Genomic DNA, 45,972 nt, shown 5'->3' with positions numbered 1-45,972 from the left:
CCTGAACGCCTTCCAGATCGCCTTCGAGGGCCGGCTCACCCCGGCCAACAACTGAACCCCAACAATCAAGATCAGCCGTTAACTGGACACACCCCGTGAGTACGACGCGAGCGAGGCAGAGCCCCGCGGTCCCGTGCTGGGGTTCTCGGCCGAGGCGTGGGGGGTGTTCGTCGATGAGGTGCGGGCGGGGCGGATTGGGGTGGGGGGAGGTGGGTTGTGAGCCGCCGGAGGGCGGGCTGATGATGGCCGCGTGAGTGAGTGGATGCGTGGGCGGAGTGGGTGGGCGGTCTTCCTGGTGATCTGGGGGGCTTCGCTGACGGGTGGGCTGCTCGGGGCGGCCGCGTCGTGGGCGTTCTTCACGCCCCACGCCGCGCCCAGTGCGTCGAATCTGCGCTGGCTGTTGGGGGGCACGCTGTTCATGGGGCTCAGCGGCACCGTGGGGGCGCTGCGGCGTCGGCGGCGGAAAGCCTGACCGCCGGGCGCCTCGGTGACTCAGGGGGTGTGCATCCAGGTGCGGGTGCCGAAGGAGGCGCAGGAGGTGGTGGCGATCGCGGAGGCGCGGGTGAGGGGGGCGAGGAGGTCGGCGGGGGTTGTGAGGCGGGGTGGGAGGTAGTGGGCGAGGGCGCCGTGGAGGATGTCGCCGGCGCCCAGGGTGTCGGCGATGTCGGCGGTGGGGGGTACGGGGAGTTCGCCGTGGGCGTCGGGGCCCGACCAGAGGATGGGGCCGGGGCCCTGGGTGACGGCGGCCCAGGGGACGCCGTGGGCGGCGAGGAAGGCCAGCGTCTCGCGCGGGGTGGCGGTGCCCGGCGGGTGGAAGTCGGCGGAGCAGACGGCGACGTCGATCCAGGGCAGCAGCTCGGCCGTGCGCGGCTTCCAGCTTCCGCCGTCGAGGAGGGTGAGGCGGCCGGCGGCGCGGGCGGTACGGGCCACGGCGGTGGCCAACTCCATGTGGTGGCCGTCGAGTTCGACGACGGACGCCGCGGCGACCAGGTCGGCGAGGTCGCGTACGGCGGTCGGCTCGGTGGGGGCGGGGAGCGGGCGGCCCGCCGTGTTGAGGGAGGCGACGGCGCGCTGGCCCGTACCGGCGGTGACCAGGATGGACGAGACGGCGGGCGGTTCTGCGCGGTCCGGGTCGAGGTCGACGACGCGGACGCCCAGCGCGGCCAGGTCGGCGGTGACCCCGGTGGCCAGCGGGTGGCGGCCGATGCCGGTGAGCAGGGTGGCCGCGCCGCCGAGATGGGCGTACGCGGCCGCCGCGTTGGCCGCGGGACCGCCCGCCGCGACGGTCTGGGCCAGCGCCGTCAACTTCTCGTCGGGGGCGGGCACATGGTCCACGAGCTGGATGACGTCGAGGGTGCAGAGCCCCACGAACAGCCCCCCGAGCTCGCCGAGCTCCCCGAGCCCCCCGCGCGAATCGCGGTCCACGCCCACCCACCCCACCTCGTACGGTCGCGCCGTACGCACCCCCTCACGGCGCGCGCGTCAGCAACTCCATGTTGTGCCCGTCGGGGTCCTCGAAGTAGACGCCGCGCCCGCCCCACCGCCGGTTGATCTCGTGCGGCACCTGGTGGCCGGGGTCGGCGTAGAACTCGATACCGGCCTCCCTTATGCGGCCGAACGCCGCGTCGAACTCCGCCTCGTCGACGAGGAACGCGTAGTGCTGCGGCCGGAAGTCGGCCGGGTCGCGGTACTCCAGGTAATCGAGGCTGACGCCGTTGCCGAGCGTGAGCGGGACGAAGGGGCCGAACTCCGCGCCCGTTCGCAGGCCCAGGATGCCCGCCAGGAAGGCGGCGCCCGCGTGCTTGTCCCGGACCCGGACGATGGTGTGGTTCAGCTCCACGCTCATCGCGCGCCTCCTTCGGCGGCGGGCCGCCCCGGATCCGCGATCGGGCTGAGGTGCAGCCCCGCCAGCCGCCACGGCTCGGTGCCGGAACCCCGCGCCAGCACCTGCGTGACGCGGAACCGCCCGTCCGCGGGATTGCCCCGGTACGCGGCCCGCTGCTCCATGACGCCGATGACGATCGCGGTCCCGCCGCCCCCGTACGACCTGATGTCGGCCGCCTCCCAGCTCAGTTGGTGGGTGACGAGGTCCCCGCCGCGGTAGCGGTCGAGCCACTGCTCACGGGTGAGGACGAAGCCGAGCGGGCCGACGAGGGTGAAGTCGTCGACCGCGAGCGACGCCAACGTCTCGGTGTCGCCGCCGAGTTCGGCGGCGGCCCAGCGGGCGCCGAAGTCCCGCACCTGCTCGACGATGGTGGCGGTGGTGGTGGTGTTCATCGTTCCTCCTGCACAGGTCGTGAGCGAGTGGATGTCAGGTCGACGCGGGACGCTCCATCGGCCGCCCCTGCCGGTACATCTGCGGCGGCTTGACGCCCGCGAACTGGCCGCCGTCGATGGGCAGTACGGTCCCGGTCACGTACGACGACCGCTCGGAGCAGAGCCACAGCACGGCCGCGGCGACCTCCTCGGAGCGTCCGACCCGCCGCATGGGCGTGGACTCGGCCGCCATCGACCGCGCGACCTCGCCGGCCGCCTCCAGGTGGTGGGTGAGGATCGGGCCGGGGGCGACCACGTTGACCCGGACGCCCTGGTCGGCGTAGTCGAGGGCCGCGACCTGGGTCAGCGCGATGATTCCGGCCTTGCCCGCGGTGTACGCGGCGAGGTTGGCGACACCCCGCAGACCCGCGACGGACGCCATGTTCACGACCGCGCCCCCCGATCCGCCGGAGGCTTCGAGCATCGCCGGGATCTGGTACTTCATCCCGAGAAAGGTCCCGCGGATGTTCGTACGAATGCCCCGGTCGAAGTCGTCGGGGTCGATGTCGGCGAGCGGGGCGGGCCGCGGTCCGTCGGTGGCGTTGTTGAAGGCGGCGTCGAGCCTGCCGTACGTGTCCAGCGCCGTACGCACCAGCCGCTCGGCCGAATCGGCGTCCCCCACATCGGTGGCGACGGCGACGGCCCGGCCGCCCTCCGCGCGGATCGCGTCGACGACGGACGCCAGCGCCGCCGTGTCCCGTGCGCCGAGCACCACCGCGGCCCCGGCGCGGGCGAAGGCTCTGGCCGTCACCGCCCCGATACCGCGGCTGGCCCCGGCCACCAGGGCGACCTTCCCCTCGAACTCCGAACCGAAATCCCGTGCGGCGACGCCGTCCATGGCGAGCTCCTTCCCTAGCTTCCGACGTTAGATCTCTAATCATTTGATGTCAAACGCTTCGAGATCTATCGTTGGTGCTACGATGCGAGGTATGCCGCCACCAGTCCGTGCCCCGATCGGCCTGCACCTCGCCCGTATCACCCGGGGTGTGAGCAGGGCCTTCGACGAGGCGATGGTCGCCGCGGGCGGCTCGACACCGGCGTGGCTGATCCTGATCTCGCTCAAGACGCGGCAGCTCGGCAACCAGCGCCAGCTCGCCGAGGCGGTCGGTATCCGCGGCGCCACGCTCACCCACCACCTCAACGCGATGGAGGACAGCGGCCTCGTCGCCCGCCGCCGGGACCCGGCCAACCGCCGTATCCAGCAGGTGGAACTCACCGAAGCGGGCGAGGCCGCCTTCCACGCGATGCGCAGGGCCGCGACCGCCTTCGACGAACGACTCCGGCGCGGCGTCTCCGAGGAGGAGCTGACCGTACTGACCCGGGTCCTCGACAAGCTGCACGCGAACGTGGCGGAGGATGCCGACGAAGCCGACGAGGCAGGCGCCACGAGCGGGTGACCGGGAGGACGTGGCCGACGTCACCGCCCCGCCTGACGGACCGGGCCCCCAACCGCCGCGCGGCCGATTAGCCTCGGAGACGCCAGGAACAGCCAGGAACTTCCAGGAACAGCTACAGCCAAGAACAGTGCCCGGGGGACGGGTCCGACGAGGAGGATCAGATGGCGCGGATGTCGGCGGGTGTCGTGGCGGCCGGTGGGCTGGTCGCGGGGTACGGGGTCGCCCGGTGGACGAAGAAGCGGGCGCTCGGCGGCGTCACGCTCGCGGCGGCGGGAGCCGTCGCGGCCAGGGAGTGGAACGAGCGCGCGGGCGCCGCCGCCGCCGTGGGCCTGACCAGTGCCTGCGTGGCCGCCTTCGCCGGTTCGCACCCCCTGGCGAAGAAGCTCGGCGCGTGGCCCGCGGTGTTCACCGTCGCCGGCGGCGTGGCGGCGGCGTCCTGGGCGATCTCCGGACGGCGCTCGATCTAAGGCGCGGCGAGACCCCATATACGGTCGGAAGGCGTCGGATTCGCCTTCCGATCGTTCTTTTTCCGCCAGTACGGCGCAAAGTACATCCTTCGCTGACCGTTATCGGTCAAATAGGCATCACGGTGCCTGCTCTCATCGGCACCGCCGCCGTATCGAAGGGGAGGCGTCGGCATGCCGGGCACCATACGTACAGAACAGCGGGCACACAGAGGTCGGAGAACCGGGGGGCGGATCGGGGGGCGGACCACCGGGCGGACATCCGCGATACGGGCGGCGGCCGTCGCCGCCTGCGCGGCGGTCGCGATCGCCGTACTGGCCACGGGCTGCAGCAGCTCCGGATCGTCAGAGGCCAAGGACTCGCCGAGCGCGTCCGCCACCACGGCGCCCCCCACGACCACGCCTGCGACCACCGCGCCGCCCACGACCACACCCAGCACCACCGCACCCACCCACACCACCGCCGCGCCCGCCACACCGCGGCCCACCCCCAAGCGGACGTCGCCCCGGCCCACCGCCCAGGAGCCCGCGCCGCCCTCACCCACCAGCGACCGCAGCGGCGAAGACATCGTCTCCCCGAGCGGACGCCGCTACTCCGCCGGGCAGTTCTGCCCCACCCGCGACCTCGGACGGTCCACCCTCGACGCCCACGGCGTCCTGATCAAGTGCGTGATGGAGAGCGGCCGTCCGCACTGGCACCGCGTCTGACACGTAAGAGTGGCCGCGGACAGGCCGGCGGCCCTGGCGTCGGGGGGGAGTGCGCCAGGGCCGCCGTGTTCGGAAGGCCGGACCACGGGGGTACGAGCCGGGCTGAGGGGGAGGCGCCCGGCTCGGTCCGTGGCACAGACCGTGGTGCGAGGACCGTCACGAGGACGGTGCCGGTTCAGACGGTGATGTCGTGGGCGTGCAGCCACGCCAGGGGGTCGACGGGGGCCGCGCCGCCGGGGCGGACCTCCAGGTGGAGGTGGGGGGCGGTGACGCTGCCCGTGGCACCGACGCGGCCGATCGTGTCGCCGGTGGTGACCTGGCCGGAGGTGACGACCATCGTGGACAGGTGGCAGTACCAGAGCTCGGTGCCGTCGGCGAGAGTGAGGACGACGCGGTAGCCGTACGAACCCGCCCATCCCGCCGAGGTGATCGTGCCGGTGTGGATGGCGTGCACCGGGGTGCCCGTGGGGGCCGCGAAGTCCTGGCCGGTGTGGGTGTTGGCCCACAGCGAGCTGACCTCGCCGAAGCCCGCGGTGAGCGTGTACGAGGCGACGGGCTTGAGGTACGAGGCGGCGAGCCGGGCCAGCCGGTCGGCCTCCTCCTGGGCGGCGGCGGCCGCGTCGGCCTTCGCCTTCTCCTCGGCGGCGGCCTTGGCAGCCGCGGCCTGTTCGCGCACCTTCTGGGCGGCGGCCTCACGGGCGGCCTGTGCGGCGGCGGCCTGCTCGGCCGCGGCGCGTTCGGCCTGTGCGGCGGCGTCACGCTGTTGGTTGGCCTGGCCCAGGATGCGGGCACGCAAGGCTTCACCGGGGTCGGCGGACCGTGCGTCGCCAGCCTCGGGGGCCGGGTTCGTGGGGGTGGTGTCGGACGCCGCCGAGGACGTGGCGTCCGTGGAGGCGGCCTGTTCGCCGACGCTCAGCAGGTCACGCGGCAGATCGGTGGCCTGGAGCGCTGACGGGGCGTCGGGGAGGCCGGGAGCGGCCGGCGCGTCCGAAATCAGCGGCAGGGAAGGGAGTTCGGGCACCTCGGGCGCGTCCGGGAGCGAGATCGGCGCGGGCGCCGCATCGGCCGCCATGGCGACCCCGCCCACCCCACCCGCTCCGACGGCGGCCATCGCGGCCACCCCGATCACGGTGGTGCCGCGGGCCACTGCCCGCTGCCGGGGGAGACGGTGCTTGCCGCGGAGCGCCTCGGCCAAAGCCTCGGCCCGCTCCGCCTCGGTCATGTCGCGCTCGGTCAGGTCGCGATCGTCCCGGTCCCCTGGGGTGCCGAGTTGCGGGGCCGGTGCGTAGGCAGGCTGGTTGGACGCCACGCGGGCGCGCTCCTTTCCTTCCTTGTCGCCTACCGGGTTAGCTGACGGGTTCGGAGCAGGAAGGTCTCCTACGGGCCTGGGAGCTGCCCGATTCACCCCATGTGGTGGGTCCCCGGTTCCCGCGGACGGGATTCGGCAAGCGCACGGTGCCGCCTCTGTGGCGGTGGTGACGACCGCGCTGCGTTATCGAACGTTAATAGAGCCGGGGGCGTTTTCCAAGTCGAATCCAAGAGTTGAACGTCAGAACCAATCGGGCATCGAGCATCTAGTCGGGTTAAAGCAGGCGCGCTACGTGGCCGAGTAGTGATGTGAGTGTGTGTCAGTTGTTATCGGAGGGGGGTGACATGGTTACGGTCGGTCAGCGGGCAGTGGCAGCCGGAATCCCCGGGTGCGCCCGCGCACATGAGGGCGCACGAGGGGGCGCACGCGACCATCGACCGCACCCGGCGCCGCACCCGCACCGGACCCCGTACGACCGCGCCGCCACCGGTGTGGACCTCTGCCAGTTAGCGAAACGCTTGGCAGGCCGCCGACCTGGGTCCCACCATGGGCACGCCTCGCGAATTTGTCATGCACTCGTCCGCATTTACCGGCCCGTACCCACCGGCACCGCCGCGCCATGACACCCCCAGGGAGCCCCACCATGGAACGCCCCGTTCGCGCCCAACACCCCGACGCCGAAAGCCGGTTCGCCCCACCCGGCCGGTCGGGACCGCAGTCCCCGTCCGCCCGATCCGGCCACCCCGACGGAATCAGCCTCAGCCGCCGCTCACTGCTGCACGGCGGACTCGCCCTCGGCGCCGCGGCCGCCGTCGGCATCGCGGGCGGCCTCACCGGCGGCGGGGGCCGGGCGTCGGCCGCGACCGTCGACTACCCGGGGGCCACCTGGGCACCCGCGAGCACCGGCAACTACACGGCGTCCAACCGCACTTCGACCTACCCGATCAACCTGGTCGTCATCCACGTGACCCAGGAGACCTTCGCCGACACCATCAAGCTCTTCCAGGACCCGGCGCACGCCGCCGCCGCGCACTACGTCGTCCGGTCGGCCGACGGCGCGATCGACCAGTGCGTACGCGAGCACGACGTCGCCTGGCACGCGGGCAACTGGGACTACAACACCCGCAGTATCGGCATCGAGCACGAGGGCTGGGTCGACCAGCCCGCGTACTTCACCACCGCGATGTACCACGCGTCGGCCGCGCTGACCGCCGAGATCTGCGACAAGTACGGCATCCCCAAGGACCGCAACCACATCATCGGCCACTACCAGGTCCCGGGCACCGACCACACCGACCCCGGCCCCAACTGGGACTGGGTGCGCTACATGCGGCTGGTCAACGGCACCTGAGCCAGGGCTCGGCGGCCCGACGGAGCAGCGCGGAAACTCCGCACCCACATCCCCATTGACACAATGGTCAAGAGTCGTTGACCATTACGTCGTGCCGCCACCCACTCCCCCGCAGCCCGAAGATCCCACCCCCGAGACCGCCGAGGTCGTCGACCTGACCACCGACGAGCAACTGCGCGCGGTCAACAACCTCGTACGGCACCGGATCATCCGGTTGCTCCGCGACGGCCCGGCCACCATCACCCAGATCGCGCAGAAGCTCGACCTGCTCAAGGGCAGTTCGAGCTACCACGTACGGCTGCTGGAACGGGCCGGGATCGTCCATGTGGTCAGCACCCGCAAGGTGCGCGGCGTGACCGAGCGGTACTACGCACCGGCCAGCCGCGCCATCCGCCTGCCGGACCCCGCCCCGGGCACACCGGACGTGCTGATGCGGCACGTCCTGGCCGACCTGGAGGCGGCACCCGCCGACCCGCACCGGCTCGTACGGCTGCAGCACTCCCGCATCGGGGCGGCGCGGTTCGCCGAGTTCACCGAGCGGCTGGAAGCGCTGATGGACGAACTGGGCGAGGCGGCGACGCCGGAGGAGGGCGAAGTCGCCCTGGCGGTCGCCTTCTTCCGCCCGAAGGACCCAGGACCAGTGAACGACACGGACAACACGGACGAGGACACCCAACTTTGAGAATCTCCAGCATCACCGGCGGACTGCCGCCCGCCTTCAGCAGGTTGTGGGCCGCCGCGGGCGTCTCGGGACTCGGCGACGGTGTCTACATGGCCGCCCTGCCCCTGCTCGCCGCCAGCCTCACCCACGACCCCTTCACGCTCAGCCTCGTCGCGGCCACCGCGGTGCTGCCGTGGCTGATGTTCGGGCTGCTGGGCGGCGCGCTCGTGGACCGGCTGGAGCGGCGTCGCACCATGTGGACGGTGGACGCCCTACGGGCCCTGCTGCTCGCGGTGCCGGTGGCCGCCGCCGCACTCGGCATGCTCAGCGTGCCGCTGCTCATCGGCGTCGCCTTCCTCCTCGGCACCGGCCAACTCCTCTTCGACACCGCCGCGCAGGCGTACATCCCGCAGCTCCTCGACCGCGATCCCGCCGGCCTCCGAGCGGCCAACTCCCGCCTCCAGGGCACCACTTCCGCCGCCGAGGGATTCGTCGGCCCGCCGGCCGGCAGCCTGCTCTTCGCTCTCGGGCGCTCGGTGCCGTTCCTCGCCGACGCGCTGTCCTTCGCGGTGAGCGCTGCGCTGATACGGACGCTGCCCGCCGCGCCCCCGGCGCCGCGGGTCGCCGGGGCCAGCCTGTGGTCGGAGGCCCGGGCCGGAGCCACCTACGTCTTCCGGCACCGGCTGCTGCTCGGCATGGCGCTGCGGCCTGCCGTCGGGAACATCGCCTTCATGGCCGGCGAGGGCGTCATGGTCCTCTTCGCCCACGAGCGCCTGCACATCTCGTCCTCCGGCTTCGGTCTGCTGCTCGCCTCCCAGGCCGTCGGCGGCCTCCTCGGCTCCGGGCTCACCGGCCGCGTCACCGCCCTCATGGGCACCGGCACCGCGCTCACCTGCACCGCGGTCATCGAGGCCATCGCCCTCCTGGGCTTCGCCCTCAGCCCCGACGCCGTCCTCGCGGGCCTCTGCCTCGCCGTCCTCGGCGCCGCGATGTCCGTCACCATGGTCCTCGGCGCCACCTTGCGCCAGTCCATCGTCCCGCCGGAACTCATCGGCCGCGTCACCGCCGTCACCCGCCTCCTCGCGGTCTCCGCCGCACCCCTCGGCGCCCTCCTCGGTGGCTGGCTCGCCACCGCCGCGGGGCTGCGCGCGCCCTTCCTCGCCGGGGCCGGGCTCCTCCTCGCCATGACGCTCGTCACTGCGACCCTCACCAACAACCGCCGCGTCGAGGCCGCGCTCGCCGCTGCGCGCCCGGCTTCCCCGGCCCCCGACGCCCCCGCCCCGGCCCCGGCGGCCCACTAGCGGCACTACCCGCGCCTACGGCGCGGTGTTTCCCACCCGCACCACCCGTGCGGCATTGACTTCGTCTGACGGTCCCCCAGTGGGGCACACCCGCCGCCGGCGACCGCCCGCCCGCGGCGCCACCCGTGCAGATTCGACGGCGAGTGCACGTCACCAACCGGAGGGGGGCGGGGGCGCAGGGGGAGGGGTGGGGAATGCTGCCGGATATTTGTGGCGCGGAAGAGGGCACCGCCAAAGAAGCACCAGAAGCGCCGTAATTATCCGATTCCCCACCCCTCCCCCGGAGCCCCCGCCCCCCGACCCACGACCCCCGGCTCAGGGCCACACCTCCGCCCCGCCCCCGACCCATTCGATGAGATCCGTCTGCTCGACCTCGATGTCGTCCAGCCCCGCCCGGCGGAGGAACTCGACCAGGTCGGCAATCGAGTGAGCGCGGCCCACGTCCTCGCCTCGGATGGTGACGCGACGGCCTGCGGCAGTGAGCGGGTGCACCGTGATCGGGGGGTCGTCCATGGGTCAAGGGTGCGCCGCCGCCGCGGACCGCGCACGTCAAACAAGCGTTACGGCCGCAGCCCGTACTCCGCGAGCCACCCGAGCAGGTCCTCCCGCGAGGCCACGACAAGACGTCCGCCGGTGAAGCGGACATCATCCGTCACCTCGGCCACGCACCCACCCGGCGCCACAAACCCCCGCGCCTCCTCGTCGTCCGCGAACTCCACCTCCCCCACCACCAACCCCCGCAGCACCCCGCCAAAGACGTCCACCCCCAACGGCGGCACGCTGAAGCGCGTCTTCACCAGCACCTCACCCGGAAGCGTCGAGAGCAGCTCGTACTCCGCCCACGACAGATAGGTGTTGGTGATCAACCCCTGCACACCACTCACCCGGGCGTACGGCACCGCTGCCGGCACCTTCTGCGTGAGCTTGAGCTGACTGCCGCCGCCGTCCGGAAAGTCGACCCGCCGCAGCCGCAGCCGCGTCCCCACCAGGTACCGATCGGTGATCACCCGGGTGGCCGTGACCTCCTCCGGCGCCGGCGGCCCGGCCATCAGGAACCGCCGCTCGCGCTCCACCCGCGCGTACTTCCCCGGGGCAAGAGATCCGCCGCTCACCGTACGAGCACCGCCCCGTCCTCCACCGGCAAAGGCACCGGCAGCCGGGCGGCGACGCGGAAGCCGCCCTCGGGGCGCGGGCCCGCGCTGAAGTCGCCGTGCAGCATGGTGACCCGCTCGCGCATGCCGACGATGCCGTAGCCGGGGGTGGTGTCGGTGATGCCGCACCCCAGGTCGATCACCTCGATCGACACGTCCTCGTCGCGGTAGTCGACGGTCACGCTGCAGTCGCGGGTGCCGGAGTGCCGGACGACGTTGGTGACCGCCTCCTGGATGATGCGGAAGGCGGACAGGTCGATGTCGGCGGGCAGCGGCCGCCGCGCGCCCCGCCAGCGGACGTCGACCCGTACGCCCGCGTCGCCCGTCGTGGCGACCAGCCGCTCCACGTCGGCGAGGCCCGGCGCCGGGTCCAGCGGCGCACCGTCCCCGTCCGACTGCCGCATCGCGCCGAGCAGCCGCCGCAGCCCGGCCAGGGTCTCGCGGCTGGTGGCCTCGATGGCGTCGAGGGATTTACGGGTCTCGGCGGGCTGGGTGTCCATCACGCGGCTGCCGACACCGGCCTGGATGGCGATGATGCCGATGCTGTGGGCGACGCTGTCGTGCAGTTCGCGGGCGATCCGCAACCGCTCGGCGGTGACCGCCTGTTCGGTGGCGCGGGACTGCAACGCCTCGGCGTGCGCGCGGCTCTGCCGGAGGGTGTTGCCGATCAGCCAGGCGATGACGGTCGTCGACGCCATCGCGCCCTGCACCGCGAGACCGGTCCGGTACGACTGCGCCATCCGCCAGACCACCTCGGCCGCGAGCACGGCGAACGGCATCAGCAGGGCGGGCACCGACCAGCGGCGCGAGCGGGTCGCGGTGGTGTACCCCACCACCACGTCCGCCAGCAGGAACTGCACGACGGGTGCCTCGATGACCCACAGGGGCAGAGCGGCGAGATAGCCGGCGAGCGCCACCGCCAGGGCCACCAGCGGCAGCCGGAACATCAGCAGGGTGACGGCGGTGCTCACCACGGCCGTCACGAGAAGCGCGCCGTCCTCCATGTTGCCGTCGAAGTTGACGAGTTGGCTGGGCTCGTCGGGCCGCTGGAGCCAGCGCACGAGGATGATCGTCAGCCAGATGGTGCCCACCCACACACCGGGCGGCAGCCGCTTGAGCACCGGGGTGCGGGGAGTGACGGTCTCGGCCATCCCCTGATCGTAAGTGCAGCTCCCGCGCCCGCACATTGGCCCGCGGTCGTAGTCCCGTGGGCTAGGTCCTCGCCCGCCGAATGTCGCCGACGGCCTGATGTGGCACGGGGCACGGGACCGGCACCGTGGACCCCATGATCGAAGCCACCCAGCTGACCAAGCGCTACGGCGACACCGTGGCCGTCAACGACCTGTCCTTCACGGTGCGCCCCGGCACCGTCACGGGGTTCCTCGGGCCGAACGGCGCGGGCAAGTCGACCACTCTCCGCCTGATCCTCGGCCTCAACGAGCCCACCAGCGGGGCGGTGACGGTCGACGGGGTGCCGTTCGGGACGCGACCGCGCGGGCTGCGGCACGTGGGCGCGCTGCTGGACGCGCAGGACGTGCACGGCGGGCGCAGCCCGGTGGCGCATCTGTCGGCCCTGGCCCGCGGCAACCGCATCCCGCTGCGGCGGGTGGACGAGGTGCTGCAGGAGGTGGGGCTCGCCGGTGCGGCGCGGCGGCGGATCGGCGGGTTCTCGCTGGGGATGAAGCAGCGGCTCGGCATCGCGGCCGCCCTGCTCGGCGACCCGCCGGTCCTCCTCTTCGACGAGCCGCTCAACGGCCTCGACCCGGAGGGTGTGTTGTGGGTGCGGGGCCTGTTCCGGCGGCTGGCGGCGGAGGGCCGTACGGTCTTCGTCTCCAGCCACATGATGGGCGAGATGGAGCACACCGCGGAGCGGCTCATCGTGGTTGGCCGCGGCAAGTTGATCGCGGACGAGCGGCTGGACGAGTTCGCCGCCCGCAGCGCCCGGCCGAGCGTCCGGGTGGAGTCGCCGGAGCTGGCGGTGTTCGTCCCCGTGCTGCTGGCCGAGGGGGACGCGGTGGCCGTGCGGCGCGAGACCGACACGACGGTCTACGTCAGCGGTCTGCCCGCCGCGAGGATCGGCGAACTCGCCCACGAGCACCGGATCCTGCTGCACGAAATGGCCACCCAGACCTCCTCGTTGGAGACGGCCTTCATGGAACTGACCGCCGACAGCGTCGAATACACCGCAGGAGAGGCGGCCACCCGATGAGCACGACGAGCGCAACCGGCGCAACCACCCCGGCCCGTGACACCGCCCGCACCGCCCCCATCGCACCCACCCCCGAACCCCCCGCACGCTTCACGGACCTGCTGGCCTCGGAGTGGATCAAACTGCGGTCGCTGCGCTCGACCTACTGGGTGCTGCTGCTGAGCGCCCTGGTCGGTATCGGGATCAATGTGAACGCCGTGCGCGCCGACCTCCCGTACATCGACCAGCCGCACCCCCGGCAGGGGCCGCACCCCGAAGTCTGGGTCTACGACCCGCTCTACCACGGCCTGAGCAGCATCTCCGGCTATCTGATGCTGCTCGCGGCGGCCAGCATCGGCGCGATCACGGTCTTCGGCGAGTACGCGACGGGCATGATCCGTACGACGCTGTCGGCCGTGCCCGACAGGAACGCGGTGATGGCGGCCAAGGTCGTCCTCATCACGGTGATCACCACGGTGCTGGGGACGGTCGTGTCGACGTGCTCCTTCTTCGTCACCAACGCGATGCTGGCCTCCCGCCATGTCGGCCTGTCCATCCATGACGCGGGCTGTCTGCGGGCCGTCGCCGCGTACGCGCTGATCGTCCCGGTCTGCGCGCTCATCGGGATGGCGTTCGGCGCGGTGACCCGGCACGCCACCGCATCGATCGTGGGTGTGGTGGCGCTGCTCTTCATCGTCCCGCTGCTCTTCGGCGGCGACCGCTACAAGCTGCTCAGCGAGATGGGCCACTGCCTGCCGGTGAGCGCGATGGAACGGCTGATCGTGAACCCGCACTCGCACACGACCTTCGGCAAGTACCCGCCGTCGGTCACGGAGTCGTGGATCGTGCTGGGCGCGTGGGCGCTCGTCTCGGTCGTCGTCACGCTCGTGGTCGTGCGCCGCCGGGACGTCTGAGCGGTGAGCCGCCCCAAGCCCGCCTCAGTGGCTGTAGGCGAAGGCGGGCAGGGCCGCGACCGCGCTCAACTGCCGCATCAGGGACTCCGGGGTGAGCCGGGTGTGGGGGGTGGCGGTGCCGGGACCGATCTCCTCGGCGGCGAAGACCTCGACCGTGGTGGGCTGGTGCGGCCCTTCCAGCACCAGGCTCACCGCGGGCTGGGTCACATCGGGCACCACCTTGTGCAGGACGACGCTCGACAGGGTGTAGCGGGAGCCCTGCGAGAGATAGGCGTCGAAGACCCGGGTGAGCCGCTGCCGGCCGAAGGGCGAAAGGGTGTACGCGGTACGGTCCTTGGCGGATTCATAGCGGTATCCGTAGAAGCCGTCACCGCCGTCACCGCCGTCACCCCCGCCACCGCCCCCCTCGCCCGGGATTCCGTAGGCGTGGAACTCCTGGTGCCGGTAGCCGCCCGCGAGGATGGCGGTGGCGAAGTCCCAGCGGTGATTGTGCACGTTCTCCTGGACGACGACGGGAATCGCCGCCGTCCTGCGCCAGACGTGGAGTCTGAGCCGGTATTCGGGGGCGTCGAGCAGCACGATCTTGGCGAATCCGTTGGGATGCCAGACCGACCGCTCGAGCACGTCCCCGAACCGCCGCTGGTCGCCGACGATTTCCCCCACGAGCCCCTGGAACGCGCGCGCCCCGGCCACCACGGCCAGCGCGTCCGCCAGAGCCTCGCTCCTGCCGCCGACGTATTCCCCGACGCATACGCCGATGTCCCGTTCGAGATCCGCGATCACGATGGTCCCCCCTCCATGGATCTCCCTTTCTTCTCTGTCCGCCGTATCCGCTAGGTCCGTCCCGCGGTTCCGGCGGCCGTCCGCCGGGCGACGGGCACCATTGCCGCCAATTCCGCGACCATTTCCGCCGAACCGGCCAACAGACTCTGCTCGTCGGGCGGTTCGAGGCCGCTGCCCGTTCCCGGCCCCAGCCCCAGGCCGTGCAGCCGCGCGTCGTAGGGGCCGCCAGAGAAGTCGCGGACGTGCAGGCCCGTTTCGATGGCGATGAGAGCGCCCGCGTGCAGGTCGATCTCGCCGATCCGGTAGCCGACGATGCCGTCGATGTCGCCTCTGGCCAGCATCGTCCAGCAGGTCAGCGGCGCCCACAGGTCGAGCACCCGGTGCGCGCGGTCGGCGACCAGCGCCCTCATGGCCCGCGCGGTGGCGTCGTCGCGGCCGACCGCGTACCCCTGGATCCAGGCCAGCAGCGGTCGGCGCCGCCCGTGCCCTTCGACCTTCGGGGTGTGCAGCGGGTGGCACGCGGCGTCGCCGGTGGCGATCCAGGCGCCCCTGCCGCGGGCGGCCGACCAGGTCCTGCGGGAGACCGGGTCGTGGACGGCACTGACGACGGGGACGCCGTCGCGGCACAGCGCGATGCCGACGGCCAGCACGGGCAGCCCGATGACCACGTTGTTGGTGCCGTCGACCGGGTCGATCAGCCAGGTCCAGCGCGCCCCGCCGCCGTCCGGCGCGTCGGCGGTCCCGTCCACGCCGCCCATCTCCTCGGAGATGACGCGATGGCCGGGGAAGGCGGCCTGGATCCGGGACACGACCACCTTCTCGGCGGCGTAGTCGAGTTCGGTCACGACATCGCCCGCGTCGCCTTTCTCGTGCACCTCGAAATGGCGGAAGAGTCGCGCCCGTACGACATCACCGGCGGCCTCGGCGGCCTCCACGGCGACAGCGCGCGCGTGGGAGAGATCGCAGTCCATGTCACCGCCGTCATTCCGGGTCGCCATAAGGATTTCGGGCCTGAACGGCCTTCTGGATGATCTGGTCGAGGTCATCGTCGTCGTAGTCCTCCGGTAGCGAAACACGGATCTGGGCGAAGAGCTGACGCAACTCCGTACGGGTCGGTCTCTCGCTGAGCTGGATCTGGACCGCGGTGTCCAGCGCGAGGCGGCGGATCTGGCCGAAGCTCGTGCGCAACTCCGTGGCATAGCCGTCGTAGAGAGGGCTCTCGCTCGATATCATCATCGCCGGGAATTCGTTGTCGTCCTGGGTGATGATGATCTGGCTCGCGGACTGGTCGAACCGGAAGGTCGACATGGTCGGCGCCAATCCGACGCCTATGTCGAGCAGTTGGTAGTTCTGCTGGTACCAGCAGGCCGCGAGCACCGTGGCGTACGACTCCTTGCGTGTCCTGTCGGTGGTCCAGGTCTCGCCCGTCCCGTCGGGTCCTGCCGACAGCGAGGAGCGGTAGCGCGCGTAGCTCTCGCACAGCGGCCGGTTGGTCGGGTCCAGGATCTCCAGCCGCACCCGCAGCGCCCGCCGTTCCCTGCGCGCGGCGTCCACGCAGAGCGGCAGGGTGACCGCCCGGGTGTACGTGCCCGTACCGCCCTTGAACGTCCAGCGGTCGGTGTGCAGCCGCGCCTGGGAGAAGGCGCGGTCGATGTCGCCGCCCTTGAGGGTCTTGATGGTGGTGAGCCCCTGCACCGAGGTGTGCATGCTGGCCGTCGCCCGGTCGAGGTTCCCGACCACCGCCAACTGCCCCCGTACGTCGTCGATGAGCGCGAGGGTCTGCGCGGAGGCGGTGCGTGCGGCGTCGTCGCCCGACGACTCGTGCCACCGGTCGCGCAGCAGCGCGAAGGACAGCACCGCCAGGGTGATGAGGATCGCGTTCTCCACGAGGTGCGCGGAGGCCAGGTCGAGCGCGCTGAGCACGCTGACCACGATGCCGAGGACCAGGGGCACGAGCGCGTCGATGTTCTCCGCGAATCTGACCAGCCACCGTTTCATCGCTCCCCCTCGGTCGTCTGCCGCTGAGCGTCCGCGCGCACCTCGAACCGCGCCTGGCAGTAGTGGTGGTCCGCCTCGGTCGGTACGACGGAGGACTCGACGAGCGCCAGGTCCGCGGTGGTGTGGACGATGTGGTCCTGCTGGAGCCCTTGGGGGGTCGTCGGGGTGTCGCTGAACGCGGCGGCGTAGACCCCGCCGTCGAAGAGGGCGCCCAGGACGTCGCCGACGGGTTCGTGGTTGAGGTCGACGCACACGACGGTCGGGCCCGAGCGGGCCAGGGTCAGCAGGTCGTCGGCGAAGCCGGCCCACAGGCCGGTGAAGCGCGGGTCGGTGGCCGTCGTGCCGAAGTAGTGGAAGGGGAAGCAGTGCGCGTCGACCACGGTCACGGAGGTCGGGCCGGACGTGCCGGTCGTAGCGGCCGTACCGGTCGTGCCCCCGTCGTGGGGTAACGCGATCTCGGTGACCAGATACCCCTTGTCGAACATGTCCCAGTGCTCGCCGCGCGGACCCGTCGCGCTCAGCCCCGGGTTGGGGAACGTCACCGTCCTCGTCCGCGTGATGGGGTACCGGGAGAGCACCGCCAGACTCAGATCGGCGTCCGGGTCCAGATGCGAGCCGCTGACCGCCCAGGTCCGCTGCCACCTGACCCCGGTGCCCGCGGCGATCCGCGCCGCCTGGCCCCGCTGCCCGCTGTGGAACTCGTGCGCTTCCTGCAGGCACAGCACATCGGGCCGCGCCTGCGCCAGCCGTGCGATGTGGTGGCCCAACTCCGGTGTGGCACCCCGCTGATGGGACTCCCCCAGAATCCCGCCCCCGATGTTCCACGACCCCACGGACAAGGTCACGGACAATTTTGCCCCTTCCGCCCCACCTGACCGGTACGTCCCTTCATGGTAGGGAACCACGTCCTTGATCGGGCCTCCTTGGACAACGTCGTCCACCGCCGCGGTGACGTGCCGTGCAACCCTGCCGGACGCGAAGGCGTCATGTGTTCGAGGGAGTTGGGACGACGAGGGGGAAATCCGCGATGTTTTCACGCCTGACGACCGGCGGCGCCCGCCGGGCACTGCCGCTGGCGATAGCCGTCGGCTCGCTCGCCCCGGTCCTCGCGGTGGCGGGCACGGCGGCCGCGGCGACACCGCCGCGGGTGAGCTGCACCTCCGCGACCGGCGGGCTCGCGGCCACGCTGACCAGGGACATCACGGCCGCCCTGAGCTCCCGGGCGAGCACCGCGGCGGTGGCCCTCTACGACCGGGTGACCGGCACGCGCTGCACGGTGAACGCGAGCGCGCACTTCGACTCCGCGAGCGTCGTCAAGGTGACCGTCCTCGGCTCGCTGCTGCGGCAGGCCCAGGAGTCGCACCGCCAGCTGACCTCGCGCGAGGTGAGTCTGACCACCGCGATGATCACCAGGTCGGACAACGCCGCCACGACCGCCCTGTGGTCGCAGCTCGGCGTCACCAGGATCAAGCACTTCCTCAGCCTGGCGGGCATGACGCAGACCACGCCGGGCGCGGACGGCTACTGGGGCCTCACCCAGATCACCGCGGGCGACCAGCTCAAGCTGATGGCGCTGCTCACCTCGGACAACACCGTCCTCACCCCGGCTTCCCGCGGCTACGCGCTCGGCCTGATGAACAGGGTGATCTCAGGCCAGCGTTGGGGTGTCCCGACCGGCGCCCCCGTCGGCGTCACCGTCCACGTCAAGAACGGCTGGCTGTCCCGCGCCACCCACGGCTGGCGGATCAACAGCGTCGGCGCCTTCACCGGCGGCGGCCACGACTACGCCCTGGTCGTCCTGTCCCAGGACAACAGCTCGATGGACTACGGCATCGGCACCGTCGAGGCCGTCGCCCGCAAGGTCCACCACGACCTGGCGCCCACCGCCCGCGCCAGCGCCGTCTACGCGGTCCGCCCGCCGGTGATCTCCCACGTGCCCGACGCGATCGTCCCGCCGCTCCCGGACGTGCCGTAGCTCCCGGACGTGCCGTAGAAGGCCGAGGTCGAGGTCAGAGCAGGAACGGCAGGTTCACGATCAGGGCGATGTACGCGATCGCGCCGAGCACGATCAGCAGCGTGAAGATCACGTAGTGGACCTGCCGCCACGGCACCCGGACGCCGGGGAAGCGCATCCGCAGCACCGGCCAGGCCAGGAAGCCGTGGTCCCTGACCGGCAGCCCCAACGCCTGCCACAGCTGGTTGAGTTCGGCCGCCTTCCACAACCGCGGGTTGATCACCACGGGCCGCTGGTTCGCCGCGGTGACGATGACCCGGGTCGTGTGCTCGCCGTCGACCGGTATCCGCATCGTGTGCACTCCGGTGATCGCGGCGATCGGGGCGCTCAGGCGCCGCCGGTGCCAGATGTCCCGTACGGTCAGGACGCCGTCCTCCAGGCGGATCTCGGCGTTCATCAGCCGCAGTCCGCTCAGCCCCGCGACCCACAGCAGCGGCAGCGCGACGGCCAGCAACCCGACCACCAGCCCCAGCGGGCCCGACCCGGACGAGGTGCCCTTCCCCCTGGCCATCATCACGCCCATGCGGATCGCCCCGATGAGGATGAGGGGGGCGCCCTTGATCAGCGGGCCGGTGATCGCCGAGTTGTCGGGACTGACCACCACCCAGGGCAGCAGGTCCGTGCCGTCGTCGCCCTCGTGGTCGTCATGGTCCTCGTGGTCGTCGTCCGGCACATCGGTAAGTGCGGCGTCATCCGGTGGCCGAGTCGTCATGCGGTTGTCCTCCTCGTACGGATCGTGCGTGTCGACGCTGCCACAGGCGCCGGGACCCCGATATCCGTAGAACTACGCGTTCCCGTCACCCGGCTACGCGGGGCGCGGCCCCCGGGGAACCGTCGGCGCGGCTGTCGTAGTCCCTGGCTAGGGTGAGAGCGACAAAGACCGACAGACGGGGCGCACAGGATGCCGGTACGGGACGCGAGCGGGGAGCAGGGCCGGGGCCGCGGCGCACTCTTCGGGGTGGGCGAACTGGTCGGCAGGGCGGCGGAGTTGGCCCGGCTGGACGCGGTGCTCGCCGGTCTCGACCGGCCGGACGCCCCGACCGCCGTCGACATCGCGGGCGAACCCGGCATCGGGAAGAGCCGGTTGCTGGGCGAGGTGTGCGCGCGGGCGCGGAAGGCCGGGTTCACGGTGCTGCGGGGCCGGGCCACGGAGTACGAACAGCACATCCCTTTCCAGGCGTTCGCCGACGCCCTTGCCGATGTCGCACCCGGCACGCTGGACGCGGATCCGCTGCTGGCGGAGGCGGACGCGGTGCTGCACGGACTGCGTACGGCGCAGGGCGCGTCCGGCGGCGACGGGGCCGAGTTCGCCGACCGCCACGGCGCCGACCACGACGGTGCCACCCGCTTCGGCCTGCACCGCGCGATGGCCGCGCTGCTCTCCCGCCTCGGTGAGGGCGGCGGTCTGGTGCTCGCCGTCGACGACCTGCACTGGGCCGATCCGGCCTCCCGGGAGCTGGTCGACCATCTGATCCGCCACCCCGCGCACAGCCGGGTGCTGCTGGTCGTGGCCCGCAGGGGACGGCAGACACCCACCTCCCTGACCGCCACGCTCGCCCGGGGCGCCGACAGCGGCGCCGTACTCCATGTCGCGCTGGAGCCGCTGCCCGAGCAGGAGTCCGTCCTGGCGCTCGCCGCCGACCTTCCCCCGGACCAGGCCAAGCGGCTGTACGCCGCCAGCGAGGGCAACCCGCTGTATCTGCTGTCGCTGCTGCATGCGTACCGCGGCGAATCGCCGCCGCACCCCCTCACCGCACACGCGGGCGGCGGCCCTCGTATGAGCGCCGACGCCGCCGCCGCGCTGGGCGTCCCGAGCGGCCTCGCGTCGCTGCTGCTGGACGAGTTGACCACGCTGACCGACCCGCAGCGCCGTGTCGTGGAGGCGGTCGCGGCGCTCGGCGACCACGCCACCCCGGCGATGCTGGCGGTGGCGACCGACACCGCGGCCCCCGAGGTCGAGGAGCACACCGCCGCCCTCGCCCGGCGGGACCTGCTGCGGCTCGGCCCCGGCGGCCGCTGGGCGCTGCGCCACCCCCTGATGCGGGCACTGGTGTACGAGAACGCCCCGGCCGGGCAGCGCGCCGAGGTGCACCGCAGGGCCGCCCGCGAGCTGGCCCGCGGCGGCGCCTCCGCCGCCGAGCGCGCCCATCACGTGGAGCACGCGTTCACCGGATGGGACCCGGAGGCGGCGGACGTACTGACCGAGGCCGCCGCCCAGTTGGCGTCCACCGCGCCCGCCACCGCCGCCCATCTGCTCGATGTCGTCCTGACCCGTATGCCGGACACCGCGGAGCACGCGCGGCGGCGCGGCGAACTGGTCCTGGCCCGTGCCCGCGCGCTCGGGGTCAGCGGGAGCCCGCGGGAGAGCCGGGAGTTGCTGCACACCCTGATCGGCACCCTGGAGGCGGGCGGTCACCCCGAGCTGCGGGCCGAGGCCATCGCCCAGTGCGCCGTCATGGAACGCCACCTCGGGCACTCCCCGGAAGCCACCGCGCTGCTGCGCCGGGAGCTGTCCCGCACCCCGGGCCCGCCGCCCGGCCAGGCGGTCCCCCTCGGGCTCGCCCTGGGCATGTCGGCGCTGCTGACCGCGTCCTACCCCGAGGTGCGGGCGGATGTGGCGCGGGCGCTCGACGCGGCCCGCGCGCACAGCGAGTCCACCGGTGACGCCACGGGCGAGGCCGCGGCGCTGGCGCTGGCGGCGCTGGGTGAGGCGTACGAGGGCAGGACCGAGGACGCGGCGCGGTACGCCGACGCGGCCCGCGACCTGGCGGACGCGCTGATCGACCCGAGCCTGACCGACCTGTGCGAGTCGCTGGTCTGGCTGGCCTGGGCGGAGGCCCTGCTGGAGCGGTACGCCGACGCGGAGCGGCACCTCACCCGCGGTCTGGACATCGCCCGCCGCAGCGGTCAACTCCTGGTGCTGCCGCATCTGTTGACCAGCCGGGCGTTGGTCCATCTCAACACCTGCCGGCTGCCGTCCGCGCTGGAGTCGGCCGAGGAGGCGGAGTCCATCGCCCGCGCGGTCGGCAGCGGCGACCTGCTGGCGTTCACGCTCGCCATCAAGACGCTGATCCTGATCCTGGCCCGCCCGCTGGGCGACGGGAGCGCGCTGGCGACCGGCGAGGAGGCCGTCGCGGCGGCCGGTGGCAGCAAGGGCTGGTGGGCGGCCCTGGCCTGGTGCATGCTCGGCCACGCCGCCTTCCTGAGCGGCGATCCGCACCGCGCCCGCGAGGCCATCGTCAGCGCGGGCGGCGGCCCCGAACTGCCGCTGCTGCAGCCGTCGATCCGCCCCGCCCAGCTCGACACCCTCGTCAACGCGGCCCTGTCCACGGGCGATCTCCCCCAGGCCGAGCGCTGGGCCGCCCAAGCCGCCCGCGAGGCGGACCTGCTGGGCCTCAGCGGCCAGCGCGCCGCCGCTCTGCGTGCCGCCGCGACACTGGCCGAGCACCGCGGCGACACCGACGAGGCCGTCCGCCTCCTGGACGCCGTCATCGACGAGCACGCCCGCCACGGCCTGCCCCTGTGGGAGGCGTACGCCCTGCTGCGCGCGGTCCCCCTGGTCCAGCGCGCCGGGCAGGGGCCGCGCGCCGCCGTGATGTGGCAGCGCGCCCACCGCCTCGCCACCGACGGCGGCGCCCGCCTCCTCGTCGACCTCGCCGAGCTGGTCCGGCCCCAACTCGTCGCCGAAGCCCCCGTCGTACCACCGGAGTTGGCCGACCTGACGGCCCGCGAGCTGGAGGTGGCCACCCTCATCGCCGAGGGCCTGAGCAACCAGGCCATCGCCGCCCGCCTCTGGCTCAGCCGCCGTACCGTCGAGACCCACCTGTCCGCCATCTACCGCAAGTGCGGCATCCCCTCCCGCTCGGCCCTGGCCAGCCTGATGACGCGCACCGCGCTGGGCAAGGCGGGCTGAGCGGGCGGGGCCGCGGGTCAGCGGGTGCGGCGGCGCGGGGCCAGCTTGTAGAGGGCCAGGCCGGCGGCGACCAGGGTGGTCGCGGCGACGAACATGGCCATGCTGTTCAGCCACACGCCGGTGGCGGCCAGGGTGGCCCCCGCGGTGCCGGTGGTGCCGGCGCCTATGACTCTTCCGTACATGCGCGTTGTCTCCTCAGAGGTGGTGGTGGATCGGGTGGTACGAGGCGTGGGGGGAAGTGCGGGTGCCGGTCCGGGCGGCGAACGGCGTTACGTGGCCACCCACTTCTCCTCGCTGCGGCGGAACAGCCCCCACAGCGAGACGAAGTACACGGCGTGCTGGAACAGGTCGTAGAGCATCTCCGGCACCATGAGGACGGCCACGACGACCGCACGCGGCCCGGCCCGGCGCACCGAGACGACCTTCTCGGCCAGGAAGATGAGGCCGATCGCGGTCCAGAACGGCGACAGGCCCGGCCAGCCGTAGGTGGTCAGGGTGAGCGCCATGAAGGCGAGGTAGACGGCGAAGCTGAGCGCGCCGAAGCCCATCATGAACTGCTGGAGGAAGTAGCGCGCCGTCACCCGCGTCCACCCGTAGTCCCGCAGGTTCTCCAGGGCGCCGCGCTGCCACCGCATCCGCTGGTGCCACAGCTTGGGCAGCGTCGTCATGACCTCGGTCGTCACGGCGCACTCGGCGGGCGACATCGTGCGGTAGCCGAGCGTCTTGACGGCCTTGGTGATCTCGTCGTCCTCGGTGAGCGAGGCCAGGCTGTAGTAGCTGTCGCCGCCGCCGATCCGGCCCGCGCGGCGCGCCGCCCGTATCTCCCGCAGCACCCGCGCCCGGAACATGGTCCCGGTGCCGGTGAGGACCGACGCCTTCCCGCCGTTGCGCTCGATCTCCCACGCGTAGCGGTGGAACTCCATCCGCTGCAGCAACCCGAGCAGCCCGCCGCCCTGTTCGCCGTAGAACACCCCGCCGACCGCGCCGACCTTGCGGTTGAAGGTCCCGGTCGCCGTCTCCACGAAGTCCGGTTCCAGTACGGTGTCGGCGTCCTGCACCAGCACCAGGTCGTGGTCGGCCAGATGCGGCAGCACCCACGCGATGGCCTGGTTCAGCGCCCCCGCTTTCTTGTGCGTGTTCCCCGCGGTACGGAAGACCTCCGCGCCCCGCCCACGGGCCGTCTCCTCCGTGGCGTCCGTGCAGTTGTCGGCGACCACGACGACCAGGTCGGGGCGCCATGTCTGCGCGTACAGCCCCTCGATGGCCGCCCCGATGCGGTCTTCCTCGTTGTGCGCGGGTATCAGCACGACCAGCCGCGGCCGCCCGCCGGTGAAGTCGCTTGCCGCGTGCGCCCGCCGGGGCGCGTGCCGGGCCCCGCGGTGGCCTCTGCCGTACGCCGCGGAGCGCGGTTCCACGAGGTCGTGCACGTCACGCTCCGGGTGTGAAGGAACGCCGTCTCCCCAGCCGGCGCTCACGAATTGTGCACGAGACCTCCACATTCACACAAGATGGGTCCGAGTGACGGACTGGTTACGGGATGGGGCGTGTGTACCGAACGCCCGCTTCGCTACTTGAGCACCGTGTACACCAGGACACTCAGCAGCACGACGACGCCGACCAGCAGCATGCTCACCAGCAGCGAGGTGACGCAGCAGGCGGAGAGCTCGGCGGCCCGCACGGCGACCGCCCGCACACCGCCCTCGTCGGCGGGGGGCCGGGCCCGGCCCCGGGGCCCCTCGTCGGCGGGCGGGCGGGCACGGCCCCGGGGCGAAAGCTGATTGGCGGACATCACGCCCACCCGAGGCGTGTATCGACGCTCATCGCAGGTGCTCCTTTGGGCAGGGGATCCACCCTGAGCAACGTACTACAGGACGTAGAAACCGATACGGCACCCCGTCGGACTCCGGCAGCACCCCCCGGAGGTCGTCTCCTACAACATGTAGTAGATTTCAGGGTCAGCCACCTTCACGTCACCGCGATGCCACCGGCACGCCATGTGGTGCCGTGCTCGTACGGAAGGACGTCACCATGACCGCGGCCGCCACCGCGCATCTGGCCTTCGACGGATCGGGGATCGACGGTTCGCTGTTCAGCGCCGTCACCGGATTCGCCCGCGACACCAAGTGGCTGAACACGCCGATGGAGTTGTGGACCAACCTCGGCCTGGGCGTCTTCGCGGTGCTCATGGTCATGGGGTGGTGGAGCGCCCGTCGGCGCGGCACGGAGGCGATGACCGTCGCGCTCGCCGCGCCGGTCGCCGTCCTGACCGCGTTCGCCGTCGCGGAGGTGGTGAAGAAGATCGTGGGCGAGGTACGGCCCTGCCGCTCGATGCCGCACGCCTACCTGGTCGACGCGTGCCCCGCGCCCTCGGACTACGCCTTCCCCAGCGGGCACAGCACGGTGGCCGCGGCGGCGGTGGCCGCACTGTTCCTGCTGGACCGGCGGCTGAGCGCGATCGCCGCGGTCTTCGCGCTGATCGAGGGCTTCAGCCGGGTCTACGTCGGCGCCCACTACCCACACGACGTCCTGGGCTCCGTCCTCCTCGCCCTCCCCGTCGCCTACCTCACCAGCCTCGCCCTGCGCCGCTGGGCCACCCCCGTGGTCGCCACCCTCAGCCGCGGCGCGCTGCGGCCGGTCCTGGCCGCCGAACCGGGCGCCTAGGGCACGCCCTACCCCTGACGGGGGTGCCGGTCGGGCAGCTCGCCGTGCAGCAACTGCTCCAGCAACCTTTCGTCCTCCGCCGACAGGTCCGACACGAAGCGCGCCAGCACCGCCGCGCGGTCGCCGCCGTCGGCCAGCAGCGAGTGCATCCCCGCGGCGACGACCCCGGCGCGGTCGTCGACGGGCGCGTACACATGGGCGCGGCCCTCCCGCTGCCGGGTCACCAGGCCCTTCTCGCACAGCCGGGTCAGGATCGTCAGCACGGTCGTGTACGCCGCGCCGGGCACGCTCTCCTGGACGACGGCCGCCGCCACGGGGCCGTCGGCCGCCCACAGCGCGGCCAGCACCTCGCCCTCGAGCTCCCCCCGGGCCCGCCGCCGGGTCTCCCCCCGGCCGCTCTCCTCGGTCACCCGGCACCTCGTCCGTCTCGCACCAGCAGGTCATTCCACGACCCGGCCCAAGCTACTACGAGTCGTAGAAAAGCGACCATTCCGCGGTTCTGCCGGGGTCACCCGGTTCACGGGTCGGTACGGGCCGCCCGGCGGCGACGGCGGATCACCGCGCGGCCGACGAGGCCGACGACGAGCAGGCCGAGGGCCACCAGCACCAGCAGCGAGTAGCGGTTGACGTCCTTGTAGATGGTGGCGATGTGGTCACCCGCCGCGTAACCGAGACCGGCCCACAGCCCCACCCACAGGGCGGCGCCGAGGGCGTTGAAGACCAGGAAGCGGCGCCAGGGCATCGCGGTGGCGCCGGCGATGATGCCGTTCACCTGGCGCAGTCCCTCCACGAAGCGGGCGATCGTGACGACCTTGCCGCCGTGGCGGGTGAAGAACGCCTCGGCCTTCTCGAACCGCTCCGGGGTGAGCAGGACGTACTTGCCGTAGCGGAGCACCAGGGAGCGGCCTCCGGTGCGGCCGATGACGTAGCCGATGTTGTCCCCGGCTATCGCGGCCAGGAAGGCGATCGTGATCACGGCGACGATGTTGAGCCGGCCCGCCCCCGCGTAGAGGGCGGCGGCGATCAGGACCGTCTCACCGGGGGCGGGTACGCCGAAGTCCTCGACCAGGATCAGGCCGCCCACGGCCCAGTACCCCCAGTGGTCGAGCACCGGCGCGAGGTCGCCCAGCACGCCGGGAAGGGGCGGTGCGCTCATCGGCCGCTCACCCCCTTCCGCGACCCGGTGCGCGTCGCCGCGCGCCCCTTGATCCTCCGCCTACCCCGAACAGCCTAAGTCGCCCGCCGGGTGAGTGAGTTCGTCCGCGGAAGGAAGGGAGCCAGGGTCTAGGCGGTGCCGAGGGCCGGGCCGCCGAGGGCGTTACGGCGGGCGGGCATCGAGAGGGTGACCATGCGGCGCCAGCCGAAGACCCGCTCGTAGAGGTACACCGCGTGGATACCGGCCCTGAGCGCCGCGGCCTTGGGCGCGGACCAGCCCAGGACACGGCCCATGTTCGCCATGACCGCCAGGCTCACGTCGCGGTAGATCCGGATCTCGGCCAGCGCGCACTCGCGCAACATCCGGTCGATGGCGCCGCCGTGCCCCAGCGCGCGCATCCGCAGCAGTTCCTCGTGGCAGTAGGCCAGGTGGTTGTCCTCGTCGCGGGCGATCGCCCTGACCGCCTTGCCGATCTCCGGGTGGTCGGCGAAGTGCTTGAGCAGCAGCGCCATCTGCTCCGAGGCGCGCTGCTCCGTCACCCGGCTGTGCGCCAGATAGGTGACGATGTCGGCCTCGGTGAGCGCGGTGTCCTGCCGCAGCCGGGAGTGCGCCAGGCCGATCCCGCGCCGCTCCAGCAGCATCGTGTAGTCGGTCTCCGGCGGTACGGGTACGGGCTCCAGTCCGCGCTTGCGCATCAGCTGCGTGAAGATCCGGCCGTGCTTGTCCTCGTCCGCGCCGTGCCGGGCGATCTTCGGCGCGAGCTCGCGCTGCGACGCGGGCACGAGGGCGGAGATCCGCCCGTTCTCCCAGCCGCCCTGCGACTCTCCGCTCGCCGCGATCGAGCAGAAGAGCTGGAAGGAGTCGGCGTCGTCCAGGATCTCCGTGAACAGGCTGCGGGGAGACAGCATCGCGTGCACTCCTCAGGTCGACCGCCGGGGGGATGGGTCGAATCGAGTCAAGGTCGTCCGCGAAGGACCCGCAATCCGGGACCGCCCCGGCTGCTCCGACCGGGGTAGCCGCGGTCACCCGATCGCTTCCCTGAATTGCCGCCCCGGCGGGCCCGTGTGCCCATGGTTCAGACAGCGGGCGGCGGACAGCGGGCGGCGGCGACGGCGACAGCGACGGAGGACAGGGATGGCGACGGGACAGGACGAGGCGGCTCCGGCCGCTCCCGCCGCGGGCGGCCGCGCCGGTGTGCTGAAGATCGTCGCCGCACTGGGGATCGTGCTCGTCGCGCAGGCCCTGCTCGCGCTGTGCCTGGTCAGTGCCCAACAGCTCCTGGTGCCGCGGAACATGCCCTTCGGCGTGTCCGGCTCGCCGTCACCCGTGGTCGCCGCGGTGGCGTCGCGCGCGGGGCTCGACCTGACCTCGTATCCGAACGCGTCAGCGGTGATGGAGGCGGCCGACCGGGGCGAGCTGTACGGGGCGTACCTCGACAACGGCTCCTCCGACACCCTGGTCGTGGTTCCGGCGAAGAGCTTCTTCGCCCAGACCGAGCTGGAGCCGGCGTTCCTGGCCGCGGCGCACGAGCTGGGCCGGCCGGTCAGCGTGCGGACGGTCAAGCCGCTCGCCGACAGCGACCCGGTCGGCGCGGTGACCTCGCTGTTGCTGCTGCCGCTGCTGATCGGCGGCTATCTGGCCGCCGTGCTGGTGTTCAAGGCGGCCCGCGGTGTCGCCGCCGCGCCCTGGCGGGCGGCCATCCTGATCGGATACGCCCTGGTGGGGGCGGTGTTCACCGACCTGATCGCGGGGCCGGGGATCGGCGCGTACTCCACCAGCCACTTCTGGCCACTGCTGCCGTGCTTCTGGCTGGTCACCGCGGCGGTGGCGCTGGCCGCGGCCGGAATCCAGGCGCTGGTCGGCAAGATGGGCACCCTGCTGGTCGCGGTGCTGTTCATCGTCGTCGGCGGCCCGCCCGCGGGCGGCCTGGGCACGTACCTGCTGCCGGTCTACTGGCGCAACATCGGGGTGCTCTTCCCGCCGCAGAGCGCGATCACCCTGATCAACCGGGTCCTCTACTTCGGCGGCAACGACATCTCCACCCCGCTCGTCGTCCTGTTCCTCTACGCCGCGGCCGGAACGCTCGTCATCGCCTGGTTCGGCCGCATCCGCCCGGCGAGAGCGGCCCGGAGGACGGGGGCGGCGGGGGCGGCCGAGCCGACCGGGCCGGTGGAGCCGGTCGGACGGGCGGGCGAGTCGGAGGCCGGGCCAGCCGAACCGGCGGCCGAGCCGATCGCCGGAACGGTCGGCCAGGAAGCCGGGCCCACCGCACCGGTCACGCCGGTCGAGCCGCCCGCACCGCCCGCGCCGCCCGCACCGGAGACGCCCGCGGCACCCCCTCCCCACCGCCGCCGGGCGGTGATCGCGATGCTCGCCGCCCTCGGCATCTGCGCCGTCATGCAGTGCCTGTTCGCGACCACGTACATGAGCGCCGAGCATGCCCCCAAGGCCACCCACCTGCCGTTCGGCGTGGTCGGCTCCTCGCCGCTGCTGACCGCGGCCCAGCGGGAGATCTCCCTGGACGTCACGCACTACCCCGACGTGTCCGGGATCAAGACCGCCATCGACCACGCCCAGATCTTCGGCGCGCTGATCACCGTGAACGGAGCGGACACCCTGGTCGTGGTGCCGTCCATGAGCGACCTCGCGCCGCTCGATCTCGCGACGCGGTTCGAGAGGGCGGCCGTGAGCAGCGGGCAGCAGCTCTCGGTGCAGCAGTACGCCCCGCTCCCCCTGGTGGCGAAGGACCCGTTCGGCCTGGTCCAGGGGCTGATGCTCGTACCGCTGCTCATCGGCGGCTACATGAGCTCGACGCTCCTCCTGGCCGCCACCGGCAAGGCGGCGGGCCGCTGGCGGGCCGCCCAGCTCGCGGGGTTCGCCGTGATCAGCGGCCTCGTCGTCGACCTGATCGTCTGCTACTGGCTGCAGGGATTCCCCAGCAGCAGGTTCTGGATCACCTGGCCCATCTGCTCGCTGATCGTCGCCGTGGTCGCCTTCGTCGCCGCGATCCTGCAGAAGGTACTCGGCCCGATCGGCACCCTGGTGACGGTCGTCGCGATGATCCTGTTCGGCAACCCGTCGTCGGGCGGCGCGAGCGGCGTCCCGTACCTCCCCACGTTCTGGCGTGACATCGGGCCCTATCTGCCGCCCCGCAACGGCTACCTCCTGCTCCACCGCTCGATCTACTTCGACGGCCACGGGACCAGCGAGTCACTGATCAACCTGCTCATCTACCTCGGCGTCTCCGCCGCCGTCCTCATCGTGCTCGACCTGCGCCGCGCAGAGGCCGGCGTGCCCGCCGACGCCACCGAGGCCGCGGCCATGTCCGTCCCGATCGGCGCCGCCCCGTGAGCCCGCGGCGCTGCCCCCTCAGGTGCGGGGGATCCAGGAACCGCCCGGCGTGTACTGGTAGCCGGGACGGCCGGCGTCGGCGCTGGTACGGAACGGGACGCCGTCGTCGTCGATGCGGACCGTGCCGTGGCGGTCACCGCTCGACCAGTCGAGGGTGAGGTTCCAGCGGACGTCGTGCGCCTTGGTGTGGACGGTGACGTAGAAGACCTCCGGGTCGGACTCGCTGACCTTGTACGGGAACTCACGCTGGCCGTTCCTGACGGTGGTCGTGGGCCGGCCCTTGTCCAGGTCGACGTCGAAGGACTTGGTGTCGACGCCGCCACCGCACTGGCTCATCGCGTAGTCGTTCCAGGCGAGCGGCGCGTTCCTGGAGTCGATGCCGACGTGCAGCGCCTCCAGGACGACGGTGTCCGCGCCGGTGCCCTGGACGGTGACGGCGACCCGCTGATCCCCCGCGGCCACCGCGCCGTACGCGGCCACCCAGCGCGGCGCGTCTTGCTCGTCCGGGAACGGCCCGACCGCCGCGGGGGCACTGTGGACCAGGAAGCGCTGGTCGCACGGGTTGTCGTAGGCGAAGGAGCGGGTGTGCACCGTGAGGGGGACGGCGGAGGTGCCGCTGCTGGGGGCGGGCCCGGCGCCCGCGTCTCGTCCGCGCGTGGGGGTCGCGGCGGCGGGGGCCGGCAGCGGTGGTGTGCTGCCCCGCCCGCTGGGGGACGCGGTGTTGGACGTCTCCTCAGCGGCGGCGTCGCTTCTCTCCGCGGCGACCTTCTGCTCCCCCGTACGCCCTCCGCCTCCGCCCCAGGTCGGATGTGCGACGAGGACGGCGGCCAGGAGGACGGCGGTTGCGGTGGCGGAGCCGACCAGGGCGCTTCGGCGGCGGAGCGAGGCCAGGCGTCGTTTCACCGGAGCAGGGAGGGGGTCCTTCTGCTCGACCGGCTCATCTGCTGGAGCGAGGGCGGTCGCCCCGGTGGCGTCGTGTGCCTCCGGGCCGACGTCCTCGGCCCCGGACCCGGACCCGGCCTCCGCCCGCCTCGTCGCCGCCCGGTCCTCCCTGGGCTTGCGCGCCGCGTCCGCCAGGGCCCAGAGCCGGTGCAGTTCGACCAGTTCCCCCGGCGTCGCCCGGCACACCCGCGCGACGCGGTCCAGCGGCGCGTACTCGCCCGGAACCGCGGTGCCCTGGCAGTACCGGTGCAGCGTCGATCCGCTCATGTGCAGCCGCTTGGCCAGCGCTCCGTAACTCAGTCCCGAGCGCTCCTTGAGTTCCCGCAGCAGCCTCGCGAACTCCTCGGTCTCCCTGGACCCTGCCGCCCCTGACACCCGTTCCCCCCGTCCGCCATCCCACGGCATCCCGTCCCGCATCCCAAAGGGACGCAATTCCCCCTGGTCAGAATGGATTTGACCATCCCAGAGTCCCGCGTTCCCCCGGTACGTGGCGGCTGGCACGGATCACCCCGCAAGCTCCGGTCATCCAAGCACCGCACCCACCGGAACGGCGAAAGAGGTACGGATCCATGTCCAGTCGAAACCCCCGCGAGCGGAACTCCCGTAAGCGCCACACCCGTACGCGTCTCGTCGGCGTCGCCGCGACCGCGGTTCTCGGCGGGACCCTACTCGTCCCCGCCGCCCACGCCTACAGCTCGGGGGCGCCGCTGACGGTCGCGGTCAGCGACGTCACGCACCACACGCTGACCCGCGGGAGCGGGACGAACAGCTTCACCGTAACCGTCGCCAACACCTCTGACGCCGTGCAGCAGTTCACCGGTGACGCCATGGTGTGGCCGGGCACGACTGGCGGCCCGAGCCCGGTGGAGGTCGGCCAGGTGCGGACGGCGGTCACGCCTGTCCAGGCGCCCGCGACCGACCTGTCGGTGCAGGGGCAGAACCCAGGGCTGAACGCCCTGTTCTACCCGCACGGCGGGACCGCGGCCTCGGGCTTCCGGATCCCGGCCGGCGCCCGGTACAGCTGGAAGGTGACGGTCGGCGCCGCCGCGGACTTCCCCGGTAACGACGACGGTCTCGACATCGACGTCACCGCGAGCGTCGGCCGGGTGGTGGCGCCCGGTCACGTCCACTTCGACATCGCGCCCGCGCTCCCGGACGGCCGCCTCACCGAGAAGTTCGACCGCGTCGTGACCGTCGCGCCCGGCACCCCGGGGACGACGACCCTGAAGCTGTACGACGGTGCGGGCGGTACGTTCACCAGCCCGCTGACCGCCATGGTCGGCCTGGACTCGCCCGTGCCCGGCCTGAACCTGGACTACCGCAGCGGCGACGCCTGGCTACCGGCCAAGGCCACGGTCAGCGGCGGCACTTGGCTGATTCCCCCGGTCCCCGCCGGCTTCTCCTACCAGCAGACGCACAGCTACACCCTCCGGTTCACACTCGGAAGGCGGCCCGCCGCCCCCCGCGACCTCAGCCTGCAGGCACGAGTCGTACTCGGAGGCACGATCGCAAGCGCCCGGACCACCCTCCACCTGAAGCAGCCCCCGGCCCCGTCGCCCACCTCCACCTCCACATCCGCCCCCGCCCCGGCCGTCGCCGCAGCCACGACCCACTCCCACGCCGCCACCTCCGGCGGCTCCACCCCGACCACCCAGCTCGCCCACACCGGCTCGTCGCACACCGCCCTCATCGCCGCCCTCGCGGCACTCCTCACCGCGGCAGGCGCCCTCCTGATCCTCACCACGACCCGCCGCCGCACCACCTGACGCCGCTCCCCCGCAGCCCCCGGGCACGGCTGTGCCCCGGCCGTCTTCCGACGACCGGGGCACCATTCCTGCAGGTCAGCGACCTCCAAGGAGACCCGACCCGGTAGGCCGTGTGGGACTCGAACCCACAACCAATGGATTAAAAGTCCTAGACTGGGCCTCCCGGGTGATGGTCGACAGTGAACCCTCGTCCAATACGCGCAGGTCGGGCAGGGAAGGATTGCCGCCCGGTCCGGCGGGACCTGCCGGGTGCCGAAACGTCCGCTCACGCATCGCTCACGCATCCGGCCGTGTGGTGGGCTTCGTTCCATGGCCGCCGGGTCACGTTCCCGATACTCGTCAGTGTGACTTGAAGTCGTGCGAATGGCCTGCCCGAGGGCCCCAGGTCTGGGATCGAACGAGATCTGAGACCGTCAGAGATCATGAGCTTCGGGTGAAGGTGGCCCGGAATCTTCCGTCGTCGAGGATGCCGGTTGTTGTCTGCCAGTGCAGGAAGAGCGATTCCGCGATCTGGCTACCCATGCCCTCTGCGTCAGTGATGTCAAGTTGGAACGTGGTCACGGACTTCCACGCCTGCAGGCGCTTCAGGACGGAAGCGATCTGGTCGATTCCTGCCACGTATTCCGTCCGAGTGGCGAGTTTCCTCAGGGCGGGGAACTTCGCACTCAGATATTCCGGGTCGATGTCCGACACGGGGCAATCGGTCATCATCGCGGCAACGTCACGGCGGGTCTCCCAGGGCATTCCGGCCATCAACTGCAGGGAGGTGAGGTCGCAGTCGGCGCACCGGACCTCCGCCTGCAGGAATTCGACGGACGGCAGGAGTAGCCCTTGGAACGACTGGTGCTGGACCCGGCCGATGACGGAGAAGATCCGCAGCGTCGACGGGATCGTCAGTCCACTCAACTCCGGTGCCGGTTTGACGATGTTCAGCTCGCGGAGGCTTTCCAGCCCCTTGACCGGCTCGTAACTCGCCACGGGTCCATCGATCCGGAGTCGGACGAGGTTGGTGAGGCACGACAGGTACGGCAGGAGCTCGGCATCCACCGTGAGCCAAGTGATCTCGGATAGGGCGGACATGACCACGCGGGCGTACTCACCTCGGTCGAAATCGCCCCACATGTCGATCAGTTGGCGAGCGATGGACTGATCGAAGAACCTGGCGTACCGGGCCAGGAGCGGCAGGGCCGCTGTGCTGCCCACAAGCTGGCAGGTGTGCAGGATCGCCTCAACCTCCGTCGCCCGCAGCTCCGCTGCTGGCGACGGCATCTGATCCAGCGCCACCTCGCCGAGGCTGGCCAGCGCCTCCGCCTGCTTCCTGTCCTGGGGAGGAATGAGCTCCTGGGCCCGTCTCTGCGTCTCCCTGCGCAGGTCGTTGTCCAGCGAAGGCGCGTTGCCCGCGCAATCGACGGCAAGCACGATCAGTCGCACGCGTTGGGCCTTGTCCTTGCGGGCCCGCTTGAGCAGGGATCTGACGAGATGGTTGCGTTCCGAGTCGCGCGCCCGTCCGGAGGTCATGACGACGACGTCGTGCCACTGATCCTCGTGGGCGTGCTTGACTAGGAAGTTGAGGTCGTCGTCGTTGAGCAACTGATCCGCAGCCAGATATTCCTGAAAGGTACGGTGCACGAAGTCGACCCGGCCGACGGCCGGAGTGCGCAACAACCCGGTACGTACGAGCAGGTGCTGGGCGACGGCAGTCGGATCGAGGGTGTCGACCAGAGTGTCCGCCAGGTAGCTCCCCACTCGCTCGGCCATCTGCTCCAGCGAGACCTCGGTAAGATCGTTGCGGATCATCCAGTAGGCGAGTTTTCTGAGAATCAGCTCCTGCACCCCGGTGCTGAGGCGGACGGCGTCCCCGGCAATGTTCCGCTGCTGGTCGCGCCGTACCAGCAGCATCTCCAAGGCGGCCTCGAACAGCTTCAGCCGGTCGTGGGGAAGGTGCATCTCCCGATCCCAGTGCAGTGCGCACAGCAGCGCGCACAGAAGAGGGTTGCTCCCGAGGCGGCGTAACTCGCGGCGCTCAGCCATGCTCCGCACGAGGGCCCTCTCGTGTTCCCGCAGACGGTCCCGCTCCTGTTCATCTCCTGAGGCTGACTGCATAGTCCCGTGCCAGTGCGAGATGAAAAGGTTCTGGTCCGAGGGGCCCATCGGCATGAGCTCCAGCGACAAGAACCCCGCGTCGATAAGCCAACCACCATCGATGGCGGCCTGACGCGAGGTGACCACATAGCGGCATTTCTCGTAGCTGTGGGTGAGCTCGCGAAGCCAGTCCCGGACCTCTCCGCGCCGTCCGCTCGGTAGTTCGTCAACGCCGTCGATCAGGATGATCGCGTTGCCCGAATCGAGAGTGCTACGTACGAAGCCTCGCGGTGCAGCCGCAGTCAGGGTTCGTGCCGCGTAATCCAAGAACTGCTCCGGCGTGGGGAGTTCGTGGGGGAAATGCCGCAGCGGGAGGAAGAACGGGACGGCCCTGTTCCACATCGTCATGGGCTCGGGCAGCACACTGTGTATCGCGCCGACGGCGATCCACTTCAGCAGAGTCGTCTTCCCCGACCCGGCATCCCCCCGGATCAGAACGCGTCGGGAGCGAGCGATGGCGTGCTCCACCCGAAGGGGCCCGCTCTCATTGCCTTCGTACGCGGCCGGCGTCGGCGCAAGGGACCGGTAGCGGGACGTCGCACTGTGATGCACCGCGCTGAGGCTGACGTACGAGGTGCTCATCCGGTAACTGAAGTCCTGTCGACGCAGCGTGACGCCGAAGAGCTCCATCCGGTCCAGCGATGCCGTCATGCACCGGTAATACTTGGCGAGGAACGCCTCCTCCACCTCGGAGTGTCGCCGGATCTCCGCCAGATGTGGGTCCTCTAGCGGCTGTTCCGAGGCGCTTTGGCTGATCCTCGCCACCCGCTCGGAGAGCTTGGCGCGCGTCCAACGGTCCTTGCACTCCTGCCGAACAGCCGCCATGGCATCGCCGGTTCCGTGGGCGTGCAGAACGCACGCCTGGGCGATCGCCACGGCGACATCGAGGGACGGAAGGCTCCGACCCTGCAGCGCCTTGCCCAACGTCGATTTTGGTACGTGAACCCCCCGCGGTACCCGGTCGGTCAGCCTCGTCAGCTGCTCCAACGTGGGATCACCGCTGCGGACCTTCAACTCGACAAGCCACGCTGCGAACTCTCCTGCCGACGCCTGGCCGCCCTCGGGGTCCCCGGTCATGTCGAGCCGTTCTCCTCCACCCACGTTAGTCCGTCCACGCGCGTCTCGTGCGGTCCCCATCGGTCTCCACTTTTCCACCCTGCTGGGCTCCCGGCACCGATTCCTCGCCAATTGGTCGCACGAGGATCGCAGCCGACCCGCTGCGGGCTGGCTGGAAAGAACGGAGCATGCTGTGGAGATACTGAACAACCTTTCCGACGCGCTTACGGCCCTGACTCTTGTGATCGATGCCGGCCTTCGCTTGCGCGCTGCGGTGCGGGGTGTGCGCCAAGAGGAAGCCGACGGGAGGTGCCGTCGTCGCGCTGCGGGGAGACGGTGACGGAGGCGGGGTCAGAACTGGTGGTCTGAGGTGTTCGCCGAGGGGTCGGCCGCTCGCCCGGCCATGCCACCTGCAGGGTGGGGACGACCAGCAGCTGTCAGTTGGACAGGCGATGTCAGTGTCCTCGGGCGGTGACTACTCGCGGTGTGCCAAAATCGGGTGCATGGGTAGAGCCTCACGTCGCCGAGCCGAACTACGCTCTCGACCGGCCGCGTTGGAGTCCTCAGCCGTCCTCCGTCCCTTCACATCGGCCGATCTGCCCACGGTGCGTGGTCTGCTGTCCGGAACCGTCGAGGTGCGGAGCCTCCGGGACCTCGACCTGTACCTGGAGACGCCGTCGTCGGCGAACCGCTACGGACTTGGCCTAGTGGCGGAGAGCAATGGGGAAATCGTCGGCGCGGCCTGCGGTGCGGGCATCGCCCTGAGCCTGCCTGGGTTGCCAGTCTCCGAGGAAGAGGTCAAGCGGAGAATAGGCCTCATCGACTTCCTCACGGTGCGCCTCGATCACCGGCGTCAGGGGCTGGGACGGCGTCTGCACCACACCTTGCTGGACGGCTTCCGCGCGAGCGGGCATCGGTTGGCGCTGGGGAAGATGGCGGCCGGTCGGCGGGATCTGGTGCCGATGTACACGCACTGGGGCTGGAGCATCGGGGCGCGGGGCGCTGGCGTGACGATCGAGTTCGAGTCCGAACCTCTCGCCCTGGCTGAGGACCCCGAACTGCGCGTGGCGTGGAAGGCATTGATGCCTGACGTGCGCTATAGGTCCTTCGGAGGCCTGGGCGTACCGGTGGTCACCGGCGTGTTCTTCGCAAGGCCGTAGGCGCCGTAGAGGTCAGGCGTACAGAATTACGGGCGCGGCCGGCCCCCATACCGGCCATCCCCACGTAACGAGGGCGGTGCTCCTTTCGGTAGCGGTGAACTCTGCTGGGTGCGAAGCGCCGTCGCTAAGCTGGAATATCCGGTTCGGACCGTCGCTGCGCGCTGCGACACTCGGCCGTGCCAGCGGCCATTCTGGAGTGTCCGCCTGGGGGAGTTGGGACCGTACAACCGGTGCTCCTGTCTGATGTGTCGCTACGGGCGCACCGCGACTATGGCCTGCGACGCCTGCCGAGCGGGTAGACGTGGCAGCGCAGCTAGGCCAGCACGGTGAACTACACCTCAAGCGATTCGACGCATATATCTACCCCGCTCGCCAGGAACGCTCCTCACGCATGGGGCCCATGAGACTCATGATTCGAACGACTTCGTACGAAATGCGTAGTCGAACCGATCGGTTATAAAGAGTCGATAAAGATCACGTAGATTGCCTACCGTCACCCCGTCCCGCTCGATGGGATGCAACCGTCAGTAATGCACCACGGCTTGACTGCCGCAGGTGAGGTCGCTCTGGGGGGCGTATGCACAGACCCAAGTGGAAGAGAGGGAGCAGTCGGCTCCTCTTCCTCCTACTTATCGCGGGGATTCTACTCTTATCTATCGTCGGACAGGGGAATCCGGGGATCGCGGGGTGGATGTACCGTTCGGTTGCGATGCTGGTGGCAATATCAATGATTATCACCGCAGGGAATCTCCGGGTGAAGTCATCGACGAAGCCGGATAAGCCACAAGGATCCAGGGCGGAAAGCGAGCCCGAAGATGAGGAGATTCGCCAGCTCCGCAGAGAGGGCTTACAAAAGAAGGTTTCAGCCGAAGAAGCCCGCCTCTTCGCAAGGGCGATACTGAAACCCAAAGCGATGCGCGAACGTGTTACCGAGTCGTACGAGGCGAATCGCAGGACGCTGCACCAGAAAGTCAGCATCAATTTGCGGCTGGATGACGATTGCCGCGACTACGCGAAGAATCAGAAAGTGACCCTGCCTCTGCTAGTGCCGGAAAAGGGCGAGCTTCTCGACGACTTCAGGGTGTTCGATACTGACGGCAAACCGGTGCGCACTATGCCGTACCGGGAGTATCTTGCGACGGCCGCGGCAGTTGTGCACTACATGCTAGACGAAACCCCGGCAGCCAGACAGGAGGGAAGCCGCGACCAGAGAGAAGATTCACGGGAGGCGCTGTGGGAGATGGAGCGCTCAGCCCTTCGACACATCATGCGCCCGCGCTTCACGCTCTCGCCGCAGGTCATCGAGAAAGCGAAGCAGGAAATGCGGACGAAGATCGAGCGGCTTGGCATCAACAATCAGACCAAACCTGTCCTGAGTCTCATCGAGCGCCTCACTACCCACTACGTGGTGCTGGCTTGCGTGGACGTGCCCGACGATGGGCAGCTCACCGTAACGTACGAGCGGACCGTGATCCCCTCCCAGCAGGAGAACACGAAGGCTGCTGGCCCTCGACTGAAGCGGTTAATCGGCGTATTCCTTGGCGCCCGGCCGATGTACGTCAGCGTGCCACTGGGCAACGCGTGGAGCGCGCAGAGCTACCACCTTCAGGTGGCGGGCCCCGAGGGCCTCTATCTGTCACACCAGTCCATCGAGCCCGACGACAATAGTCTCTACGCCGGTGACGGAGCATACGCTACCTTCAGGCGCCGCCTCGGCCAGAGGTACGGGCATTTCTACTCCCGCTCCCTTGCCGTGCCGGAGGGCAGAGGAACAAGCCCGAAGGCAAGATTCACGTTCTACGAAACACCGCCCGGTTCCGACTTCCAAGCCACCGTGGCTGCGGTAAGTACGTTCCTCCTTCTGTGGATCATCGGATTCGTGGTGTCGAATGCTCATCCTGCTGACGACGTTCTCGGGTCCGACGCGCCGGTTCTACTGCTCGCATTTCCCGGAGTGGCGGCCAGTTGGGTCGGATACGAAAGCCAGCCGGGTCTCCTGTCACGCAGCTTATCCGCGCTGCTCTCACTCATGGGGACCGTAGCCTTCTCGATCACCGGTAGCGCGCTCTTCATGCTCTATCATGGCCGGATTCACCCGGAAATATTCGAACATAAGATTCCCGGCGGACTAGCCGTGCTCGGGGTGGACAAGATCTGGTGGGGAGGCCTGATCGTGTTCTCCCTGGCCAACGCCATGATGATCAGCTACCGGTGGATTGTGCGATCCCGCATGTACAGCCGTCTGGCATCAAGACCCTCCTTTGGGGTAGAAGGAACACAGACATGAAAGCGCGCTGTGCGGAATCAAGAGGCTCAGCGCGTCGTGGAGGGGAGACAGGGGCCGATGGCTGTCATGAGCGAGGTTGATCCCCAGCCGGGTTGGTTAACCAGACTGGCGCACCGCGTCATGGGCGAACCGCAGCGGTCCGCTCCTGACGGCTACTCCGTTCCAGGCAACGACTGGCCAGCCGTTGAGCTGCACATGAGCGTTGATGAGGTCGACCAAGCGCTGAAGGCGATCGACGACCGCACTGTTGCCCGTGCGCAGGAGGAACTCATCAAGGATCAATCCGCCTCAGGCGGTAGCGGCAACACCTGAGCGCTCTGTCGAGTCGCCGGGGCAGGGCCCGTTCCTACTGGGGGCAAGCCCTGCCCTGCTGCGGGCTTCTCGCACTGGACTCGCGCCTAACCCAGATCAGCAGCGAACGACGTAGGCAGACTCGGTCTGCCCCACGGGACTACTGCCTGCCAGATCGCAACTACTGGGGTGCCCCTGCCGTTCGGCTAATCTTCTTCTGCCGGGGCAACTTAGTGACAGGGCGATACGCGGCAGCAGGGATTTTCATGAGCATCGTGCGAATGACCCAGGTCACCACCCAGATTCAGCCGGACCTCCGCGGCAGTCGGCTCGATACCGAAACTCGAACACCTGCTGCTAGCCCAGCAGCTTCGCTGGCTGAGAGCGTCACGGCCTACATCCCCACCGAAGTTGTAGCAACCTACGTTGCCGTAGTCGGACTGCTACAACAGCCTGCAGATCAGTCCAGGGCCTCGGGCTGGGTAGTGTTCTGGGCATTTCTCGGCATTACCCCGATCGCCGTGTGGCTTGGCCTCGCACGGCAGGAGCAAGTCAAGGGGCTTCCGCTGCCGGTGCACCCCGCGAGCTGGCCCACGCACACTTGGTTCAATCTGATTGCTGCTACGGCGTCTTTCGCGCTCTGGGGTTTCTCTATGCCCGGGACGCCGTTCCAAGACTTCGGCTGGTATAAGAGCCCTTACGGCAGCGCAGCACTCGTGGTCGGGACGCTGCTTCTCGGGTTGGTATCGCCGCTCTTCCAATGGGATGCCGAAAGCCGAAGGAGCCTTGAGCCGACAGCTCAGGGCGAAGGAACCTGAGCTGATGGCTGAAGAGGCCGGCTCAAGGTCCGATGAGCGTGCTGGGGAAACGGGTTTGAGTAACGGGCAAGAAGGGCTGATCGTCCCGATCACCTGGGTGTGTCCGGCCTGCGGCTTGGACGCCACGGCTCCCGTGTGGGTGTTCCTGGACGTGGAACAGCGCCCTGACCTCTGGCCAACGGCTAGCACGGCGATGGTCTGCCCGGGGTGCGCAGATCCTGCGCCGGAGCAGCCGTCACTCCTGGTCGCTGGCACTCCGTCCGGTATCGCCCTGCTGGTGGCAAGGGGAACAGCACCCGACGACCCTTGCGTTATCCGCGTCTGCATGCTCAACCATCGGCCGCCGGAGGGATTCGATAGCCTCCGCCCACACTCCCCGCTGATTCACGTGTCACGCGCAGACGCCGAACCAATGCTGTGCTCCGACGATCTGCCTCCACTCCATGCTCGGGCCCTGGATGAGGCACTCGCGGTCCGAAGCGTCCAGGAAGCTCTGCTGGCTGCGCTCTCGTCGACGTCGGCGGACCAACTAGCAGAAGCCACCGACGCACATCCCGAATTGCTCGGCCCCGCTGTCCTGATGGAATGGCGGGAGCATAGTATCGGCGAAAACGCCGCCGGAGGAACGAGCACGCCCGCGCAGACGACGATGGACCAGCTCCCGGACATGTTGCTGGACGAGCTCTCTCGCGTGGGGGCGACCGAGGCCTGGCAGCGCTACTCAGAGCACGTCGCGGAAGCAGTCGCCGCCTTCGGCGGCGAACTGGAACACGAGATTTCAGACCTACTCGCTGCCTCCGACCGGGGAGAAGCGTCTCGCACGATGGCCGACCGGTGTATGCAGCTCGCTACCGGGCTCTTGTCAGAAATCGCTCCAGGGAGAGCCGCGTTGATGTGGTTCACGCGTGGCGTCACGCTGATCAGTCCACTGATGTCTGCTCCCGGTGACATCGAGGATGCCATCGAAGCCTTCGAACAAGCCATCAATCAAGCCGAGGCAGCGGACGACCCGATCGCAGTCGCCCAAGCACGATCCAATCTGGTGATCGCTCTCCACATGCGTCCTCGAGACCGGGAACTATCCTTGGAACGCGGCATCGGCTTGCTGAAAGAACTTGTCGTCTTCTGGGACGGCCTGCCCGAACCAAATACGGCAGCGCTAGTCAGAACCAACCTGGCGGTGTCCCTGCTGGATCGTAAGGCAGGGGACCTCCTCGAAAACGCAAGCAGAGCGCTGGCAGAATGCCAGACCGCGTTGCTGCACCGGTCACGCGAACGCAATCCGGTCGATTACGCCTTTACTGTCACCAACATGGCAGTGGCGCATAGCAGGCTCGCCGAATTGGACGAGAGCCATCTCGTCGCTGCCGAGCGAAGCTATGAAGAAGCGCTCGACGTCCTCCCCCCGGATTCGGATGCAGCGCTGCTCGGGAGGATCTTCTACAACTACACTGATCTTTTGGTCACCACGTCGAGGAGACAGCCGAAGGCCCGCGAGGAGTTCCTCTCCCGTGCCGAGGCGTGCGCGCGCCGCGCTGTGCTGGTGCACCAAGAGCACGCACACACACAGGAACTTGCATTCGCTAGGAGGCAGCTCGCCCGGATTCTGTCCTATGGAGCGGAAGACGACCCCATCGGTTCAGCTTGGCAGGAGGCCCGCGACCTCCTGTTCCAGTCCCTGGAAGTGCTGACCCCCGATGCCTACCCTGCCGACTGCCTCACGACAGCCGACGAAACCACGGCATTGTGTCAGGACATGGACGACTGGCACGGAGCAAGCCTGGCCTCTCTGATGGCGCTGGTCGCGTGGCGCGCGTCGGGCGGCGACACCGTAGGGCGTGAAAACTTCCCGTCCACGCCTGAGGAACGCGACCCGGCTCTGACGGAGTTGGCACACGATTCACGGTTCCGGTTCACCGCGTACAGACTCTTCAGAGCTGCCCGACAACAAATGGAACAAGGCTCCGCACTCACGAGCCTCGAGGTTCAAACGGTGCTGGAGCAGGCCGTGGGCATCATGGAGGCGGGGCGCGCCACCACTCTACGAGCTGCTTCCGGGGCCGAGGTCGGCGAGCTTCAACGGCTGCGGGGGCTCGATCCTGGACTCGCGGAGGCTTACTTGTCGGCTGTCGCCAAGGCTCGTGGCGCGGCACACGCCGAAGCATTCGCCAGCGCCGACGCTGGTTACGAAGCGAATGATCTGCGCGCCGACGATGAGGTCCGGCCCAGTGCGTCCAAGGACAGAGCCGGGTCGTCCCTGGAGGATCTCCTGACAACCATCCGTAGCCTGCCCACACTCTCCGACTTCGCCAAGGGGCAATCACCGTCGGTGCGCGAAGTGGCGTCAGCGCTCGAGCCGGGGCAAGCAGTGATCTACCTCATTGCGGCTCCGGCTGGCTGCTGCGCTCTAGTCGTCACGCCGCAGTCGTCCCTCTCCGGTGTCGTCCCCGTCGATCTTTCGTCGACAAACAGTGGCCGACTCCTCACGCTGATACTCGGCGTCGGAAAGCGCCCAGACGGCAGTCCCGACGGCCTCACCCCTGGAAGACCACGCGCCGGTGAAGCGCTCGTCATCGGGCTGTCAGAATTTCACTTCCCGCGGTTCCGGCGAGTGCTGAGCAAGGTGCTCGCGGAGATCGGCCGAACCGTAGCGCAGCCTCTCGCGCACGAACTCGCGAACTCCGGAGTATCCGACGCCATTGTCGTACCGTGTGGGCTGCTGCCTGCGTTCGCCTGGCACGCCGCCAGTTGGCGTGACCATCGAGGTCCCATGTCGCTGGTAGACGTGCTGAACACCGTCTCCTACGCTCCGTCAGCCGGTGCATGGATGGCCGCGCGTAAACGGGCGGCACGCCTCACCGAAGGACCGCCGTTTCTGGTCGGGTTGGCCAACCCAAGCCGCTCCCAGCCCAAGCTGCCTGGAGCGGAGATGGAGTTGCGTCACCTCGTCACCTACTATCCCGCAGGACGCAGTTCGGTTGCTTACGGAGCCGATGCGACCGGCGGGTTCCTGCTCGGCCAGTTGCCGCATGCTACGCACCTGCATCTCGGCTGCCATGGCACCATGCGCTATGACTCGGTTGACGGGGCATACCTGACTCTCGCGGACGGCGAACATCTGGACCTCACCAGGATCCGCCGCCTAATGGGAGACGAACTGCGTCTGGTGGTGGTCGCGGCATGCGTGTCCGGAGCAGTGAACGTCATCCTGCAGCCAGAGGAGTCACACGCGCTGACCATCGGCTTCATGCACGCCGGTGCGGCGGGAGTACTCGGCGCGCTCTGGCCGATCCCCGACGTGCCGACCGCACTGTTCATCACCCGGTTCTATGAAGAGCTCACTCAAAGTCCGGGCGCCGAACCGGCCATAGCCCTGGCCAGCACACAACGCTGGATGCGCACACTTACATCGGCAGCGATCCATCGCTATGTGGCCGAGCGTCCCGCACTGACCGCTCTCCGTGGGCTGGGACGGCTGCGCGGTGCCGTGCCCGCGCCCGACCCGCGCCGCGCTCATCTTGCCAACATGCGGGCGAACTTGCGCAAACGTCCGTTCGCGACCCCGGAGTACTGGGCTGCGTTCGTGCTGAACGGTTGCTGATTACCGCATAGCGTTCGGCAGACGAAGAGGGCAGCCGTTAACCACAACTACGCGCCGTTCCTGATGCTTGCGAACGTTCGCCTGAGTACGGCTCCAGCGATGTCCATCGCGACCGAAAAATCGGCATAGAAGTCATCGGGGACGAAGGCACCCACTCCGAGAGCGCAGGCACGAAGTAGATCACTGCAGTCCTGGGCCTGCTTGGCCATCATGACCGCGGTGGCCAGGGGGTGCACCAGGAGCTCTCGAGCTGCGTATCCATCAGAGGCGTCTGAAACTCGACGGACCATATACTCGACCAGGCCGCCCGCTTCAGGATGCTCGGGAGCGCCAGCTACCTCAAGCGCGGTGAGGCCGAGGCGTACATCGAACACGGTCAGGCCGGGATTGGCTTGGCGGCTCAGGTAGGAATTCAACAGGCCGGCCAGGCAGGCATCGACTTCCTGCCCCGCCTCGCTCCGGCACAGTGCAGTCAGGCAATGGGTGACACTCTGCTCCCATGGATCACCAGGCGCCGTGCTGGCCAGCAATTCCAGAGCCTGCTCCGTGTCACTTTCGGTGAGAGCTGCAATAACGGCGACTTGGCGGCCGTCGAGCATGCGGGTGCCGAAGCCGTGGTGCTGCTCGATGTGGGCGAGGGCTTCGGCCCAGCGTCCTGCGCTGGTGAGGGCGCGGGTGCCGTCGGCGATCAGGACGCGCCAGAGCCAGGCGCGGACTTCGCGGCGGTCTTGGTCGGTCTGGGTGAGGTCCGCCGGGACTGTGATGCCTTCGAAGGTGGCAGGGCGGCCCGTGTCGACGGCTTCGTAGAGGTTCAGGAGTCGGTGGCGTGCGTCGTCGGGGTGGCCGGCGCGAATTTGGAGGCGGGCGAGGTTGACCAGGGGCTCCAGGCCGCGGATGGCGCTCATGGCGGGCAGGGGGCCGGCGTTCAGGTATGCCTTGGCGTGGCGGTGGCATAACTGCCGGGCGAGGTCGGGGAGGCCGATGTCGGAGGCGAGGAGTGCGGACTGATTGAAGACGGTGGAGGCTAGGCCTGGGTCGTTCTGCCGCGCTGCTCTGTCGGACAGGTCGACCAGAGCCGCCACGCGGTCGGGTAGCGGTAGGCAGGCGGGGCGGAATCGGGCGACCAGTGGGAAGCGTCTGGCTATGGGGCCGTGCGGGTCCATGTCTCCCCCAGGGCAACAGTGATGGGCTGGAGCGGGTGCGAACCGGTGGCGCCCGCCGACTAACCCGGCGGGCGCCAGCGTCTTGTGCTGGCTTCACTGCCAGTCGACGACGATGCGGTTGAGCGGGGTGTCGAGCGTGAAGAGTCCGGGACGCTGTTCGGTAGCCGGGGCATCGAGGGGGCGGATCTCGAAGGTGGCTTCGCGTCCGCGGTAGTCGCGGTCCCAGGTGCGGATCGCTTCGGCGACTCGCGTGGCCAGTTCGGTGCTGCCGGGGCCGTGGCCGATGACGCCGAACTCCCAGAGCTTGCCGCCGTCGGGTGTTGTCTTCTCCAGCAGGCGGCGGGCGAGGTAGGTGACGGCTCCCTCGTCGACGGCCGCGGTCGAGGAGGGGTACGGGTCGTCGGCCAGGGCTGTGCCCTTGGCGTCGGCCGGGAACAGCATTCGGATCAGGCCGGACGGCAGGGAGCAGGAGACGAACAGTTCCATCCATTCCGGCGACTCCATGGCCTGGACCGTCATGCCGGTCCACTCCTCGATGCGCCGCTGGTCCAGCACGCCGGCGAGGGCGTCGGTGTCGATGGGCTGTCCGGCGGGGGCCTGGAGCCGTACGGTGCCGTTCGCGCTGAGAGGGATGACGCGGCGGTCGTCGTCGGCGATGCCGCGCCGCAGGGGCATGAAGGTGTTCATCTTGCTGCTGATGCTGGTCCAGCGGCCGTCGCGCTGTTCGTAGGTGATGGAGCGGGAGACGCTGCCCTTGAGGCGCTGGAGGACGACGAGTCGTCCGCCGGGTGCGAGCTGGTCGAGCCAGGCGTGGGGGACGCCGTGCGCGCCGACGGTGGCGATGATTCGGTCGTACGGCGCTCCCTCGGCGTGGCCGAGTGCCCCGTCGCGGGTCTGCGCCTTGACGTTGGTGAACCCGGCCGCGGCCAGGTGAGCGCGGGCGCCTTCGACGAGGTCGTCGTCGACGTCGAGGGTGGTGACATGGCCGGACTCACCGACCAAATGGGCGAGCAGCGCGGCGTTGTAGCCGGTGCCGGCGCCGAGTTCGAGGATCCGGTCGCCGGGCTGGGCTTCCAGTTGGTCGAGCATGAGGGCGACGACTCCGGGCTG

42 protein-coding genes, 1 tRNA gene and 1 riboswitch are annotated in these 45,972 nt (G+C 70.1%); of the genes, 19 read left to right on the top strand and 24 right to left on the bottom strand.

The window, feature by feature from the left end:
* The first annotated feature begins 250 nt into the window (after nucleotides 1-250).
* A complete protein-coding gene (locus AB0M29_RS38395; RefSeq protein WP_365391444.1) occupies nucleotides 251-472 on the top strand; it encodes a hypothetical protein in 222 nt (73 codons plus the stop codon).
* A gap of 20 nt (nucleotides 473-492) precedes the next feature.
* On the opposite strand, the gene AB0M29_RS38390 is transcribed toward AB0M29_RS38395, so the two are convergent.
* Genes AB0M29_RS38390 through AB0M29_RS38375 form a run of 4 tightly spaced genes read right to left on the bottom strand, consistent with a single transcriptional unit; the run spans nucleotide 493 to nucleotide 3,154 of the window.
* Nucleotides 493-1,425 carry a PfkB family carbohydrate kinase gene (locus AB0M29_RS38390; protein ID WP_365391443.1) on the bottom strand — a complete coding sequence of 311 codons (933 nt, stop codon included), beginning with the start codon at nucleotides 1,423-1,425 and terminating at the stop codon, nucleotides 493-495.
* 43 nt (nucleotides 1,426-1,468) lie between these two features.
* Nucleotides 1,469-1,846 carry a VOC family protein gene (locus tag AB0M29_RS38385; protein WP_365391442.1) on the bottom strand — a complete coding sequence of 126 codons (378 nt, stop codon included), beginning with the start codon at nucleotides 1,844-1,846 and terminating at the stop codon, nucleotides 1,469-1,471.
* Nucleotides 1,843-2,277 carry a nuclear transport factor 2 family protein gene (locus AB0M29_RS38380; protein WP_365391441.1) on the bottom strand — a complete coding sequence of 145 codons (435 nt, stop codon included), beginning with the start codon at nucleotides 2,275-2,277 and terminating at the stop codon, nucleotides 1,843-1,845. The genes AB0M29_RS38385 and AB0M29_RS38380 overlap by 4 nt, the downstream gene beginning before the upstream one ends.
* Before the next feature lie 34 nt (nucleotides 2,278-2,311).
* Complete coding sequence (locus AB0M29_RS38375) at nucleotides 2,312-3,154, bottom strand: SDR family NAD(P)-dependent oxidoreductase (protein ID WP_365391440.1); 843 nt, start codon at nucleotides 3,152-3,154, stop codon at nucleotides 2,312-2,314.
* Between the two features lie 91 nt (nucleotides 3,155-3,245).
* Here AB0M29_RS38375 and AB0M29_RS38370 point away from each other — a divergent pair, with 91 nt between their 5' ends.
* The 3 genes from AB0M29_RS38370 to AB0M29_RS38360 all read left to right on the top strand — a co-directional run bounded on the left by AB0M29_RS38370 (nucleotide 3,246) and on the right by AB0M29_RS38360 (nucleotide 4,885).
* Nucleotides 3,246-3,713 (top strand): MarR family winged helix-turn-helix transcriptional regulator, encoded by a 468-nt coding sequence (locus tag AB0M29_RS38370; protein ID WP_365391439.1) that lies wholly within the window; start codon nucleotides 3,246-3,248, stop codon nucleotides 3,711-3,713.
* Nucleotides 3,714-3,874: 161 nt separating this feature from the next.
* Complete coding sequence (locus AB0M29_RS38365; protein WP_365391438.1) at nucleotides 3,875-4,180, top strand: hypothetical protein; 306 nt, start codon at nucleotides 3,875-3,877, stop codon at nucleotides 4,178-4,180.
* Between the two features lie 171 nt (nucleotides 4,181-4,351).
* Nucleotides 4,352-4,885, top strand: coding sequence for a hypothetical protein (locus AB0M29_RS38360; protein WP_365391437.1), 534 nt, complete (start codon nucleotides 4,352-4,354; stop codon nucleotides 4,883-4,885).
* Nucleotides 4,886-5,060: 175 nt separating this feature from the next.
* Here the strand turns inward: AB0M29_RS38360 and AB0M29_RS38355 are convergent, their stop codons facing one another.
* A complete protein-coding gene (locus tag AB0M29_RS38355) occupies nucleotides 5,061-6,194 on the bottom strand; it encodes a M23 family metallopeptidase (protein ID WP_365391436.1) in 1,134 nt (377 codons plus the stop codon).
* A gap of 11 nt (nucleotides 6,195-6,205) precedes the next feature.
* Nucleotides 6,206-6,342: riboswitch (cyclic di-AMP (ydaO/yuaA leader) on the bottom strand.
* Nucleotides 6,343-6,837: 495 nt separating this feature from the next.
* Between AB0M29_RS38355 and AB0M29_RS38350 the strand changes: the two genes are divergently transcribed.
* The 3 genes from AB0M29_RS38350 to AB0M29_RS38340 all read left to right on the top strand — a co-directional run bounded on the left by AB0M29_RS38350 (nucleotide 6,838) and on the right by AB0M29_RS38340 (nucleotide 9,507).
* Nucleotides 6,838-7,545 carry an N-acetylmuramoyl-L-alanine amidase gene (locus AB0M29_RS38350; protein WP_365391435.1) on the top strand — a complete coding sequence of 236 codons (708 nt, stop codon included), beginning with the start codon at nucleotides 6,838-6,840 and terminating at the stop codon, nucleotides 7,543-7,545.
* A 154-nt stretch (nucleotides 7,546-7,699) separates the two neighbouring features.
* Nucleotides 7,700-8,227 (top strand): helix-turn-helix domain-containing protein, encoded by a 528-nt coding sequence (locus tag AB0M29_RS38345; protein ID WP_365391447.1) that lies wholly within the window; start codon nucleotides 7,700-7,702, stop codon nucleotides 8,225-8,227.
* A 2-nt stretch (nucleotides 8,228-8,229) separates the two neighbouring features.
* Nucleotides 8,230-9,507: an MFS transporter gene (locus tag AB0M29_RS38340; protein WP_365391446.1), complete on the top strand. Its 1,278-nt coding sequence runs from the start codon at nucleotides 8,230-8,232 to the stop codon at nucleotides 9,505-9,507.
* A gap of 315 nt (nucleotides 9,508-9,822) precedes the next feature.
* Here the strand turns inward: AB0M29_RS38340 and AB0M29_RS38335 are convergent, their stop codons facing one another.
* The 3 genes from AB0M29_RS38335 to AB0M29_RS38325 are packed head-to-tail and all read right to left on the bottom strand — an operon-like array spanning nucleotide 9,823 to nucleotide 11,809.
* Entirely contained in the window at nucleotides 9,823-10,020 is a 198-nt protein-coding gene (locus tag AB0M29_RS38335) for a hypothetical protein (protein WP_365391434.1), read from the bottom strand.
* 47 nt (nucleotides 10,021-10,067) lie between these two features.
* Nucleotides 10,068-10,619 carry a hypothetical protein gene (locus tag AB0M29_RS38330; RefSeq protein ID WP_365391433.1) on the bottom strand — a complete coding sequence of 184 codons (552 nt, stop codon included), beginning with the start codon at nucleotides 10,617-10,619 and terminating at the stop codon, nucleotides 10,068-10,070.
* Nucleotides 10,616-11,809 carry a sensor histidine kinase gene (locus tag AB0M29_RS38325; RefSeq protein ID WP_365391432.1) on the bottom strand — a complete coding sequence of 398 codons (1,194 nt, stop codon included), beginning with the start codon at nucleotides 11,807-11,809 and terminating at the stop codon, nucleotides 10,616-10,618. The genes AB0M29_RS38330 and AB0M29_RS38325 overlap by 4 nt, the downstream gene beginning before the upstream one ends.
* 134 nt (nucleotides 11,810-11,943) lie before the next feature.
* Here AB0M29_RS38325 and AB0M29_RS38320 point away from each other — a divergent pair, with 134 nt between their 5' ends.
* Together AB0M29_RS38320 and AB0M29_RS38315 are read left to right on the top strand one after the other, a co-directional pair.
* Nucleotides 11,944-12,867, top strand: a complete 924-nt coding sequence (locus AB0M29_RS38320) for an ATP-binding cassette domain-containing protein (RefSeq protein WP_365391431.1) — start codon at nucleotides 11,944-11,946, stop codon at nucleotides 12,865-12,867.
* Nucleotides 12,864-13,760, top strand: coding sequence for an ABC transporter permease (locus AB0M29_RS38315; protein WP_365391430.1), 897 nt, complete (start codon nucleotides 12,864-12,866; stop codon nucleotides 13,758-13,760). The genes AB0M29_RS38320 and AB0M29_RS38315 overlap by 4 nt, the downstream gene beginning before the upstream one ends.
* 24 nt (nucleotides 13,761-13,784) lie before the next feature.
* On the opposite strand, the gene AB0M29_RS38310 is transcribed toward AB0M29_RS38315, so the two are convergent.
* The 4 genes from AB0M29_RS38310 to AB0M29_RS38295 are packed head-to-tail and all read right to left on the bottom strand — an operon-like array spanning nucleotide 13,785 to nucleotide 17,386.
* Nucleotides 13,785-14,543, bottom strand: coding sequence for a hypothetical protein (locus tag AB0M29_RS38310; RefSeq protein WP_365391429.1), 759 nt, complete (start codon nucleotides 14,541-14,543; stop codon nucleotides 13,785-13,787).
* Between the two features lie 50 nt (nucleotides 14,544-14,593).
* Nucleotides 14,594-15,514, bottom strand: coding sequence for an inositol monophosphatase family protein (locus AB0M29_RS38305; RefSeq protein WP_365391428.1), 921 nt, complete (start codon nucleotides 15,512-15,514; stop codon nucleotides 14,594-14,596).
* A 10-nt stretch (nucleotides 15,515-15,524) separates the two neighbouring features.
* Nucleotides 15,525-16,541 (bottom strand): hypothetical protein, encoded by a 1,017-nt coding sequence (locus AB0M29_RS38300; protein WP_365391427.1) that lies wholly within the window; start codon nucleotides 16,539-16,541, stop codon nucleotides 15,525-15,527.
* Nucleotides 16,538-17,386, bottom strand: coding sequence for an endonuclease/exonuclease/phosphatase family protein (locus AB0M29_RS38295; RefSeq protein ID WP_365391426.1), 849 nt, complete (start codon nucleotides 17,384-17,386; stop codon nucleotides 16,538-16,540). Before AB0M29_RS38295 ends, AB0M29_RS38300 begins: the two co-directional genes overlap by 4 nt.
* Before the next feature lie 182 nt (nucleotides 17,387-17,568).
* On the opposite strand from AB0M29_RS38295, the gene AB0M29_RS38290 reads away from it, so the two are divergent.
* Entirely contained in the window at nucleotides 17,569-18,516 is a 948-nt protein-coding gene (locus AB0M29_RS38290) for a serine hydrolase (protein WP_365391425.1), read from the top strand.
* 34 nt (nucleotides 18,517-18,550) lie between these two features.
* Here AB0M29_RS38290 and AB0M29_RS38285 read toward each other — a convergent pair whose 3' ends face one another.
* On the bottom strand, nucleotides 18,551-19,267 hold the full coding sequence (locus AB0M29_RS38285; protein ID WP_365391424.1) for a hypothetical protein: 717 nt from the start codon (nucleotides 19,265-19,267) through the stop codon (nucleotides 18,551-18,553).
* A 189-nt stretch (nucleotides 19,268-19,456) separates the two neighbouring features.
* On the opposite strand from AB0M29_RS38285, the gene AB0M29_RS38280 reads away from it, so the two are divergent.
* Nucleotides 19,457-22,468 carry an AAA family ATPase gene (locus tag AB0M29_RS38280; RefSeq protein WP_365391423.1) on the top strand — a complete coding sequence of 1,004 codons (3,012 nt, stop codon included), beginning with the start codon at nucleotides 19,457-19,459 and terminating at the stop codon, nucleotides 22,466-22,468.
* A 17-nt stretch (nucleotides 22,469-22,485) separates the two neighbouring features.
* Here AB0M29_RS38280 and AB0M29_RS38275 read toward each other — a convergent pair whose 3' ends face one another.
* From AB0M29_RS38275 to AB0M29_RS38265, 3 genes are all read right to left on the bottom strand, one after another.
* Nucleotides 22,486-22,650 (bottom strand): hypothetical protein, encoded by a 165-nt coding sequence (locus tag AB0M29_RS38275; RefSeq protein ID WP_365391422.1) that lies wholly within the window; start codon nucleotides 22,648-22,650, stop codon nucleotides 22,486-22,488.
* 87 nt (nucleotides 22,651-22,737) lie between these two features.
* Nucleotides 22,738-23,781 (bottom strand): glycosyltransferase family 2 protein, encoded by a 1,044-nt coding sequence (locus AB0M29_RS38270; protein WP_365391445.1) that lies wholly within the window; start codon nucleotides 23,779-23,781, stop codon nucleotides 22,738-22,740.
* 254 nt (nucleotides 23,782-24,035) lie between these two features.
* On the bottom strand, nucleotides 24,036-24,257 hold the full coding sequence (locus AB0M29_RS38265; RefSeq protein ID WP_365391421.1) for a hypothetical protein: 222 nt from the start codon (nucleotides 24,255-24,257) through the stop codon (nucleotides 24,036-24,038).
* Between the two features lie 239 nt (nucleotides 24,258-24,496).
* On the opposite strand from AB0M29_RS38265, the gene AB0M29_RS38260 reads away from it, so the two are divergent.
* A complete protein-coding gene (locus tag AB0M29_RS38260; RefSeq protein WP_365391420.1) occupies nucleotides 24,497-25,129 on the top strand; it encodes a phosphatase PAP2 family protein in 633 nt (210 codons plus the stop codon).
* A gap of 8 nt (nucleotides 25,130-25,137) precedes the next feature.
* Here the strand turns inward: AB0M29_RS38260 and AB0M29_RS38255 are convergent, their stop codons facing one another.
* The 3 genes from AB0M29_RS38255 to AB0M29_RS38245 all read right to left on the bottom strand — a co-directional run bounded on the left by AB0M29_RS38255 (nucleotide 25,138) and on the right by AB0M29_RS38245 (nucleotide 27,193).
* Nucleotides 25,138-25,539: a BlaI/MecI/CopY family transcriptional regulator gene (locus tag AB0M29_RS38255; RefSeq protein WP_365391419.1), complete on the bottom strand. Its 402-nt coding sequence runs from the start codon at nucleotides 25,537-25,539 to the stop codon at nucleotides 25,138-25,140.
* Nucleotides 25,540-25,646: 107 nt separating this feature from the next.
* Nucleotides 25,647-26,285: a DedA family protein gene (locus tag AB0M29_RS38250; protein WP_365391418.1), complete on the bottom strand. Its 639-nt coding sequence runs from the start codon at nucleotides 26,283-26,285 to the stop codon at nucleotides 25,647-25,649.
* A gap of 128 nt (nucleotides 26,286-26,413) precedes the next feature.
* The gene (locus AB0M29_RS38245) at nucleotides 26,414-27,193 is read right to left on the bottom strand and encodes a ferritin-like domain-containing protein (protein ID WP_365391417.1); all 780 of its coding nucleotides are present in this window, start codon (nucleotides 27,191-27,193) and stop codon (nucleotides 26,414-26,416) included.
* Between the two features lie 226 nt (nucleotides 27,194-27,419).
* On the opposite strand from AB0M29_RS38245, the gene AB0M29_RS38240 reads away from it, so the two are divergent.
* Nucleotides 27,420-29,636 carry a hypothetical protein gene (locus tag AB0M29_RS38240; RefSeq protein ID WP_365391416.1) on the top strand — a complete coding sequence of 739 codons (2,217 nt, stop codon included), beginning with the start codon at nucleotides 27,420-27,422 and terminating at the stop codon, nucleotides 29,634-29,636.
* An 18-nt stretch (nucleotides 29,637-29,654) separates the two neighbouring features.
* On the opposite strand, the gene AB0M29_RS38235 is transcribed toward AB0M29_RS38240, so the two are convergent.
* A complete protein-coding gene (locus AB0M29_RS38235) occupies nucleotides 29,655-30,953 on the bottom strand; it encodes a helix-turn-helix transcriptional regulator (RefSeq protein ID WP_365391415.1) in 1,299 nt (432 codons plus the stop codon).
* Between the two features lie 194 nt (nucleotides 30,954-31,147).
* Here AB0M29_RS38235 and AB0M29_RS38230 point away from each other — a divergent pair, with 194 nt between their 5' ends.
* On the top strand, nucleotides 31,148-32,344 hold the full coding sequence (locus AB0M29_RS38230) for a hypothetical protein (RefSeq protein WP_365391414.1): 1,197 nt from the start codon (nucleotides 31,148-31,150) through the stop codon (nucleotides 32,342-32,344).
* A 104-nt stretch (nucleotides 32,345-32,448) separates the two neighbouring features.
* Here AB0M29_RS38230 and AB0M29_RS38225 read toward each other — a convergent pair.
* Both AB0M29_RS38225 and AB0M29_RS38220 read right to left on the bottom strand, forming a co-directional pair.
* Nucleotides 32,449-32,508 (bottom strand) — tRNA-Ser (locus tag AB0M29_RS38225).
* Nucleotides 32,509-32,764: 256 nt separating this feature from the next.
* Nucleotides 32,765-35,563: an NACHT domain-containing protein gene (locus tag AB0M29_RS38220; RefSeq protein WP_365391413.1), complete on the bottom strand. Its 2,799-nt coding sequence runs from the start codon at nucleotides 35,561-35,563 to the stop codon at nucleotides 32,765-32,767.
* Between the two features lie 584 nt (nucleotides 35,564-36,147).
* Between AB0M29_RS38220 and AB0M29_RS38215 the strand changes: the two genes are divergently transcribed.
* The 5 genes from AB0M29_RS38215 to AB0M29_RS38195 all read left to right on the top strand — a co-directional run bounded on the left by AB0M29_RS38215 (nucleotide 36,148) and on the right by AB0M29_RS38195 (nucleotide 43,699).
* Nucleotides 36,148-36,702, top strand: a complete 555-nt coding sequence (locus AB0M29_RS38215) for a GNAT family N-acetyltransferase (protein WP_365391412.1) — start codon at nucleotides 36,148-36,150, stop codon at nucleotides 36,700-36,702.
* Between the two features lie 691 nt (nucleotides 36,703-37,393).
* Nucleotides 37,394-38,989, top strand: a complete 1,596-nt coding sequence (locus tag AB0M29_RS38210; RefSeq protein WP_365391411.1) for a hypothetical protein — start codon at nucleotides 37,394-37,396, stop codon at nucleotides 38,987-38,989.
* Between the two features lie 57 nt (nucleotides 38,990-39,046).
* Nucleotides 39,047-39,301: a hypothetical protein gene (locus AB0M29_RS38205; RefSeq protein WP_365391410.1), complete on the top strand. Its 255-nt coding sequence runs from the start codon at nucleotides 39,047-39,049 to the stop codon at nucleotides 39,299-39,301.
* Between the two features lie 245 nt (nucleotides 39,302-39,546).
* Entirely contained in the window at nucleotides 39,547-40,098 is a 552-nt protein-coding gene (locus AB0M29_RS38200; protein WP_365391409.1) for a hypothetical protein, read from the top strand.
* Between the two features lie 4 nt (nucleotides 40,099-40,102).
* Nucleotides 40,103-43,699 carry a CHAT domain-containing protein gene (locus tag AB0M29_RS38195; RefSeq protein WP_365391408.1) on the top strand — a complete coding sequence of 1,199 codons (3,597 nt, stop codon included), beginning with the start codon at nucleotides 40,103-40,105 and terminating at the stop codon, nucleotides 43,697-43,699.
* Between the two features lie 47 nt (nucleotides 43,700-43,746).
* Here the strand turns inward: AB0M29_RS38195 and AB0M29_RS38190 are convergent, their stop codons facing one another.
* Nucleotides 43,747-44,862 carry a hypothetical protein gene (locus AB0M29_RS38190; protein WP_365391407.1) on the bottom strand — a complete coding sequence of 372 codons (1,116 nt, stop codon included), beginning with the start codon at nucleotides 44,860-44,862 and terminating at the stop codon, nucleotides 43,747-43,749.
* A 93-nt stretch (nucleotides 44,863-44,955) separates the two neighbouring features.
* Nucleotides 44,956-45,972: methyltransferase, FxLD system (gene fxlM / locus AB0M29_RS38185; RefSeq protein WP_365391406.1), on the bottom strand; the 1,017-nt coding region annotated here is incomplete at its 5' end.

The organism is Streptomyces sp. NPDC051976 (assembly GCF_040680795.1).
In the GTDB taxonomy this organism is placed as follows: domain Bacteria; phylum Actinomycetota; class Actinomycetes; order Streptomycetales; family Streptomycetaceae; genus Actinacidiphila.
The sequence above is the reverse complement of the archived record's forward strand: the minus strand, read 5'-3'. Positions and strand labels throughout refer to the sequence as shown.

What these genes read in the sequence shown, in the direction of transcription:
- AB0M29_RS38385 (WP_365391442.1), bottom strand. Translation starts at nt 1,846, where the DNA reads ATGAGCGTGGAGCTGAACCACACCATCGTCCGGGTCCGGGACAAGCAC.
- AB0M29_RS38380 (WP_365391441.1), bottom strand. Translation starts at nt 2,277, where the DNA reads ATGAACACCACCACCACCGCCACCATCGTCGAGCAGGTGCGGGACTTC.
- AB0M29_RS38375 (WP_365391440.1), bottom strand. Translation starts at nt 3,154, where the DNA reads ATGGACGGCGTCGCCGCACGGGATTTCGGTTCGGAGTTCGAGGGGAAG.
- AB0M29_RS38370 (WP_365391439.1), top strand. Translation starts at nt 3,246, where the DNA reads ATGCCGCCACCAGTCCGTGCCCCGATCGGCCTGCACCTCGCCCGTATC.
- AB0M29_RS38365 (WP_365391438.1), top strand. Translation starts at nt 3,875, where the DNA reads ATGGCGCGGATGTCGGCGGGTGTCGTGGCGGCCGGTGGGCTGGTCGCG.
- AB0M29_RS38360 (WP_365391437.1), top strand. Translation starts at nt 4,352, where the DNA reads ATGCCGGGCACCATACGTACAGAACAGCGGGCACACAGAGGTCGGAGA.
- AB0M29_RS38350 (WP_365391435.1), top strand. Translation starts at nt 6,838, where the DNA reads ATGGAACGCCCCGTTCGCGCCCAACACCCCGACGCCGAAAGCCGGTTC.
- AB0M29_RS38335 (WP_365391434.1), bottom strand. Translation starts at nt 10,020, where the DNA reads ATGGACGACCCCCCGATCACGGTGCACCCGCTCACTGCCGCAGGCCGT.
- AB0M29_RS38325 (WP_365391432.1), bottom strand. Translation starts at nt 11,809, where the DNA reads ATGGCCGAGACCGTCACTCCCCGCACCCCGGTGCTCAAGCGGCTGCCG.
- AB0M29_RS38320 (WP_365391431.1), top strand. Translation starts at nt 11,944, where the DNA reads ATGATCGAAGCCACCCAGCTGACCAAGCGCTACGGCGACACCGTGGCC.
- AB0M29_RS38315 (WP_365391430.1), top strand. Translation starts at nt 12,864, where the DNA reads ATGAGCACGACGAGCGCAACCGGCGCAACCACCCCGGCCCGTGACACC.
- AB0M29_RS38305 (WP_365391428.1), bottom strand. Translation starts at nt 15,514, where the DNA reads ATGGACTGCGATCTCTCCCACGCGCGCGCTGTCGCCGTGGAGGCCGCC.
- AB0M29_RS38300 (WP_365391427.1), bottom strand. Translation starts at nt 16,541, where the DNA reads ATGAAACGGTGGCTGGTCAGATTCGCGGAGAACATCGACGCGCTCGTG.
- AB0M29_RS38290 (WP_365391425.1), top strand. Translation starts at nt 17,569, where the DNA reads ATGTTTTCACGCCTGACGACCGGCGGCGCCCGCCGGGCACTGCCGCTG.
- AB0M29_RS38285 (WP_365391424.1), bottom strand. Translation starts at nt 19,267, where the DNA reads ATGACGACTCGGCCACCGGATGACGCCGCACTTACCGATGTGCCGGAC.
- AB0M29_RS38280 (WP_365391423.1), top strand. Translation starts at nt 19,457, where the DNA reads ATGCCGGTACGGGACGCGAGCGGGGAGCAGGGCCGGGGCCGCGGCGCA.
- AB0M29_RS38275 (WP_365391422.1), bottom strand. Translation starts at nt 22,650, where the DNA reads ATGTACGGAAGAGTCATAGGCGCCGGCACCACCGGCACCGCGGGGGCC.
- AB0M29_RS38265 (WP_365391421.1), bottom strand. Translation starts at nt 24,257, where the DNA reads ATGTCCGCCAATCAGCTTTCGCCCCGGGGCCGTGCCCGCCCGCCCGCC.
- AB0M29_RS38260 (WP_365391420.1), top strand. Translation starts at nt 24,497, where the DNA reads ATGACCGCGGCCGCCACCGCGCATCTGGCCTTCGACGGATCGGGGATC.
- AB0M29_RS38250 (WP_365391418.1), bottom strand. Translation starts at nt 26,285, where the DNA reads ATGAGCGCACCGCCCCTTCCCGGCGTGCTGGGCGACCTCGCGCCGGTG.
- AB0M29_RS38245 (WP_365391417.1), bottom strand. Translation starts at nt 27,193, where the DNA reads ATGCTGTCTCCCCGCAGCCTGTTCACGGAGATCCTGGACGACGCCGAC.
- AB0M29_RS38240 (WP_365391416.1), top strand. Translation starts at nt 27,420, where the DNA reads ATGGCGACGGGACAGGACGAGGCGGCTCCGGCCGCTCCCGCCGCGGGC.
- AB0M29_RS38230 (WP_365391414.1), top strand. Translation starts at nt 31,148, where the DNA reads ATGTCCAGTCGAAACCCCCGCGAGCGGAACTCCCGTAAGCGCCACACC.
- AB0M29_RS38220 (WP_365391413.1), bottom strand. Translation starts at nt 35,563, where the DNA reads ATGACCGGGGACCCCGAGGGCGGCCAGGCGTCGGCAGGAGAGTTCGCA.
- AB0M29_RS38210 (WP_365391411.1), top strand. Translation starts at nt 37,394, where the DNA reads ATGTACCGTTCGGTTGCGATGCTGGTGGCAATATCAATGATTATCACC.
- AB0M29_RS38205 (WP_365391410.1), top strand. Translation starts at nt 39,047, where the DNA reads ATGGCTGTCATGAGCGAGGTTGATCCCCAGCCGGGTTGGTTAACCAGA.
- AB0M29_RS38200 (WP_365391409.1), top strand. Translation starts at nt 39,547, where the DNA reads ATGAGCATCGTGCGAATGACCCAGGTCACCACCCAGATTCAGCCGGAC.
- AB0M29_RS38195 (WP_365391408.1), top strand. Translation starts at nt 40,103, where the DNA reads ATGGCTGAAGAGGCCGGCTCAAGGTCCGATGAGCGTGCTGGGGAAACG.
- AB0M29_RS38190 (WP_365391407.1), bottom strand. Translation starts at nt 44,862, where the DNA reads ATGGACCCGCACGGCCCCATAGCCAGACGCTTCCCACTGGTCGCCCGA.